Consider the following 57473-nt stretch of genomic DNA (forward strand, 5'->3'; position numbering starts at 1 on the left):
CGGTTTTGATGCATTTCGACCGTGCCGTTTCAGTTGGGTTTGTTTTGCTCCCTCCCCTATTTAGGGGAGGGTTGGGGTGGGGTATTTCTTACATAAGCCACTGAGTTTTCTGCAATACCCCCTCCCAGTCTTCCCTGAAACGGCACGGTGTAAATGCCGGTAGGTCGCGTTCAGAAGTGACGCCGAGGGAGTGGTTCGAGACCTATGGCTCGAAGCCCGAACTGAGGGAACCGCCTAAGCGGCGGCACTTCGCGACGATCACTGTGGCTGCTGAAACACGTCCATTCCGACCCTGCGCAGCCTCGATCTTCCAACAGAAAAAACGCAGGGTTCCAAGGGAGGCGCGTTTACGCCTCCCTTGGTCGGTGTGGGCCGACGCCCACGGTTTTGAATTTGAATTTGAATTTAAAGATTTAGGCCGCCCGCCCAGGGCATCATTTCTTCAAGAAATGAAAAAGATAATAATCCCCTTTTGGACTCTCACCCTCGGCGACAACCTCCCATCCTTTGGCGTGATAAAACGCGACGGAGTTTTTACTCTTGATTAAACACTTCAGTGAACCAGTGCCGGTGAACATGGCTTCGCTGGCGTGGAGCAGGGCGCTGCCGACGCCGGTGCCTTTGTGGGCGGGGTCTACGAACAGGTTATGCAGGAAATTCTCTTGCGTGAAGATGGAAGCGAAACCTAGCAGTTTCCCTTGATGTTCGGCGACGATCACCGTCTCTCCGATGATGGCGCGGTCGAAATCTTCGAGCTGAAAATCACGGGTATCCATCCAAGTCCACGTATCCTTGCGTGACGCGAGGTACAGCGTGCGTAAAAAGGGGCGATCGGCTTCTTCATAAGGGCGTATCTGCAAGACATCTTCTCCATTGTTACCCGCTTCGACGATTCTAGGTTGATATTCCAGACGTGCCAACCAATAATGGCTTTCGTTGACTCGGGGTGTCCTTCTTGTGAAAGAAAGGGCTGAGACCTTACCCGTATTACCTGATCTGGATTATGCCAGCGTAGGGAAGTCAGGTATCTCTCCCGATACCGCCTTCTTTAGCGCCGGTTGGGAGAAATATGAACACTCGACCTTCCGTTTTTTCCGGCAACTCTGCTGCCGCTGCCCTCGAAAACCTGCGTCATGCTAAGCCGCTGGTTCACTGTTTGACTAATGATGTGGTGCAATCCTTCACGGCCAATGTGCTGCTGGCGTTGAATGCCTCCCCCGCGATGGTGGTGGACCCAACGGAAGCCGCGCAGTTCAGCGCCATTGCTGATGCGGTGCTGATCAACGTTGGGACGCTGACTCAGCCCCACTGCCGACGCTATGCTGGCCGCAGTTCACTCGGCTAATCAAGCTGGGAAGCCTTGGGTGCTGGACCCGGTCGCCGTCGGCGGGCTGGGGCTGCGCACTGAGTTTTGCCGCCAGTTAATCAAACTTCATCCTGCTGCAATTCGCGGCAATGCGTCTGAGATCCGTGCGCTAAGTGGCTTAACCTCCACCGGGCGCGGCGTGGATAGCGGCGACGATTCGCTCTCCGCGCTGCCCGCTGCCGAAGCCTTAGCCCGCGAAACTGGGGCTATCGTGGCGGTGACGGGGGAAGTTGACTATGTCACTGACGGCGCGCGTAGCCTTGCTGTAACAGGCGGCGACGCGCTGATGACCCGCATTGTTGGGACCGGCTGCGCGCTGTCGGCGGTGGTGGCGGCTTTTGTCTCCCTGCCCGGCGACCGGCTGGATAACGTCGCGGCGGCTTGCCGGGTGATGTCCTGCGCGGGGGAAAGAGCGTGCAGCGAAGCGCGCGGGCCGGGCAGCTTTACCCCGGCTTTCCTCGACAACCTTTGGCTGCTGAATGGCGAGATGCTGACGTCTGGGGAAGCAGTATGAAGCGTATCAATGCTTTAACTATTGCCGGGACTGACCCGAGCGGCGGCGCGGGGATTCAGGCTGACCTGAAAACCTTCTCGGCGCTGGCGGCTTACGGCACCAGCGTTATCACCGCGCTGGTGGCGCAAAACACCCGTGGCGTGCAGTCGGTTTACAACATCGACCCTGCCTTTGTGGCGGCGCAGTTGGACTCGGTACTCGGCGACGTGCGCATTGATACCGCCAAAATCGGCATGCTGGCTAACAGCGATATTGTCGAAGCCGTGGCCGAGCGCCTTCGGCACTACCAGCCGCCGTTCGTAGTGCTGGACACCGTAATGCTGGCTAAAAGCGGTGACCCGCTGCTGTCGGCGGATTCGGTAGAGGCGCTGCGACGCCTGCTGCTGCCGCAGGTAGCGATTATCACGCCGAACCTGCCGGAGGCCGCGGCACTGCTGGAGTGCGACATGGCGCAGAATGAGCAAGAGATGCGTGAGCAGGGGGAAGCATTGCTGGCGATGGGCTGTGACGCGGTGCTGATGAAGGGCGGGCATTTAACGGATAGTGAAAGCCCGGACTGGCTGTTTATGCGCGGATCCCGCGAGCGCTTTACCGCGCCGCGGGTTGAGACTCGCCACACGCATGGCACGGGCTGCACGCTGTCGGCGGCGTTGGCGGCTCTGCGCCCGCGCCACGATAACTGGCCGGACACGGTTCGCGCCGCAAAAGCTTATCTGCAACAGGCGCTGATGCAAGCCGACTCGCTGGAAGTGGGGCACGGCATCGGGCCGGTTCACCATTTCCACCAGTGGTGGTAACGGGGCGAACTCCGCCGTCAGGCCCTGATTTTGTTATGGCATAACTCAGGTTCTACCTGTTTGAACATCGACAGCGCCTGCTGCAAATGCTCGGCGTCGAACGGATTCAACGGGTAGAACTTGTCCTCTTTGCGCGGGCGCAGCGACAGCCGAATCTGGGTGGCGGTCACCCGCTCATACAGGTAGCTGGCGATGTCGTCGTTTTCCTCATCGCGCCATGAAATCATCAGCGCCGCGTGCTCGCCGGTGCGGCGACCCAGAAAACGATTCTTGGTCCACATCCCTTCGAAATCGCCATCTTTTTGCAGTTTCTTGCCGCTGAACAGGTCGCTATCCGCCAAGTACCACAGGGCCTGCGGCGAGATTTCCCGCTGCACGCTGCGCCACATTGGTTGATTGTTCTCCATCTGCCAGCAGGCCATGCCGAGGTAGTCATTAAGCTCGCGCCAGTCGTTTTCCAACTGCTGTTTCAGGCTTTTATCGGCCAGCGTGTGGAACTGCTGCAAGCCGGTGGCCTGTGCGCCAAGGCGGGTATAGCCGACCACCGACATGGTGCGTGGCCTGCGGCGCAGCGTCATCCACAGTAGGAATTTTGGAATGCGGAACTTGATGGCCTGCACGCTGAGCTTGTAGCGCTGGCCGCGTGACATCACCAAGCCGTTAGACGCGCCGCGTTTGTCTTGATAATTGCGTACCAGCACCACGCTGTTTTGCCCCATCCAGCCGGTGACGTAATGTTCTTTGTCGCTGGCTGAAATATCCAAATCACGGGCGATCTGCTCGATTTTCTCCACGTCCAACTGGCCGAGGGAGAGGCTTTGATCCGCGCTGTAATAGCTCTTCTTTAAAACGGAGGAGGTCGGGGGAGTGGCTAACGACATAACCGGGCTTCCAGCAAAATGACATTACTTATAGCGTAGCCTAAGTTGTCGGACATATTTATGTCAGTGCTAGCAAAAACCACAATTTTAATATCCCGCGCCCAGAACAGGCGCGGGGAAAAGGGTATTACGTCAGGCTACCTTCAATCCGCAGTTCGTGTTCATCGGGGATTTCATTGAAGGAGAGCACGTGCAGCCCCGGCGCGAATAAACGGGCGTAGCGCGACAGCAGCGGGCGCAGCTGCGGCGGCACCAGCAGCACCGGCTCTTTGCCAATGGCTTTCATCTGCTCTTTGACTTTTGGCAGCGTATTTTGGAACTGTGTCAGCAGGTTAGGGTCCAGCGGAATGCTGTCGAGCGGCGTCTTCCCGGCGGTTTGCGTCTGGTTGAAAGCGGCCATCAGCAGCGTTTCCAGCTCGTGATGCAGGGTGTAAACCGACAGCGCGCTGCCCTGAACCATGCCCGCCGTGATGCTGCGGCGCAGGGCGTAACGCACGTCGGCCGCCAGCAGGAAGGCGTCTTTGGTGGTGGCGGCGCTTTCAAGCAGCGTGGTGCCAATCACCACGATATCGCGCAGCGACACCCCTTCTTGCAGCAGCATGCGATAGATGCGCAACAGCTGGCTGTAGTTCAGCGCGCCGTTGAGATCTTCCGCCAGCTTGGGCGACATCGACGCCAGCCGGTTGTGCAGCAGGGTGATGTCGTCATAGTTGAACAGGTCGGGAATATGCTGACGCAGCACCTTGTTGACGTGCGTCGCCACCACGCTGGCGCAGTCCACCACTTGATAGCCTAGATTGAGCGCGTGCGGCTTCTGGTCCGGCGTTATCCAGGTCACCGGCATGCCATAGGCCGGGTCATTATCGAGCTGACCGTCCACCTCGCCGTAGGTTTCACTGGAGGGCAGTGCCATCAGCTTGTCGGCGGGCAGGGTGCCGCTGGCCTGCTTGATGCCGTTAACGGTAATAATGTACTGGGTCGGCTTAAGGCGGAAGTTCTCCCGAATACGCACCTCGGGCAGCAGCACGCCGTAGGTTTCCGACACCACCTGCCGCACGCCGCGTATTCGCTGAGTGAGGGGGCTGCCTTTGGACTTATCGACCAGCGTCACTAGCTTATAGCCGAGGCTGATCGCCACCGGCTCAATCAGCGGAATGCTTTCCCAACTGACGGTTTGCTCGATATCTTCGCTGATATTTTTCGAGATTTCTGCCAGTTGCTCGGCTTCGTTAACAGCCGCCTTAGGCTGGCGACTGGTGCGCCACGCGGCGTAAGCCAGCATCGCGGTGAAAGAGAGGAACGGCAGGTGCGGCATGCCCGGCACCACCGCCAGCACGAACATCACGCCCGCCGCCGTGTAGAGGGTCATCGGCGAAGCCAGCAGCTGGCGCTTCATTTCGGTGGCCATATCACCGCTGTCATTGACGCGGGTAACGATAATTGCCGCAGCGGTTGAGAGCAGCAGGGACGGGATCTGCGCCACTAAACCATCACCGATAGTCAGCAACACGTACTGCTGGAAGGCGGCGCTGGCGGTCAGATCATATTTGAAGATACCGATACAGATACCGCCGATCAGGTTGATCATTAAGATCATCATCCCGGCGATGGCGTCCCCGCGCACAAACTTCGACGCACCGTCCATCGCGCCGTAGAAATCCGCCTCACTGGCGATCTCTTTACGGCGGGTTCGCGCCTGCTCTTGGTTGATAAGCCCGGCGTTCAGGTCGGCGTCGATAGCCATCTGTTTGCCCGGCATCGCGTCGAGGGTGAATCGCGCGGAGACCTCGGAAATACGCTCGGCCCCCTTGGTCACTACCACGAAGTTAATCCTAAGCTCGGTCAACCAAAAGGAGCGCGAAGAGATCGTTGCCGCGCTGCATGACCAGTCGATTTTCAAAGGCAATGTCTTCGCTCCGCTGAACTCAATTGGCAAAACCAATTCGGTTATCCCCCAGCAGGTTCCCGTGACCTACAAAGAGCCGCAAAAAACGCGGCAGGTGGAGAAACCCAAACCGACCAAGGTAAAACCCGAGGAGAAACCGCCGGTGAATGTGCGTCAGCAGGAAGTTGACGCTGCCGAGAAGATGGACGCGCTGAGCAGTAAAAAATCGGCGCGTGAGCTGAGTGAGCTGGCCACCAATATCAATTCCATCGCCAAGAAAAACCATATGGAAGCCAATCTGGAGATTGAAGTGATCCCGCAGGGCTTGCGGGTATTGATTCAGGACGGCCATGACCGCGACATGTTCCAGCGCGGCAGTGCCAGCCTGACACCGTTCTTCCGTACCTTGCTGACCGAACTGGCACCGACCTTCAACAATATTGATAACAAAATCATTATCAGCGGCCATACCGATGCGGTGATGTACAAAAATCAGGCGAAGTATAACAACTGGAATCTGTCCGGTGACCGCGCGCTGGTAGCGCGTCGCGTGCTCGAACAGGCCGGACTTGCCAAGGGCAAAGTGCTTCAGGTGAATGCCATGTCTGATCAGATGCTGCTGGACCCGAATAGCCCGGAAAGCGCCCGCAACCGCCGAATAGAAATCATGGTGCTGACCAAAACGGCATCGGACTCCTTGTATGAATTCTTTGGCGATCGCGGCGATAAAGTGGTCGAGCCGCTGACGGAAAAAATTGAGAAACAGGAGGGGCTGGCGGCACCGACTACCGCGCCAGCAGAGTGATTGTCATGACGATACTTAACCTGATTGGCGAATCTTCGGCCCTGTTGCCCACCCTACACGGGTCGGGCAACTCGGTGGCGCGCCGCTTGCTGACTGCTTTTGTCATGAGCTGCTGCCTGTTGCTGACATTGACGCCACTGCGCGCGGTGGCCGTGCCGACGACGCGTAGCCAAGTGGTTAAGAAAAAGGTGCATAAGGTCAGTAGCAAGCCAAAGGCAGCCAGCAAGCCCAAAGCCAGCAGCAAATCTAAGGCGAGCAGTAAGCCCAAGGCCAACAGCAAACCTAAGGCGACCAGTAAACCCAAAGCCAGCAGCAAACCTAAGGCGACCAGTAAACCCAAGGCCAGCAGCAAACCTAAAGCGGCCAGCAAGCCCAAAGCCAGCAGCAAACCTAAAGCGACCAGTAAACCCAAGGCCACCAGCAAGTCCAAAGTTAGCAGCAAAAAGAAACCCGCAGCACCGGCGGTGAAGCTGAGCTTCGCCGCCCAGCAGCGGGCCAAAAACCGTGAGCTACTAAAGCACCATCCCGTTAAGGTGGTGGCGACCAGCTACGGCGATAAGCCGCGGAAAACCGCCAGTTCCTCAAACCTGCACAGCTCGGCGGCCGAGCGGCGTGCTAATCGCAAGCTGATAGCACAACATCCTGACTGGTTTAGCCATCGGCAGACGGTGGCACCCGACGCGCTGGGCAGTGACAGCATCGCGCTGGCGTATCGTGACCATTTGCATCAGACCACGCAAAAAGCCATGTCTACCCTGATGAAGCAGCTGGGGAAACCTTATGTTTGGGGCGGAACTTCACCGAAAATTGGCTTTGATTGCAGTGGATTAGTCTACTTTGCTTACCACGGCTTGTTGACAGAGGGGATCCCGAGAACCGCCAACGGCATGTATCGATGGGCCAGAGGTAAGAAGGTCGCGCAAAACCAACTGAAGCGCGGAGACCTGATTTTCTTCCGCATTCATTCGCGCAGTAACGCCGACCACGTTGGGGTGTATCTCGGCAATGGCAAATTTATCGAATCACCGAGAACGGGCAAGGATATCCGCATCAGCACCCTGAGTGATTCCTTCTGGCAGAATCATTATCTCGGCGCCAAGCGAGTGCTGACGCCGGAAACCATTATCTAAACTTTAGTTTACTCCGCATCAAACCAATCGTGGTTTTGCTCGGCAATCGGCGTAATGGTGGAAATCATCTCTTGCAGATGAATGCGCATTGCGCGCTCGGCGGCGTCAGGGTCATGCGCTTTCAGCGCGCTAAGAATGTTGTCGTGCTGCTCAATCAGGCTCTCCGGCGGCGAGACTTTGCTCAGCGTCAGGAAACGCACGCGGTCCATGGTCGCCTTAATATGCTCCACGGTTTCCCATGCCAGACGGCAATCAATGATTTGCGCTATCGAGCGATGAAACTCATCATCTAACAGCAAGAACTCCTGCGTCTGCTGGCTTTTGGCGGCCAGCCGCTGGCGTTGCAGGTTGTGTTCAAGTACCAGCAAATCATTGTCAGTGGCGACGCTCGCCGCGCGGCGCACCACGGCGGTCTCTACGGCTTCGCGAATAAAACGGCCATCGGCGACGCGCTTGGCTGAAATCTTCATCACGAAAGTCCCGCGCTGCGGCAACACCTGCACTAATCCTGCTTCCGCCAGCTTAATAAAAGCTTCGCGCACTGGCTGGCGCGACACGTTGAACCGCGACGAAATATCTTTCTCCGACAACAGCGCACCGGGCGGGATCGCGCAGGTGACGATGTCCTGACGCAGGGTGCGGTAGATCTGCTGGTTAACCGGCACATTATTGAGAAATTCGTAAGTTTCAGTCATGGGCACATTGATATTTGAGCGGCTGGAATAGGCCGAATAGTACCATGACTTTTCACAGGATTTTGCGAATGCGTCCAAAGGGCGTGAACCATTGGGCAAACAATAGATAAAAAAATCCCGCTCAAGGTGGGCGGGATGTCGTAATGCTTTACGAGGGGATAGTCCAATGAGATGCAACGTCTTATAGGGGAATAAGTGCTTGCAGACTCATAATAACCCTCGGTACTAGCGCTTCAAGGTCAATCTGGTGAATTTAGCTTAAGTATCTTCATTCAAGATTTATCCTAGCGCGGCTCCCGCTTCCAACTCCTCAGACTTCCCAATTTTCTCCTGATAAATTAAAACTATAGACCGTACAACACTTATAACCATTTCACTTTTCGTTTTCAGGGTAGGGAAGAATGAACAAAATTTTGCACGGAGTAATAGGGCTGACGCTGGCCTGTGGCGCTTTCACCACTTTGCCGGTAGCGGCGGCGGTTAAGAACTGCATTGAGAACCGCGCGGGTATCGACATGGGTTCCGGCAGCACCAAGATACAGGTGACGCAGGTGGACGTGTGCCAGCATCGGCTGGGCAAGGTGCTGTATGAAGACCAGCGTCCGGTGGGCTTTAACGCCGATTTGGCGAAGTCGAACAATAACCAGCTGAGCGAGGCTATCCAGCAGCAGGGCGTCGCGGCGCTGTCTGAGATGGTGAAGAAAGCGCAAAGCTTCAAGCCAACTCGCGTGACCGGCGTGGCGACGGCGGTGTTCCGCACGGCGTCCAACGGCCAGCAGGTGATTGACCGTTTCAACCAGCAGGCGCACGTGAATCTGAAAATTATCTCTCAACAGCAAGAAGCCGAGCTGGGCTTTCAGTCTGCCAAGGCCGCGCTGAATGAGAAAAATGTTAAAGATGAAGACCTGCTGGTGTGGGATATCGGCGGCGGGTCGATGCAGATGACCTCTTACCGTGACCAAGCGGGCAAGCCTGCCGTCGAGGTTTATCAGGGCAAGTTGGCGTCAGTGACGCTGAAAGACTTCATCACCAATGTGCTGCAAAACAAAGATTTAGCGGCTGATAGCACGCCAAACCCGATTGGCTCGCTGCGTAATACCGTGCTGCGTTATGTCAACTTCTATGCCCGCACCCACGTCAGCCCGGAGATGAAAAAGGACGCGCAGACCAAGCGAGTGATTGGCATTGGCGGCGTTCACGGCTTCTCGATCAAGAGTCAGGTGCATCTGCACAACAACAGCTATGGCATTGCTGACCTCGAGCAGGCGTCAAAAAATAACGTCTGGAAAGGGGATTCCGAGCTGAAGGGCGACTACCGCGCGACCGACGTCAGCAACCTGTTGCTGGTGGAAGGTTACATGCAGGCCCTGAAAATCCCTCAAGTTACCGTGGTGAAAGCCAGCCTGATACAGGGTATTTTGTTGCAATAAGCCATTTTGTTGTTACTAGCAGCAGGCTGGATTCTTTACTTTTCATTTTGCAGGAGCACCGATAATGACATTAGAAAAGAACGCGTTACCTCATGGTCAGGAGCAGGATGACTTTATCTGGCTGGAGGGTATTCGCGATCAGTCTGCACTGGAATGGGCACAGCAGCAAAACCCAAAAACTACCGAGCAGTTCGCCACCAGCGAGGATTTCGAGCATATTCGCCAGCAGGTGCTTACCGGCCTCAACTCTCCGGCGCAGATCCCCGGCATCTATAAGTGTGGCGAGCATTGGTACAACTTCTGGCAGGATGAGAACAACCCGCGCGGTCTGGTGCGCCGCACCAGCCTTGAAGAGTACCGCAAGGCCGAACCGGCGTGGGAAACCGTGCTGGACATTGACGCGTTGGGTGCGGCCGAAGGGCAGGACTGGGTGTACCACGGCCTGCTGCACCTTAAACCCGACTATCGCCGCGCGCTGCTAGTGCTCTCCCCCGACGGCGGCGACGCCTCGGCGGTGCGCGAGTTCGACCTGCATTCCTTAAGCTTCGTCACCGACGGCTTTAACCTGCCGGTGGCGAAAAGCCGTATTTCGTGGATTGACCACGACCACCTGTTTGTCGCCACCGATTTTGGCGAAGACTCAATGACCACCTCGGGCTACCCGCGCACGGTGAAAATCTGGCAGCGCGGCACCCCGTTGAGTGCCGCCGTCACCCAGTTTAGCGCCCAGAAGAGCGACATGATGGCGGTGGGCTACCACGCCAACAGCACCGGCTTCGAGCATGACTTTATTATCCGCGTGATTGACTTCTATCGCCGCGAAGCCTTTTTGATTGATGGCGAGCAGGGGCTGGTGGCGGTCGACTTACCCGCCGACGCCAAATTCAGCCTGTGGCGCGAGTGGCTGATTGTTGAGCCGTCGAGCCAATGGCAGGTGGGGGGCGAAAGCTATCCGTCCGGCTCGCTGCTGGCGATTGATTTCGCCGCTTTCATGGCCGGAAATCGCCAGATGACAACGCTGTTCGTGCCGGGAGCAACCACGGCGCTCAGCGGCTACTCTTCCACCCGTGACCATTTCATCATCAGCGTGACCCAAGACGTGGTGAACCAGCTGGAAGTGCTGACCCCGCGCCAAGGCGAATGGTTGCGCGAAAGCATCGGCGATGCGCCGGAGCTGAGTAAAATTCAAATTTACGGCGTTGATGAAGAGACTAACGACTACTTCATGACGGTCAGCGGCTTCTTGCAGCCGACCACGCTGTATATCGGCACGCTGGACGACCGCCAGTCGCCTCCTGAGGTGCTGAAGCAGGACCCGGCGCACTTCGACGCCTCTGGCTATCAGGTGAGCCAGCACTTCGCCCAGTCCGATGATGGCACCCGCGTGCCGTACTTCGTGGTGTCGAGCAAAGAGGTGGTGTACGACGGCAAGAACCCGACGCTGCTGTATGGCTACGGCGGTTTTGAAGTGTCGCTCGAGCCTTATTATCTCGGCACCAGCGGCCTGTCGTGGCTGGATCGCGGCGGCGTCTTCGTGCTGGCCAATATTCGCGGCGGGGGTGAATATGGTCCGCGCTGGCATCAGGCGGCGCTCAAAGAGAAACGCCTGCGCGCCTATGAGGATTTCGCCTCCGTCGCCAAAGCATTGATCGCCAGCAACATCACCTCGGCCAAGCATCTGGCGGCGCAGGGCGGCAGCAACGGCGGCCTGCTGGTGGGCAATATGCTGACGCTTTACCCTGAACTTTTTGGCGCGATTGTCTGCGAAGTGGCCCTGCTCGACATGCAGCGCTACACGCAAATCTCCGCCGGGGCATCGTGGATTGCCGAATACGGCGACCCTGCAATTGCCGAAGAGTGGGCGTTTATTCGCGCGTTTTCGCCTTACCACAACCTCGACGCGGGCAAAAAATATCCTCCAATCCTGATTACTACCGCGACCAGCGACGACCGCGTCGGTCCCGGCCATGCGCGTAAAATGGCCGCTAAGATGCAGCAGTTGGGCATTCCTGACGTCTGGTTCTTTGAAAATACCGAGGGCGGTCACAGCGCGGCGGCAGACAAAGCCCAGTCCGCCTTCAAACGCGCCATGGTCAGTGAGTTCTTACTGCGCTATATCGGCCGCGACGCGCATTAATCCCGCTTAATCGCTGCTTTCTCGCCCGGCACTTCTCGTCGGGCGAGATATTTTCTGCTCTCTCCCTCAGATCCCCGCTTTTTACATTTCGACATGTTTTATCAACCAGTTGGCTACAAAAAACGTTTCCCTGCTAATTAGTGATTGTTTATGATTCCGGCATTATTTGATAATGGTTCTCAAAATCAATTTTATTCCATTCTCATTTCAGGTTCGTCTCAGGCTCATTTCAAAGGAACACACATGCTCAAGAATACCGTCCGCACGCTTTCTGTTGCAGGCTTGCTCGCTACCTCCTTTGCCAGTTTTGCTACCACTTATCCATTGAATGTGACTGACCTTGATGGTCAAAAACTGACGTTTGATAAAGCCCCGCAACGAATTATTTTGCAGGATGGTCGCGATATTCTCTCTCTGGCGGTGCTGGAAAAATCCAACCCGTTCCAGCATGTGGTGGCGTGGAATAACTTGCTGAAGAAAACCGATATCGGCACGTGGGACATGCTGAAAAGCAAATGGCCGAGCGCGGACAAGATTCTGGACATGGGCTTTAGCGACAAAGGGCAGGTGGATCTCGAGACGGTGATTGCTCAGAAGCCTGACCTAATGATTGCCCAAGTGCGTGCCAAAGCTTCGCTGCAACAGGCGGGGGTGCTGGATAAGCTCAAATCGCTGAACGTCCCGGTGCTGTTTGTTGATTATGAGCTGGACCCGGCGAAAGACACTGCGCCAAGCATCGACCTGCTGGGTAAAGTGCTGAACCAAGAGAAAAACGCCAAGGCTTACAGCGATTTCTACACCAAGCACTACCAGCATATTCAGCAGGTGGTGGCGGCGGTGAACCCAAAACCTAAGGTCTTTGTCGAAGCTATCGCGGGCCGCTCCGACTCTTGCTGCTTCACCCACGGCGACGCGGGCTGGGGCAAATTGGTGAAAGCGGTGGGCGCGACCAATATCGGCACCGAACTGCTGCCGGGCGCGTCTGGCGATGTGTCGCTGGAGAAGGTGATCAGCATGAAGCCTGACGCCTACATCATGACCGGCTCATCACGCCCAAGTAACGGCAGCGTGTCGCACATCCTGCCGCTGGGTTACAGCGCGGAGCAGGCGAGCGTAGACCGAGAGGCCAAGGCGCTGCTGGCGCGCAACGGCATTTCGCAGATTTCAGCCGTGACCGACAACCGCGCGTATGGCATCTATCACCAGTTCTACAACCACCCGTACAACATCGTCGGGATGGAGTATCTGGCGAAATTTATCTATCCGCAGCAGTTTAAAGATCTCGACCCGGCGAAGACCTACCACGAGCTGGTGCGCAACTACACTGACCTGCCGGACACTTCTTTCATCTTTGGCTGGTCACAGGCTAAGTAAGCATTTCACTTCGCATCAAACCCTCTCAAGCCGGCAACCTTGCCGGCTTTTTTACGCCAGTAGGCCAGACACTGTGGCTATCTTTACGTGGATCACATTTGTTGACACTCGGTTAATTCATCCCTGAAACTAATTGTATTAGTGTGACTGATAGACTCCCGCTATTGGTGAACGTTTTGCCATCGCAAAGCTCAAGGGCGGAGTAATACCTAATGAGAAGGTGAATTTATGCAATCTGAAGAACAGCGTTTAATCGAAGGGCTTTTTAGTCGTCTGCAACAGGCTGAGTCCGCAACGGCACCGCGTGATGCCGAGGCAGAGCGCGTGATTCAGGCTTGCGTCAGCAAGCAGCCCGCAGCGCCTTACTACATGGCGCAGGCGATGATTATTCAAGAAGCGGCGTTGACTAAGCTGAATCAGCAGATTCAGGCTCAACAGCAGCAGATAGCTCAACTGCAAGAGCAGGCGAAGAACGCCCGCCCACAGAGCACCGGTTTCTTGGCCGGGCTGTTTGGCGGCGGCGCGGCGTCTCAGGCGCAGCCTCAGGCCGCTCCACAGAGCAACTCCGGCAGCCAGCCTATTCCGGGCACCAGCGGCTGGGACAATCGCCCGCAGCAGCAGGGCTACCAGCAGCAACAGCCTTACCAGCAGGCGGCTCCACAGCAGGCCGCGCCTCAGCAGCCGGGCTTTTTAGGCAGCGCGCTGCGGACCGCAGCAGGCGTGGCGGGTGGCGTGGTGTTAGCTGAGATGCTAACCGGCATGTTCCATCAGAGCCAGCCACAAGAGATTGTGAATATTATCGAAGAGCCGCCGGTGCAGAATCTGGACGACACCGACAACAGCTTCCTCGGCAATAATGATTTCCAGCAGTCTGATTTCCAGCAGCAGGATTTCAACAGCGGGCAGCCGTCATGGCAGGACGCTTCCCTGCGTGACGACAACTCAGACTTAGGATTTGGCTCGGACAGCTTTGACTCTTCCGACTACAGCAATGACGATGACGACTCCTTCTTCTGAAGGTTTTGCATCTAAGAGTGCAGTTTGCCAGTAGGAATTGTCGTGCAAAGTCTAAGAGTGAGAGGTTTATCGCTTATTGCTTTGCACATTCTGGACAAAACCTGAATCTGCTGCTGTACTCTAACTGACACACATTTTGTGTCGTACATTCACGTAAAGGTAAGTTTGATGTCAAAGATTAAAGGTAGCGTTAAGTGGTTCAATGAATCTAAAGGTTTTGGTTTCATTACCCCTGAAGATGGCAGCAAAGATGTTTTCGTGCACTTCTCTGCTATTGCCAGCAACGGTTTCAAAACCCTCGCTGAAGGCCAACGTGTAGAGTTCGAAATCACTAATGGCGCTAAAGGCCCATCAGCTGCTAACGTAACAGCTATCTAACTCTAGCCAAATTCTGAAAAACCCGCTGATGCGGGTTTTTTTTGGTCTTTATTTGTCGAATCAGCAGGTTACGCCGCGCGAGGTTTACGCACCAGTGTGGTAAACAGCAGGATGGCAATGGCGAAGCAGCCCAGAATAGTGAAGCCCATCGACAGCGCCGAGGTGCCACCCAGACCACTGATCGGCACGCTAATTGAACCCAGTGCGAACATACACACCCCAATCAGCGCCGACGCGCTACCGGCGTTTTTCCCCTGAGTCTGCATCGCCAGCGACGAGGCGTTCGGGCCGACAATACCAATGGTTATCACTGAGAAGAACAGCGGCACCAGCAGCGTTACCAGCGGTGCGTGCAGGCTGGCGGCGATAACCAGTGAAATCGAGCCAAGCGCCGCAATGGTCAGCCCGGCTTTGACCAGCGCCAGTTCGCCAAACTTGCCGCTCAGGCGAGTAGAAATCTGCGCCGCCAGCACCAATCCCACGCCGTTAATTGCAAAGCACAGGCTGAACATCTGCGGGCTGAGGCCGTAAATCTGCTGTAAGACGAAAGGCGACGCGCCGATGTAGGCAAACATCCCCGCCATGGTGAAGCCTTGTGCCAGACACAGCCCCATAAACTGGCGGTCTTTAAGCAGCCCGCCGATGGCGCGCACCATCGCCATTACGCCGCCCTGCGAGCGCCTTTCGGCAGGCAGGGTTTCATGCAGTTTTAGCAGCGACGAGGTGAACAGCAGCACCGAAATCACTCCTAGCGCGCCAAATATCCCGCGCCAGTTCATAAAGTTCAGCAGCCCGCCGCCGAGCACCGGCGCGACTATCGGCGCCAGCCCGTTGACCAGCATCAGCAGTGCGAAGAACTTGGTCAGCTCGTGGCCGTTATACATATCGCGGGCCACGGCGCGCGAAAGCACCGCGCCGCCTGCTCCGGCAATGCCCTGCAACAAGCGAGCGACAATCAACTGTTCAATACTCGGCGCCACGGCGCACCAGACGGAGGCGGCAAACAGCAGCGCCAGCGACCAGAGAAGCGGACGCATGCGGCCATATTTGTCACTCAACGGGCCGAAGTTCAGCTGGCCTAAACCCAGCCCCAGCAGGCCGGTGGTCAGACTAAGCTGGCTGGTGGCGGTATTGGTATTTAACTCATGGGCCATTTGCGGCAAGGCGGGGAGATATAAGTCAGTGCATAGCGGGCCAAGTGCGGCAAGTGACCCCAAGACCAAGATATAGCCCAAGCGTTTTTCTGTCAGGTGAGCGCTCATTAATTTTCCGTTTCCCGGTTATTTTGTGGTGGTTAATACGATGTGTGTGAAATTAGGATTCACCCGGCGATGGCGGGTTAAATAGCTGACCGAACAGCTGTTTATAGAGCTTCTCCAACTCTTGCGGATTAGCGTGGCGGGTGGTGAGGTGGCGAAAGGCGGTGCCTTCGCAGATGACCGCCACCACTTCGACGCGGTTATTCAGCTCTTCGTCGCTCCAGTGCGGGTAGGCTTTCGCCATGGTGGCTTTGGCCTGATTGAATAAGTCGCACTCGGAGTCGCGCCAGATCTTCTCTACCAGCGGATTGCGCGTGGCTTCGGCGGCGACTTCCATCATCAGGGCGTGGTCGATTTCAGTCTGCTCATCTGGGCTTTCTTGCTCGCCGGGGCGCGGCTCGGTGAGATGAAACTCGCCGATGCGGCGATTGGCGAGGTTCTCCGCCATTTGCAGCAGGTTGTGCGCATTGCCAGTGATCAGCTCAATCTTCTTCGCCACCATGCGGCGCACTATCTCTTCGATAATGGCTTCTTTATTGGCGAAATAGCGATAAATCTGCCCCACGCTAAGCTGCGATAACTTGGCGATTTCCGCCATCCCCGCGCCGTGAAAACCGTGTTTGCGAAAGCAGATCCGCGCGGCGGCTATTATCTGATCGCGACGGGCGCAGATGCGTTTTTCTTTGGTGTCCTGTGGAGGCAGCATAGAAGTCCTGATGACAAGGCTGGCAAAATAAAAAATGAGTATGAACGTTCATTCTCAATTATAAGCAGACAGGGCTATCAGGTAAATATCAAAACAAACGGCGCAGCGTTTTAAGCGCTGCGCCGTTGGCGAAATGGGGTAAGGGCGGGACTTAGGCGACGAAATAAGCCTGCAAGAAGGCGGCTACGATCAGCACGCACAGTGAAGTCACCAGAATTTCAGATAAAGTTTTAGGGGTTGAAAACATAATCACTCCAGATGGCATCATTAAAATGAATCAATGGAGACGATTGTGCAGATTTAAGATGAAGGAAACATTAAGACGCGCTTAAAAGCCGAAATAATAGGCAGCGGCGGTGAGAGGCAGATCGCAGTTGATTGAAAAGAGGAAAGTAACGATGCCTTTGTCATAAAAAAGGCATCGTTGAAAGATAGGATCAGTGCGCGTTGTACCAGCTGACGACCATAAAGCCCAGCAGGGTGAGGGCGAGGGAGCCAAACAGGTTCAAGGAGATGTTGAGTATCGCGTCGCCGAAACGCCCGGCTTGCAGCATGTACACCACTTCCAGCGAGAAGGTGGAGAAGGTGGTAAAACCGCCGCAGAAACCGGTGGTGATCACTGCTTTAAGCACCGGGTCTACGTTGCTCATCCGGCCAAAAATCGCGATGGCGAAGCCAATCACAAAGGCACCAATCAGGTTGACGGCCAGCGTGCCGAGGGGAATGGTCGGCGAAATGCTGTTCATCTTCAACCCGAGATACCAGCGCGCCGCGCTGCCGACACCGCCTGCGATGAGGACTGCAAGGAAAGTACTAAACATGGAAAACCTTTATAAACAGGTGGAATTCAGAAAGGTCCGGGCACGACGCTACGAACCTCTCGCGAGATTGCGTAGACATCATTAGCCCGTAAAGGCGGTTTCGGAGGAATGTCATCTCCATCGTTTGCCGCACAATTTTACACCGCAGACCAAAATTTTGTAGCGCTTTGTTGAAAGACGCTGAGAACAATAAGGAAACACAATGTTAATACGTGATGCACTTGCCGCCGATGCCCCGATTGTTACCCAACTGCTGGCTGACTTGGATTATCCCAATGATCCCCAAGACGTGGCGACCCGAATCGTCAGCATGGCGAACAATCCGGACAGCCGCCTGCTGCTGGCGGAAGAGCAGGGCACGGTGGTCGGCTTCATCTCGCTGCACTTTATCCCGCAGATTGCGCTGGCCGGGGAGTTTTGCCGCATCAGCTACCTGTGTGTCAGTGACGCAAGCCGCGGTGGCGGCATTGGTCAGAAGCTGGTGGATGAGGCCGAACGCCTGTCTATCGAGCGCGGCTGTGACCGGATGGAAGTGCATAGCCACAACCGCCGCATTCGCGCGCATCAGTTTTATGCCCGCGCTGAATATGAAGAATCGCCGAAGTATCTGATCAAAAAATTCCCAACCCGCGCTTAACCCAGCGCCAGCAGGATGGCGTCGGCAATGATATCCACCTGCTCTGGTTTTAGCTGAGAAGTGCTGATGCGGATAAACTGCCCCGGCCCGATGCGGCTGCGCTCGCCGGGCAGCACCGCAATCCCCCGCGCCGCCAGTGTGACCAGAGCAAACTGCTCCGAAGGAACCGGGATCCACATCGCCAGCCCGTCGCGGTGTGGAATATGCACGCCGCGCAGTTGCAGCGCGTCCGACATGGCTTTGCGCCGCTGGGCATAAACCGCTTTGGCGTGCGCAATCCCCTGCTGGGTCTTCTCATCCTTAATCAGATATGCCAGAGCCTGCTGCAAAATGCGGCTCGACCAGCCCGCGCCGAAATTACGGAATGAAATCACCTGTTTGATCAGCTCACGTGAGCCGGAAAGCACCGCCAGACGCAGGTCTGGCCCGTAGGCTTTGGAGTAGGAACGCACGTGCACCGTTCGCTTTGGCAGCACGCTGCCCATGCTCAGAGGCGCGGCGTGAGAAAGCTGGCCGATGCCGTCATCTTCCACAATCAGCGCATTACTCTCGGCCAATAGCGCCGCCAGTTCGGAGAAACGCTCGGCGTTCATCACGTGGCCGCAGTGCGAATGGGTGCTTGGCTGATAGATAAAGGCTGACGGATTTTTGGCGAGCGCCGCCTGAAGTGACTCGGGGATTGGCCCGAACTCATCACATTTTACCGGCAGAACCTGCGCATTAAGGTTATCGAGCATATCCAGCAGACGGCTGGCGGTCGGGTCTTCAATGGCCACCACCGAGCCTTGCATCAGCAGGGTTTGCAGCGTCAGGTTCATGGCGTCAAAGCCGCCGTCGGTCGCCATAAAGGCTTCGGCGGCATAGGGCCAGTCGGATTGAACCGCCGCCAGCAGGGCCGGGGAGATGGCTTCGCGGTGATAACTATTGAGATTTTCCGCCGCCATGCCCGACAGTAGGGCTTCGCGCAGGTCGGGCAGTAATTGCGGGTCTGGCGCTGACAGCGTCAGGTCGGCGCTGATGTGCTCGCCAAAGTTGCCGATTTTTTCAAAACGCGCCGGGCGAGGGGAGAGGGTGTCACCACAGACCCAGACGCCGTTGCGTCCGCGCCCGGCGATCACTTTCTGCCGACGCAGCTGGCCCCACGCGGCGGAAACCGTCGCCGGGCTAACCCCTAATGACTGCGCCAGCTCGCGAACTGCGGGCAAATGGGTGCCGATTTCAATCACGCCGGAACGAATCATCGCCGCCGTCTCCAGCGCAATGCCGCGCATCGACCTGTCCTGCAAATGCCCTGCGAACCACTCTGCATCCAGCGCTTTTACCAACGGATTATCAGCCATTTTTTGCCTTTTGTTCAGTAACAAAGATTCTATTGTACATATTTATTTATGCTATTAGTATCAAACTTAGCCAGTTGAGGCGATAAAAACAGCACTTTGTTGGCAATCTGTTCGCCATTGGTCAAAAGAACTTAGCAAACCGAATTTTGCACACCTAGAAGGGGAATCTCGTGGCGTTGACCATCAGACTGGCTGTTCGTGACTGGGATTATTTTACGCCGCTGGCCTTGGGCGATATCAAACCAGAAGGTTTTAACCTAGAAATTGACCGCGTGGGCACGCTGGTGGATGACCTAGCCACCAGCCCCGACTACGAGGCCGGAGAAGTCTCCTTTAGCCGTTATGCCCAAGGGCGCGCGCGCGGCGAGCAGGATCTGCTGGGCATTCCACACTTCCTTATGCGCGGATTCCGCCAGCGCTGCATTATTACGCGTCAAGACAGCCCGCTGACCGAACTCTCCCAGTTAAAGGGCAAGCGCATCGGCCTGACGGGTTGGCAAGATTCAGGGAATACTTGGACGCGCACGGTTTTGGCGCTGGAAGGGGTGCAGATTGAGGATGCGCGCTGGTACGTGGGCCGCCTGACCGAGCAGCACCCGATTGTTGACCGTCTGGCAGGCTTTGGCCAGCCGGGGCGGATTGAAGCCGTCCCCGAAGAGCGCCCGATGATGGAGCTGCTGCAAGAGGGTTGGCTCGACGCGGTGTTTACGCCATTTATGCCTGAAGGCTTCTTCAAACCGGATTCCGGCTTCCGCCAGTTCCAGCCTGATTTCCGTCAGGCCGAGTTGGATTATTTTAATCAAGTGGGTTACGTGCCGGGCATTCATCTGCTGGCGATTAAACCGGCGCTGGCCGCCGAGCACCCTTGGCTACCGCAGGCGTTGAGCGACATTATTGAACGTTCTTACCACATTTGGATGGAGAAGCGCGCCAAATATGCCGATACCACACCGTGGCTGCTGGATGACCTGCGCCGCACGGTGGTGGACCTGCCCGCTGACTGGAATGCCAACGGTTACGCCGCCAATGAGCAGATGATTAATGATTTTGGCGCAGAGCTGCACCGGCAAAATTTGACCGCGCAGCGCCTGACCGCCGCCGATCTTTTCCCGCATTTTGCCGGTTAATCAAGATTAAGGAGTGATGATGAAAGTTGCATTAGGCCAGTTCGCCGTCGCCAAAGAGTGGCAGACCAACGTTGAAACCTGTCTGTCACTGATGAAGAAGTCAGAGCAGGCCGGTGTGGATCTGCTGGTGCTGCCAGAAGGCATTCTGGCCCGCGACATCACTGACCCCGATTTAGTGCTGAAGGCCGCGCAGCCGCTGGACGGGCCATTTGTTAGCCAGCTGCTGGCCGCCAGTGTCGGTAGCCAAATGACCACCATGATGAGCGTGCACACCCCTACGCCAGATGGCCGGGCGTGGAACGTGCTCATCTCTCTTCGCGACGGCAAGATCATTTCTGAATACCGCAAGCTGCATCTGTATGACGCCTTTTCCACTCAGGAATCGAAGAACGTCACGCCGGGCAAAGATATTCCGCCACTGGTGGAAGTCGCGGGCTTTAAAGTTGGCCTGATGACCTGCTACGACGTGCGTTTCCCTGAACTCGCCCGTCGTTTGGTGCTCGACGGCGCGGACGCGCTGGTTCTGCCCGCCGCGTGGGTGAAAGGGCCACTGAAGGAGATGCATTGGGAAGTGTTGGTCACCGCCCGCGCGCTGGAAAACACCACTTACGTGGTGGCGGTGGGCGAGTGCGGCGAGCGTAACATCGGCAACAGCATGGTGGTTGACCCGCTTGGCGTGGCCATTGCCCGCGCCGCTGAAGCCCCGGCGCTGGTGTTTGCCGAGCTGGATAAAGCCCGTTTAGAGCACGCCCGTAAAGTGCTGCCGGTACTGGATAACCGCCGTTTTGATATTCCCCAGTTACGCAGCGACAAGTTTTAAACCTGTTATTTAAGTGATCAGCAGTCCCCCTCGCGGCAGCCACGGTCCTCAACGTGCGCCGCAGGGTCAACAAGCGCGAACCACACCAGGGAGCGCCGCATTACCCTTACTCGGTCAGCGCCTGACCCAGTGAGAAATAAAAAAATATCCTTACGGCGTTATCGACACCAGGGAAGGTGTTAACAATAAATCACTGATTTTGAAATTAATTGCACAACATTCACCACAACTTTTCGACAGAGGGCATTGCAATGATGGCAAGAAAATTACGTCCGGCTACCGCACTGACGGCTGCACTACTTTCAATACTTTCGACCTCCGCTTTTGCTGCTGACAGCGTCGCTATTCCCGCGCAAACGGTTGATGCCGCGCTGCACGCCAAACTGCCAGCGGACATTCAAAAATCCGGGGTGATGACGTCGGTTAACAACGGCTCTTTCCCTCCTTATGAAATTGTGACTGGCAACAATACCCTCGACGGCGCGAGTTCCGACTTGGCCGACGCGCTGGCTGGCGTGCTGGGGGTGAAAATTGAACACGCCTCGGTCAGCGGCATGTCTGGCATTCTGAGCGGCATGGCCGCCGGGCGCTACCAGTTGGCGATGGGGCCGATTGGTGATTACCCGGACCGTCAGGCCAAAAACGATTTCATCGATTTCGTCAAAGAATACGTGGTGTTTGCGGTGCATAAAGGCAACCCGCAAAACATTAACTCGCTGGACGATACCTGTGGCAAACGCATTGCCGTGATGGCGGGCGGCTCGGCGGAGCAGGTGATCCGCAAGCAGTCTGACGTCTGCGTGAAAGCCGGTAAACCGGCGGTGACTATCCAGTCGTTTAGCGACCAGCCGACCTCGATTCTGGCCGTGCGCTCCAACCGTTCTGACGCCTTCTTCTCTTCGCAGGCGCCGTTGACCTATTTCGTCGACAAAGCCAGCGGCCAGTTGGAATTGGCAGGCAAAGGCAAATCTAACGGCTTTGGCGACATCTATCAGGGCACCTTGGTGCCGAAAGATTCGGCCATTCGTGACGTGATTTTGGCGGGCTACCAGAAGCTGTTCGACAACGGCACTTATGCCATCATCATGAAAAAATGGGGTCTGCAAGACAACATGGTTGCAGCGCCGGGGATCAATCTGGCTAAGGCGCAACCTTAATGACGGAAAAACCCTTTCGAGTTAAACCGCCGGATAGCCATGAAGCCAACAACCCGCGCCGCAACGTGGAGTTTGCTCATGCGCCGCGCAACTATGGCCGCTGGATCTCGTGGATTATCGTCACGCTTATCGCCATTGACGTGGTGTGGAACGTGGCGCGCAATCCGAATTTCGAATGGCACGTGGTGGGGCAGTGGTTTACTGAAGGTACGGTAGTGAAGGGGCTGGGCGTGACGCTCGGCCTTACCGTGGTTTCAATGCTGCTTGGCGTGTTTATTGGCCTGATGCTGGCGATTGCTCGCCTGTCGCAAAGCCAGCTGCTGCGCCGTCTGTCCGGGCTGTACATCTGGTTTTTCCGCGGTACGCCGCTGCTGGTGCAACTGCTGTTCTGGTACAACATGTCGACGCTGTTCCCTCGGGTGGTGCTCGGCATTCCGTTTGGCCCAGAGTACATGAGTTGGAATACCAATGACTTGATCACCCCGCTGACCGCGGCGATCGCCGGTTTGGCGCTGAACGAAGCGGCCTATATGGCGGAGATTATTCGCGCTGGGTTGCTGTCGGTGGACAACGGTCAGGGGGAAACGGCACAGGCTTTTGGCATGAGCCGTGGTCGCGCGCTGCGCCGCATTATTATTCCGCAGGCGATGCGTTCGATTATCCCGCCAACCGGTAACCAGCTGATAAGCATGATTAAAGCCACTTCGCTGGTCAGCGTGATTGCCATGGGCGACCTGCTGTACTCGGTTCAAACCATTTATAACCGCACCTTTGAAGTGGTGCCGATGCTGATGGTAGCGGTGATTTGGTACTTGCTGATCACCTCAATACTCAACGTCGGTCAGTCGGCCATTGAGCGCTATTACGCGCGCGGCACCAGCCGTTCCGGCTCGGCCACCAAGCGGCGTCAGGTGTCTGGCGAAGAGAAAACCATTCCTATCGTCAATGCACCAAGCCAGACCCACAAGGAGGAGCGATGAGTCAGCAAACTTTAGAGAGCCAATCGCCACTGGTTGTCGCGCGAAACGTGCATAAAAGCTATGGCGATAACGAAGTGCTGAAAGGCATTGATCTGGATGTGAAACCGAGCGAAGTGGTGGTGATCCTTGGCCCGTCCGGCTCGGGGAAATCCACTTTCCTACGCTGCATCAACCATTTGGAAGATATCGATCGCGGTTCGATTATGGTCGGCGGCGAGCAGATTGGCTATGAGCTGCGCGGCGAGAAGCTGCACAAGCTGCCGGAAAAGGCCATTGCGCGCCAGCGTCGCGATATCGGCATGGTGTTCCAGCAGTTCAACCTCTACCCGCACATGACGGTTTTGCAGAATATTGTTGAAGCGCCAATCGGTGTGCATAAAGAGAGCCGACAGGACGCCGAGAAGTACGCCCGCGAGCTGCTGCAAAAGGTGGGGCTGAGTGACAAAGCCGATGCTTATCCGCGACACCTCTCCGGCGGGCAGCAGCAGCGTGTGGCGATTGCTCGCGCCTTGGCGGTGAAACCCAAGCTGATGCTGTTCGACGAGCCGACCTCGGCGCTGGACCCGGAGCTGGTGGGAGAAGTGCTCTCTACCATGCGCGACTTGGCCCAGCAGGGATTAACCATGATTGTGGTGACGCACGAAATTGGCTTTGCCAAAGAGGCGGCGGATCGGGTGGTGTTTATGGATCGCGGCTACGTGGTGGAGCAGGGGTCTGCGCAGGAGGTGCTGGTCAATCCACAGCATCCGCGCACTCAGGCTTTCCTCAGCCGGTTTATCTAGTCAGCCCTTTGCTCAGCAAGCACAGCATGTGGATTTCTGTCTGAGCATTTCTGTTACATTTTTAGGTTGTATTTACACCCAGATTATTCGTAAATAACCTTAAATTGTTTGGGCTGTTCTGTCAGTTAAAAGCGCAACTAAACAGTTCAGATAAACAGTTTCGCAAACCGTGAAAAGAAGGTGTGTATGGAAGGTTTAAGCATTACTAAATTGTTAGTTGTGGGTGTTCTGATCGTTCTGCTGTTCGGTACCAGCAAACTGCGCTCTTTGGGCGGAGATCTGGGCGCTGCGCTGCGTGGCTTCAAGAAAGCCATGAATGATGATCCAGCTCCTGCTGCCAAAACTGACGCACAGCCTGCTGAGCGCGTAGAACACAAAGACTGATTTGTGTGCGGGTTAACGCCCGCCGTTCTGCTGTTGTAGCTAGACACTTCGCGGCGTTTTAGTCGCCGCAAATAAAAAACGGCTGCTCGTGTGAGCAACCGTTTTTTGTCATTTCTGTCACCTGAAAAGTAACAAAGTGTGACATCCACTGCTTTCCAGATTTAAGCTTGCGGCGCGTTAACTCAGGTCGCGGCGCCGCAATAGGGTTTATTTTACTTCGATACCTTTGGCCTGAAGGTCCGCATGGTAAGACGAACGCACGAAAGGACCACAAGCCGCGTGGGTGAAGCCCATTTTCAGCGCTTCTTCTTTCATGTAATCGAACTCTTCCGGGCTGACATAACGCTGTACCGGCAAGTGGTGACGGCTTGGCTGCAAGTACTGGCCGAGGGTCAACATGGTCACGCCGTGACGACGCAGGTCGCGCATCACTTCAATGATCTCTTCATTGGTTTCGCCCAGACCGACCATCAAACCAGACTTGGTTGGGATATCAGGGTGAGCTTCTTTGAAGCGTTGCAGTAGGGTCAGTGACCACTCGTAGTTAGCACCAGGGCGCACCTGACGGTAAACGCGCGGCACGTTTTCCAGGTTGTGGTTGAACACGTCTGGCGGCGTGGCGTTGAGGATATCCAACGCGCGATCCATACGTCCACGGAAGTCCGGCACCAGCGTTTCAATCTTGATGGTTGGGTTCTTCTCGCGAATAGCGGCGATACAGTCGGCGAAGTGCTGAGCACCGCCGTCGCGCAGGTCATCGCGGTCAACCGAGGTGATAACCACGTAGCGCAGACCCATATCGGCGATAGTCTGTGCCAGCTTCTGCGGCTCATTGGTATCTGGCGCCGTAGGGCGGCCGTGTGCAACGTCACAGAACGGGCAACGGCGGGTACAGATCGCGCCGAGGATCATAAAGGTGGCGGTGCCGTGGTTGAAGCATTCGGAGAGGTTAGGGCAAGCGGCTTCTTCACAAACGGAGTGTAAACCGTTCTTACGCAAGGCGGCTTTGATGCCCTGAATGCGGCTTGAGTCAGCCGGAAGTTTGATTTTCATCCAAGCCGGCTTACGTAACATTTCCTGCCGGTCAGTGGCCACGGTTTTCACCGGGATTAACGCCATCTTATCTGCATCGCGGTATTTAACGCCGCGTTCCATCTGAATCGGTTTACTCATAAGCTTGCAGGTTCCAAGTTTGTCACTCGTTACTTGAGTTTTTTCAGGACATTCAATGAACTGGATGATTCATTAAAAAAAATGTGAATAATTGCAGAAATTATATCACTTATGCCGCTCACTATTCAGCCCCAGAAGTGCTCATAAGCCACAAAGTCTACATTTTTTTAACATTAATAGTCTTCGGCCTGCCACGGCAGGTAATCCACTTGCTGGTAATTCAGTAAGTTATTGAAAGATTTCACCAGCACCGGCATGACGTCATCAACCGTCAACCCCGGCTTTTCACGACTGACCTGCGTCATTTCCAACCCGGCATAGCCACAGGGATTGATTCGCAGGAATGGCTCGAGATCCATATCAATATTCAGCGCCAAACCGTGCAACGAACAGCCTTTGCGGATACGCAGACCCAGCGAACAGATTTTTTTGCGATCGACATACACGCCGGGGGCGTCGGCACGCGGGTAGGCTTCAATGGAGAAGTGGGCGAGGGTGTCCACCACGGTTTGCTCAATGGCGGTGACCAACTGGCGTACGCCTAGCTTTTTGCGCTTCAAATCCACCATCACGTACATCACCTGCTGGCCGGGGCCGTGATAGGTGACCTGACCGCCACGGTCGCTTTGAATTACGGGGATATCGCCTGGCAGCAGCACGTGCTCTGCCTTACCGGCCTGACCCTGAGTGAAAACCTTGTGGTGCTCGACCAGCCAGATTTCATCTTGGGTTTCAGGAGTACGGTTGTCAGTGAACAGATGCATCGCGCGGGACACTGGTTCGTAAGGCTGAAGACCCAGCTGACGTAACACAATGCGTTGTTGCAGTTTATCTTGTTGCACAGCAGCTATCGCCATTTAGAAAGAGGGGGTCAGAAAAAGCAATGCAGCACCGATTAGGGTGCTGCATTAGGCAATTCACAAGAAGGGATCACAATACCATGCGGACAATTTCGAGATTACCCAGCTCGTCGTAAAGGGTTTCGACCTGATCGATATGCTGCGCGGTGATCGTAATTGATACGGAGTGGTAATTCCCTTTACTGCTCGGTTTTACCTGAGGATTGTAGTCGCCAGGCGCATGGCGTTGCACGACTTCCACAACCTGATCAACCAACTCGGGCTGTGCCAAACCCATTACTTTATAAGTAAATGGACATGGGAATTCGAGCAGTTCGTTAAGTTTGGTTTTCATGTGCACTCCAGCGTGTTTACAGCAGACGGATTATTGTTATTAAAATCACACTCCCGCCGAAGCGGGAGTGTGATCAATTTCACAATAGTAATAGTAACTATGTGGGGGGTAAAGGCGGCTTTTCAAGCCCGCGCTTAGCCGAACCAGTGGTGGAACATCAGTTTGATGTAATCCACGATGCGGCCGAAGAAGCCCCCTTCTTTGACTTCATTCAGCACCACCAGAGGGCGCTCGTCAATGGTTTTACCATCAAGCTGGAAGTTGATAGAGCCAACTACCTGATTTTTCTGCAATGGTGCATGCAGCTCAGGATTGGTCAACACGTAGCTGGCTTTCAAATCTTTCATGCGGCCGCGTGGAATGGTCAGGAAAGCGTCTTTATCAACGCCCAGCGCGACGCGGTCAGCATCGCCAAACCACACTGGTTCGGAGGCAAATTCTTTACCGGCTTTCAGTGGAGAAACGGTTTCGAAGAAGCGGAAGCCCCAGGTCAGCAGTTTCTTACTTTCAACTTCACGGCCTTTATAGGTGTGACCGCCCATTACGGCGGAGATCAGACGCATCTGGCCTTCGGTTGCCGACGCCACCAAGTTGTAGCCAGCAGATTCAGTGTGGCCGGTTTTGATGCCGTCAACGTTCAGGCTGGTGTCCCACAACAGGCCATTGCGGTTGGTCTGGCGAATGTTGTTGAAGGTGAACTCTTTCTCTTTATAGGTCGCGTACTCTTCCGGCACGTCACGGATAAGAGCCTGACCGATCAGCGCCATGTCGCGCGCCGAGCTGAACTGCCCTGCGGCGTCCAGACCGTGAACCGTGCCGAAGTGGGTGTTTTTCAGACCCAGCGCGTTCACGTAGTTGTTCATCAGGCCAACAAAGGCGTCTTGGCTGCCTGCAACATAGTCGGCCATCGCCACGCAGGCGTCGTTACCGGACTGCAAAATGATGCCACGGTTCAGCTCAGAAACCGCAACGCGGTCGCCCGGCTTGAGGAACATCAGGGAGGAGCCTTTGAATACCGGGTTGCCGGTCGCCCACGCGTCCTGACCCACGGTAACCATATCGTTTGGCGTGATTTTGCCCGCTTTGATGGATTGACCGATAACATAACTGGTCATCATTTTGGTCAAGCTGGCTGGGTCACGGCGCGCGTCAGCGTTCATTTCTGCCAGCACTTTGCCTGAGTTGTAGTCAATCAGGATGTAGGCTTCAGCATCAATCTGCGGGACGCCGGGGATCATCGTCTTTAAATTAACATCGTCGGCATAGGCGGACGCTGCACAAAGGCTCAGAGCTGTGCCAAAAGCCAAGCTTTTGACGAGAAGTGGGGTAGTTACAAGTTTCATGATAGGGACAGCAACATCCGTAGAAGTAAGTTAAAAACGTGCCACACTATAGCAGAAGCGACATATTCAGACATCTGCGATTACAGCGGCTTGAAAGTGTTTACCCTTTTTTACCAATTTCACATTGGTGGAAAAAACGGGGCCGTAGCCCCGTTAAGGAAATGCATCTCGCCTCGCGATGATTTAGCGCATCACAGGGCTGAGACAACAAACGACTGCTGCTGGGCTTCGCTAGCCAGACGTTGTTTAAGCTGTTCTGCCTGCTGGCGGCTCAACGGACCCAGCTGCACGCGGTACATGCTGCCATTCGGTTGAACCTTGCCCGGCACGGAGAATTTCTGGCTCAGGCTTTTCTGCCACAGCGCGGCGTTTTGTGGATTGCTCAGCGCACCGACCTGCACCATATAGCTGCCGCCCGCCGCGTGGCTTGACGATGCCGCGCGAGGAGCCGATGCCGCCGCTACAGCAGCCGGAGCGGCGACTGCGGCCATGGCCGGAGCCGGGCTTGGGGAGGCGATTGGCGCTGGATCATCATGCTCCAGAATCCCCTGTGGCACTGGCTTTGGCGCTTGCAGGAAACCGCCGCCGTTACCGCCACCATTGCCAACTGCGCTGGTAGTGGCCGCCGTGTCGGTGTCTTCTGAGTTGGTCAAAGTGCTGTTATCAATCGGGCGAACCGCCGCCCCGGTGTCAGTCGGCGCGCTTTGCACCGGGGTACCGATACCGCTAGCACCCAATTCCGGACGCGCTGGCAGGGCATAAGACTGTTTGGCGACGGTTGTACCAATGGTGCCCGGACCAGACAGCGTGCCGTCCGGCGCAACGTTGATGAAGTCGATTCTGACCTTGGTGCTGTTGGTCAAGTTCAGGCGCTCAGCGGCGGCCTGAGATAAATCAATAATGCGGCCCGGCGTGTAAGGGCCACGGTCGTTCACGCGAACCACTAACATGCGGCCGTTGGCGACGTTGGTCACGCGGACATAGCTTGGAATAGGCAGAGTAGGGTGCGCGGCGGTCAGGGCGTTCGGGTCAAACTCTTCGCCGATGGCCGTGGTGTTGCTGCCGTTTTCTTGCCCATACCACGAGGCTAAGCCCACCTGAGAGAAGTTAGACGGGTCTTTGATGATTTTGTAGGTTTTGCCATTAACCGAATAATCCTGGCTGGTGCCTGGGTTATAAGGTTCGTAACGCGGGTCAGCGCCGCCGATTTCAACCACGGGACCGTTATAGGTCTGCGGTGGGGCAGGTTGTTGTTGCTGTGTGTCTTCGGTACTACAGGCGCTCAATAACAACCCGATAATGACGGCTCCAAGCCACTGCTTACGCATCGCCCACCTCTTATAAGTTTTTTGATAACATTTTTCGATGGGTATGTATCGACATGACGATACCAAACCCTGCCATCAGCACGATAAGCGCTGAGCCACCATAGCTGACCAGTGGCAAAGGTACCCCAACCACTGGGACAATACCACTGACCATGCCGATGTTAACGAACACATAAACGAATAAAATTAACATCAGCCCACCGGACATAACCCGTCCAAATGTGGTTTGTGCCCGAGCCGCAATCACCAGCCCGCGCATAATCAAGCATAGATAGAGTGCGAGCAGCACCAAAACCCCCACCAGACCTAGCTCTTCGGCCAATACGGCAAAGATAAAGTCTGTATGGCGTTCGGGCAGAAATTCGAGCTGCGACTGGGTGCCGTGCAGCCACCCTTTGCCGGAAAGACCGCCAGAACCAATGGCGATTTTCGACTGAATGATGTGGTAACCCGCGCCCAGTGGGTCGCTCTCAGGGTCGAGCAGCATCATCACGCGGTCGCGCTGGTAATCATGCATCAGGAAGAACCACAGAATCGGGATGAAGGCGGCAACCAGCAGGGCGGCGACGGCGATAAGCTTCCAACTCATGCCCGATAAGAACAGGACAAACAGGCCTGAAGCGGCGATCAGGATTGAAGTTCCGAGGTCAGGCTGCGCGGCCACCAGCAGGGTAGGAATGAAAATCAGCGCCAGCGCAATGGCGGTATTCTTCAGCGAAGGCGGGCAGACGTCACGGTTGATAAAGCGCGCGACCATCAGCGGCACGGCGATTTTCGCCAATTCCGAGGGCTGGAAGCGCACCACGCCGAGATCAAGCCAGCGCTGCGCCCCTTTACTGATGGTGCCGAAGGCATCCACCAGCACCAGCAACAGCACGCAGACAATATAGAGATAGGGCGCCCAGCTTTCATAAACCCGTGGCGGGATCTGCGCCATCACCAGCATGATGATAAGGCCCATCACGATCTGGCCAATTTTGCGCTCCATCATGCCGATATCCTGACCGCTGGCGCTCCACATTACGAAGGCGCTATAGGCCAGCAGGGCAAGCACAATCAGCAGCAGGGTGAGGTCGATATGCATTTTCGACCACAGCGACCCTTTTTGTTGGTTTTCAGTCATGTTCGGTTAATCACCTTCGATTCCGGGCGGAGCTGGCGCTTCAGCCGGTAATTGTGTCGTATTATCGCCCAACAAAATATGGTCGAGTATCTGGCGGGTAATGGTACCCACGGCCGGACCGGCGCCACCATTTTCAAGGATCACCGCGACGGCTACCGTCGGGTCATTGAATGGCGCAAAGGCGGTCATTAATTTATGGTCGCGAAGATGTTCGGATATCTTATTCGCGTTATAGATTTCATTGGCTTTCAAACCGTAAACTTGTGCTGTACCGGATTTGGCTGCGGCTTTGTAAGGCGCGTCGGCGAAACTCTTACGAGCGGTGCCGTTCGGGCGGTTTGCCACGCCGTACATCCCGTCTTTGGCGATTTCCCAATAACCTGAATGCACATCACCAATCTGGGTGGTTTCCTGCTGCTGGTAAGGCACCAGCTTGCCGTCAATTTTAGTGCTCAGCAGCAAGTGCGGAGTTTTCACCGTGCCGTCATTGATAAGCGTGGTCATGGCTTTCATGATCTGAATCGGCGTCGCCGTCCAGTAGCCTTGGCCGATGCCGACCGGAATGGTGTCACCCTGATACCAAGGCTTTTTGAAGCGTTTAAATTTCCAGTCGCGGCTCGGCATGTTGCCGTTGCGCTCTTCGGACAAGTCGATGCCGGAATACTGACCGTAGCCGAATTTGCCCATCCACTCCGACAGGCGGTCAATGCCCATGTCGTAAGCCACTTGGTAGAAGAAGGTATCCGCCGACTCTTCCAGTGATTTGGTGACGTTAAGGCGGCCGTGGCCCCAGTGTTTCCAGTCGCGGTAGCGTTTGTCAGAGCCCGGCAGCTGCCACCAGCCTGGGTCAAACAGCGAGGTCGCTTTGGTAATGACGCCGGCGGTCAGGGCCGAAACTGCAATATAAGGTTTTACCGTCGAGGCCGGTGGGTAAACCCCCTGCGTCGCACGGTTGATCAGCGGCTTGTTCGGGTCATTCAACAGGCCGCTGTAGTCCTTGCTCGAGATGCCGTCGACAAACAGGTTAGGGTCATAGCTCGGGTTGGAAACCAGCGCGCGAATGCTGCCGTCGCGCGGGTCTGACACCACCACGGCGGAGCGGCTGCCGGTCAGCAACTCTTCAATATAGGTTTGCAGGGCGAGATCTATGGTCAGGTAGATGTCTTTACCCGCCTGCGGCGGCTCTTCGTGCAACTGGCGAATCACCCGCCCGCGGTTGTTCACTTCGACTTCTTCATAGCCAGTTTTGCCGTGCAGCGTGTCTTCGTAATAGCGCTCGATGCCCAGCTTGCCGATGTCGTGCGTGGCGGCGTAGTTGGCCAATATACCGTCTTTGTCCAGACGCTCGACGTCACGGTCGTTGATTTTCGAGACGTAGCCAATCACGTGGGTGAGGGCTGAGCCATAAGGGTAATAGCGGCGCTGATAGCCTTTGACTTCAACGCCGGGGAAATTGAATTGGTTTACGGCAAAGCGCGCCACCTGAACTTCGGTCAGGGCGGTTTTTACTGGAATAGAGGTAAAGCGGCGCGAACGTTTGCGCTCTTTTTGAAAGTTTTCAATATCTTCGGGAGTTAAATCGACAATAGGCTTCAAACCTTCGAGGATGGCCGCGAGGTTGTCGACTTTTTCCGGTACCAGTTCGAGCTGGTAAATGGTGCGGTTCAGCGCCAGAGGCGTGCCGTTGCGGTCATAAATGATGCCACGGCTCGGCGCTATTGGGACCAGTTTGATGCGGTTATCGTTGGAGCGGGTTTGGTAATCCTGAAAGCGGACAATCTGTAAGTTGTACAGATTGAATGCCAGCACACCGCTGAGTAGCAGAATACCTGTGAACGCCACCAGTGCACGGCGCACAAAGAGGGCTGATTCAGCCGTATAGTCGCGAAAAGGGTTACGATCTATTTTCATCCCACTACTTAATTCATGTTGCTGACATTCACCAACCGATTATTCCCGGTGGTATGGATGATTTGTGGTGATACTCCATGCACGATAAAGGCTTTCCGCTACCAACACCCGAACTAACGGATGGGGCAGGGTCAGCGGAGAGAGCGACCAGCTCTGCTCGGCTGCGGCTTTACACGCAGGTGCTAGCCCTTCAGGGCCGCCAATCAACAGGCTGACGTTGCGGCCATCCTGCTTCCAGCGCTCCAGTTGTTGGGCAAGCGTTGGGGTTTCCCAGGGCGTGCCCGGAATATCCAGCGTCACAATCCTGTTGCCTTTCCCGACCGCCGCCAGCATCTGCTCGCCTTCTTTTTCAAGAATGCGTTTGATGTCGGCATTTTTGCCCCTTTTGCCGGCCGGTACTTCGACCAGTTCAAAAGGCATGTCTTTAGGGAAACGGTTGAGATAATCGTTAAAACCGGTCTGAACCCAGTCGGGCATTTTGGTTCCGACAGCGACGAGTTGCAGTTTCACGAATTAAGCCCAGAGTTTCTCAAGCTCATACAGCTGGCGGCTCTCTTCCTGCATGACGTGAACAATCACTTCACCCAGGTCGACAACAACCCAATCCGCTTCATTGATGCCTTTAACGCCCATGGCGTCTAAGCCAGCGGCTTTCACTTCTTCTACCAGATGCCCTGCAATAGACATCACGTGACGGCTGGAAGTGCCGGTACAGATGATCATGCAGTCAGTAATGCTGGATTTACCGATAACATCAATGGCAACGATGTCTTGTGCTTTCAGGTCATCGACTTTATCGATAACAAAATCTTGGAGCGCTTTACCTTGCAAAGGTTCCCCCTGGGGATGTTGAAACGGGTTAGCTTGATGAAAACCTTCTGCTGCATGAGCGCAAACGCTGCGTGCAGGAGAGGGCTTTCAAAAAAGAGTGTATGTCGAAATACGGAGTTAATGCCGAAAAAACACGATGAATCAATTGATTACGTTCGTTATCGCCACAGCTATACCGCAAGCCGAAATTAAGCGGCGCAGTATACCACGCGTTACCCACGGGTGATATAAACCCACCTTACTGTGGCTCAAATCATTTAGTGTAAAGACTATTTGACTCAATATAGCGCTCAACGGCGTCCGGCACTAAATCGGCGAAACTTTTCCCCTCGTGCCGACGCTGGCGAATTTCAGTCGCCGAAATATCCAGCAGCGGGGTATTCGCCTGATAAATGAATCCGTGCGGCCGCTGTTTGAGTTTCGCCGCATCCTCGACGTGGTGTTGGTCATACCAACGTTGTAACTCAGGCGTATCCAGACGTTCAGCGTAACCCGGTCTTGCCATCACCAGCAGGTGACAAACGCGCAGTAAATCTTCCCAGCGATGCCACTTGTGCAGGGTCAGCAAAGAATCTTGGCCGATGATAAACGCCAGCGGGCGGTCAGCGCCATACTCTTTACGTAACGTTTCAAGTGTCACGATGCTGTAGGAAGGTGTGTCTACTTTTAGCTCACGATCGTCGACCGAAAACAGCGGATTTCCCTGCACCGCCAGCTCAACCATTTTCAGGCGCTGCTGGGCCGTGGCCTCTGGCTGTGGGCGATGCGGCGGGACATTATTAGGCAGTAGCACCACGCGGTCCAAATGGGCTTCTTTCGCCAATTGCTCAACCGGTTTGAGATGCCCGTAGTGAATAGGATCGAACGTGCCGCCAAACAGCGCCAACAGGGAGTCGCGAGACGAGGTGTCGTGGGTCATCAAAATACCTTCCTGGTTGATCACTGGCCGAGGTCGATAAAGCTCTCTGGCAACGGCTTGCCGCAAAGCAGCATCGACAGGCTTTCAAGCTCAGGCCAGATGGATTGACCGTAGTCCTGTTTCAGCGTGATTTCCATTTTTGTCAGCAAATGAACCGCCTGTTGCAGCTGGCGCAAAGAGAGTCTTTGCAGAGCCTGTGTCACCAAGGTTCGGCGGTTTTGCCACACTTTATATTGGTCGAACAGGGCGCGCAGCGGCGTGGTGTCCATCTTTCTTTTCAGCGTCAGCAGCATCAGCAGTTCGCGCTGCAAGGTGCGCAGCAGGATAACCGGCTCGCTATCTTCTTGCTGGAGCTGGCGCAGAATGTGCCACGCGCGTTTGCTTTTACCGGCCAACAGCGCGTCCAGCCAATGGAACGGCGTGAAGTGCGCGGCGTCGTAAACCGCTTCTTCTACTCGCAACAGGGTCAGTTTACCGTCGGGGTAGAGCAGGGAGAGGCGCTCGAGAGACTGGGCCAAGGCCAACAGATTCCCTTCGTAGCAATAGCAGAGCAGCTGGTTGGCTGGCTCATCAAGCTCGAGGGATAACTCTTTGGCGCGCTTTGCCACCCAGCGCGGCAGCTGTGCTTGTTCTGGCGTCTGGCAGCTGACAAATACGCCGCGATCGCTCAGGGCTTTAAACCATGCGCTGTTTTCTTGGGCTTTGGTGAGCTTTGTTCCGCGCAGTACCAGCAGAATATCGTCGTGCAGCAGCTGGGTGAGTTTCACCAGTTGCTCACCCATCGGCGCGGGTGGACCATTCTCTGGCAGGATAAGTAACAGGGTTTGGCGCGAAGCGAACAGACTCAATGCCTGGCAGATGCTGAAGATAGCATCCCACTCGGTATGGGCATCAAGGGTAAAGGTGTAGTGTTCTTCGAAAGCCGCCGCTTGGGCTGCTTTGCGAATGCTGTCCTGACTTTCCTGGAGCAGCAGCGGATCGTTTCCACATAATAAATAACAAGTGCGCAGCCCCTCTCGGAGCTGCGCGGCAAGTTGTTCAGGATAGAGTCGAATCATGGAGCCGTAGAACTGACCGGCTTAGGCGCGAACATGTCGCGGCCTGCTGCATTTTCCGCATCCTGCTTTTTCATCTCTTCTGCCGCAGATTGGGTTGTGATAACCACCGGCGTTGCATCTTTCACTGTCTCGGCCTGCTTCTCTTTTTCAGAAGCGTGGACGGTCAACAGTTTACGGATCAGCTGCTGAGAAGCCTGCGTACGCATTTCGCTGATAATGATGTCTTGCTCGTTATCCTTCGCCAGCGCCGTCAACGGGTTGTCGAAGAATGCACGGAATACGGTCACGCGGATAGGATAGATATCCTTTCCTGGCAACAGCACCTGCGCATTAACAGTCATCTGCATTTGGTACTCAGCGGTACGGCCATCCTGGAAGATGGAGGCAGTTGCCTGATAGATTTGTTCCCCCAGTAAGCGCAGAGATGGGATATCCTGACGTTTTGAATCTTCCACAATGGTGACATTGTTCAGACGCAATTGCGTACGGACATCACGCGCCAGCGGCCCATACGGGTCACCACTGTCGAGCGTGATGGTTTTCATCTCTTCCGGCACGTCAGTGGTACCGCGTAGGTGGAAACCACAACCCGACGTCACCAGAACTACAGCACCCAATAACAGCATCAGTATACGATGTCGCACAACCCCTCCTTGACTCAACCTACAACCAGGTTAAGCAGTTTGCCTGGAACGTAGATGACTTTACGCACAGTCACGCCATCCAGATATTTAGCGACCAGATGTTCTTGTGCAGCACGCTCGCGTACTTGCTCTTCGGTAGCATCCGCAGCAACGGTAATTTTGCCACGCACTTTGCCGTTAACTTGCACAACCACCAGTTTAGAGTCTTCAACCATAGCTTGCTCATCAGCTTGTGGCCAAGGCGCAGTATCAACATCACCTTCACCGCCCAATGTCTGCCAAAGGCTGAAGCACACGTGTGGGGTGAATGGATAGAGCATACGCACCACGGCCAGCAGCGCTTCTTGCAGCAGCGCGCGGTCTTGCTCGCTCTCTTGCGGCGCACGCCCCAGCTTGTTCATCAACTCCATCACGGCAGCAATCGCGGTGTTGAAGGTCTGGCGGCGGCCGATATCATCGGTCACTTTGGCGATGGTTTTGTGCAGGTCGCGGCGCAAATCTTTCTGCGCTTCAGTCAGTGAAGCAGCGTCCAGAGCCACGGTCGCGCCTTTTTGCGTGTGTTCGAAGGCCAGTTTCCAGACACGTTTCAGGAAGCGGTTTGCCCCTTCAACGCCGGATTCTTGCCATTCCAGCGTCATTTCTGCTGGAGAAGCAAACATCATGAACAGACGAACGGTGTCCGCGCCGTACTTCTCAACCATCACCTGAGGGTCGATGCCGTTGTTTTTAGACTTGGACATCTTGCTCATGCCAGCGTAAACCAGCTCGCGACCTTGTGGATCAGTGGCTTTAACAATGCGGCCTTTCTCGTCGCGCTCAACGGTAGCATCTACCGGAGAAACCCAAACGCGCTCGCCGCCATTGCCGGTGTAGTAGAAGGCATCAGCCAGCACCATGCCTTGGCACAGCAGGCGTTTAGCCGGTTCGTCAGAGTTGACCAGACCGGCGTCGCGCATCAGTTTGTGGAAGAAGCGGAAGTACATCAGGTGCATGATGGCGTGTTCGATGCCGCCCACATATTGGTCCACTGGCAGCCAGTAGTTAGCCGCAGCCGGGTCCAGCATGCCTTGGTCATACTGCGGGCAGGTGTAGCGCGCGTAGTACCAAGAGGACTCCATAAAGGTATCAAAGGTGTCGGTTTCGCGCAGGCCCGGCACGCCGTTGACCGTGGTTTTTGCCCACTCTGGGTCAGCTTTGATTGGGCTGGTGATGCCGTCCATGACCACGTCTTCCGGCAGAATAACCGGCAGTTGGTCTTCTGGCGTTGGGATCACAGTACCATCTTCCAGCGTGATCATTGGGATTGGTGCACCCCAATAGCGCTGGCGTGAAACACCCCAGTCACGCAGGCGATAGTTCACCTTGCGCTCGCCCACGCCTAAAGCAACCAGCTTATCGGCGATGGCATTGAAGCCTGCTTCGTGGCTCAGACCGTCAAACTCACCTGAGTTATACAAGGTGCCTTTTTCAGTCAGCGCTTCGGCAGTGACGTTTGGCTCTGTGCCGTCGGCGTTAAGGATAACGGGCACGATTGGCAGGTTGTATTTGGTTGCGAACTCCCAGTCACGCTGGTCGTGGCCCGGAACCGCCATCACGGCGCCAGTGCCGTATTCCATCAAGACGAAGTTAGCGACCCAGATGGCCACTTTCTTGCCAGTCAGCGGGTGAATAGCAAACAGGCCGGTGTCCATGCCGCGTTTTTCCATGGTCGCCATTTCTGCTTCGGCAACTTTGGTATTGCGGCATTCGTCGATGAAATCAGCCAAGGCAGGGTTAGTTGCCGCAGCTTGTAAAGAGAGTGGGTGACCTGCTGCAACCGCAACGTAGGTCGCGCCCAGGAAGGTGTCAGGACGCGTGGTGTACACGGTGGCTTTCTCTTCACTGTTTTCGACGTCGAAGGTGATCTCAACGCCTTCAGAGCGGCCAATCCAGTTACGCTGCATGGTTTTGACCTGCTCAGGCCAGCTTTCCAGCGTATCCAAATCGTTAAGCAGTTGGTCGGCATAGGCCGTGATTTTAATGAACCACTGTGGAATTTCTTTGCGTTCCACCTTGGTATCACAACGCCAGCAGCAGCCGTCGATAACCTGTTCGTTAGCCAAAACGGTTAGGTCGTGCGGGCACCAGTTAACGGCAGAAGTCTTCTTATAGACCAAACCTTTTTCGTACAGCTTGGTGAAGAACCACTGTTCCCAACGGTAGTAGTCAGGCTGGCAGGTCGCCAGTTCGCGATCCCAGTCATAGCCGAAGCCCAGCAGTTTTAGCTGGTTCTTCATGTATTCGATGTTTTCGTAGGTCCACGGAGCCGGTGCAGTATTGTTTTTTACCGCAGCGCCTTCCGCCGGTAGCCCAAATGCGTCCCAACCAATTGGTTGTAGAACGTTTTTACCCAGCATACGCTGGTAGCGGGAGATCACGTCACCGATGGTGTAGTTACGCACGTGGCCCATATGTAGGCGGCCGGACGGGTATGGCAACATGGAGAGACAGTAGTACTTCTCTTTGCCAGGCTGCTCGGTAACTTTAAAGGTCTGCTTCTCTTGCCAGTGAAGCTGAACGTGTGACTCTATTTCTTCTGGGCGGTATTGCTCTTGCATGGCGGCCGGTGGTCCTGTGAGTGAAAACAGCTACGCCTGTAGCTCAAATAGTTTTAATCAAAAGATCCGCATAGCATAGCTGATAAGCGCCTGAGGCAACAACACCAAGCGCGTCGTCAGTGGGGATTTCTGCATGTTGCAGGGTGAATATTCTCAAAGTGCGAGGCATCTCGGGATATTGTCCGTACCGGATCAGTGATTTACGACTAAAATAAGTGACATGGCTCATGACTGAATGTTCGTTCACGTCGCTTTGACTTAGGGGAAATTATGAACAATGTCGCACAGTATTATCGCCAGTTAGTCAGCTCGTTAACCGAGCGTTTGCAAAATGGCGAAAGGGATGTGGATGCTTTGGTTCAGGATGCTCGCGAAACGTTGCAAAGAGAAGGCAAGCTGACCGATTTGCAAATTGAGCAATTAACCTACTCTGTTCGTCGCGATTTGCGCGAATTTGCCCGCAGCTACACGGAAAACCGGCAGGTCGCCGCAGTCGAAGACACCGAGGAAGACAGCGTCTTCATGCGCATCATTAAAGAGAGCCTGTGGAAAGAGCTGGCGGACATGACCGACAAAACCCAGCTTGAATGGAAAGAGGTGTTCAAGGACGTCAATCACCACGGGGTGTATCACAGTGGTGAAGTGGTCGGGCTGGGCAATCTGGTTTGTGAAAACTGCCACTTTACGCTGGCGGTTTATACCCCAGAAGTACTGAGCAAGTGCCCGAAATGCAATGGCACCGAGTTCACCCGCAAGGCGTTTGAGCCTTAATCTCTCATCTGCATAAAGCTACATAAACAAAAACCGCCAGCATGGGGCTGGCGGTTTGTTAAAAGCGAAAAGCAGATCTGATTAGTGGAGGATCTTCGCTAAGAAGTCGCGCGCACGGTCAGATTCTGGATTGTTGAAGAAATCGTCTTTATTGCGATCTTCAACGATTTTGCCTTCATCCATGAAAATTACGCGGTTTGCCACTTTGCGGGCAAAGCCCATTTCATGGGTCACCACCATCATGGTCATGCCTTCGTTCGCCAGTTCAACCATCACGTCCAGCACTTCGTTGATCATCTCTGGGTCAAGGGCTGAGGTTGGCTCATCAAACAGCATGGCAATCGGGTCCATACACAGTGCACGGGCGATAGCCACGCGCTGCTGCTGGCCGCCAGAAAGCTGGCCGGGGAATTTATTGGCGTGAGCCGATAACCCGACGCGATCCAGCAGTTTCAGGCCTTTGTCTTTCGCCGCGGCTTTGTCACGCTTCAAGACTTTGACCTGCGCCAGAGTCAGGTTGTCGATGATAGACAGATGCGGGAACAGCTCGAAATGCTGGAACACCATGCCGACTTTGGCACGCAGCTGCGCGAGATTGGTTTTCTTGTCATTGACCGGCGTACCGTTGACCAGAATGTCACCTTTCTGCACGGGCTCAAGCCCGTTCACGGTTTTGATAAGCGTTGACTTACCTGAACCTGAAGGACCGCACACCACCACAACTTCACCTTTTTTAACGTCGGTGCTGCAATCGGTCAGCACCTGGAAGTGACCATACCATTTAGAAACATTCTTCAGTGAAATCATGAAACTGTCCTTTTCTTCAAATAACGCACCAGCAAGGAAGCGGAAAGGCTGATAACAAAATAGATAGCGCCGGCGAACAGCACCATTTCGACTAAGGTACCGTCGCGGTCGCCGATGTTAGAGGCGCTGCGGAAGAAGTCCGCCAGACCGAGCACGTACACCAGCGAAGTATCTTGGAACAATACAATCGCCTGAGTCAGCAACAGTGGCACCATCGCGCGGAATGCCTGCGGCAGAATAACCAGCTTCATGGCTTGCCATTGGGTCATCCCCAAGGCCAGCGCGGCGGAGGATTGGCCGCGAGCGATACTGATTATCCCTGCACGAATAATTTCAGAGTAATAGGCCGCTTCGAACAGGGCGAAAGCCACCATCGCTGAAATCAAACGAATGTCGGTTTTAGGTGACAGGCCCAGCACCTTTTGCAGGAAGCTTGGCACAATCAGGTAGAACCACAACAGCACCATCACCAATGGAATGGCGCGGAAAATGTTCACGTAGGCGGTGGCGAACCAGCTGATCGGTTTGAACGATGATAGGCGCATTACCGCCAGCAGCGTGCCCCACAGAATACCCACCACGATAGCAATGGCGGTGATTTCCAGCGTGACCAGCATGCCTTGCCATAAGTAAGGCAGGCCGGGGCCGATAGAACTCCAGTCGAATTCATGCATGATTATTTACCTCCCATGTTGCCCGGCAGGCGGACTTTGCGTTCTACAAAATGCATCAGCAGCATGATCACTGCATTGATGAGCACGTAGGCAACAGTAATGGCAGTAAATGACTCATAAGCGTGCGCGGAGTAATCCAGCAGTTTCCCAGCTTGTGCCGCCATATCCACCAAACCAATGGTGGAAGCGATTGCGGAGTTCTTCACCAAGTTGACCATCTCAGAGGTCATTGGCGGAACAATCACGCGATAAGCATTCGGCAGCAGCACATAACGATAGGTTTGCGGCAGGGTCAGGCCCATGGCCAAACCGGCGTTGCGCTGGCCGCGAGGCAGAGACTGAATTGCAGCACGAACCTGCTCACAGACACGCGCTGCGGTGAACAACCCGAGGCAGATAACGGATGAGGAGAAGAATTGCACGTTCGGCGGAAGTTCTGATTTAAACCATGTGCCAATGCTTTCCGGCAGCAGTTCTGGCACCACCAGATACCACGTAAAGAATTGGACAATCAGCGGTACGTTACGGAACAGCTCAACGTAGCAGGTGCCGATACCCGAGAGAAAACGGTTGGGGACGGTACGCAAGATACCGAACAGAGAGCCGACAAAGAAAGCGATAATCCAGGCGCACACTGACAGTGCGACGGTGACCTGAAATCCATTCCAAATCCAGCCAAGATAAGTGGTATTCCCGAAGGGGGCTTGTTGCAGAAAAATGCCCCAGTTCCAATCTATAGACATAAAAACTCCATAATGCGCGTGAACGCAACCCTACTGAGTGATGACGAACCAATCCCATGCTGATTGACGCAAAAATGCGAGGTGGGGAACGACCACCCCGCATTCCGGTCTTGCTGCCTTTGCAGGCTGTCATCACAAGGCTGGTGGGCCAGCCCTTTATTTCCCCTCGGCAATTGCACTGCAATCACGTTGGGGTCTTCCCGTCTGTCTTATTATCTGACTACGAAACTTACAGCGCTTTGTCGTTAGGCGCTTTGAACAGAGCTTGCATGTCGTCTGACAGTTCGAAGTTCATGTTCAGGTTTTTCGGAGGAATAGGCTGCTTGAACCACTTATCAAACCATTTGGCAGCTTCGCCAGAAGTTTGGGTTTGCGCGATGGTGTCATCGACCAGCGTTTTAAAGCCAGCGTCGTCTTTACGCAGCATACAGCCGTAAGCTTCTTTGGATTGAGGCGTGCCTACGATGACCCAGTCATCAGGCTTTTTAGCTTTAGCACGTTCGCCAGCCAGCAGGGCGTCATCCATCATGAAGGCGACAGCACGGCCCGTTTCCAGCGTACGGAAGGAGTCACCGTGGTCTTTCGCACTGATAATGCGCAGGCCCAGTTTCTTCTCTTCATTCAGCTTGTTCAGCAGGATTTCAGAGGTTGTCCCTGAAGTCACTACGACGGTTTTGCCTTTCAGGTCATCGAAATCTTTAATTTCGGAGCCTTTTTTCACCAGCAGACGGGTGCCGATGATGAAGATGGTGTCAGAGAAAGCCGCTTGTTGCTGGCGCTCTGCGTTGTTGGTGGTTGAGCCACACTCAAAATCGTAAGTGCCGTTTTGCAGCAGTGGAATACGGTTTTGCGAAGTGATAGGCATCAGTTTGACTTGCAGGTTAGGCAAGTTGAGTTTTTTCTTTACTGCTTCAACGATGGCGTTGGAGTAGTCCTGAGAGTAACCCACCACTTTTTGATTATTATCGTAATAAGAAAATGGCACAGAAGACTCACGGTGACCGACGACGATAACGCCGTTATCTTTGATTTTCTTCAGGGTACCGTTCAGGTCTTCTGCATGGGCTACGCTACTTGCTGCCAAGCCTGCCAGCAGTACCGATAACGCCAATTTGCGCATTTGCATTGTCCAACTCCTTTGCTGTCGTTAAAGATCCACACCGAGGGATCAGGAAGCACTTATGAATCGTAAAGCTCATAGCCAATTCGAACTTACTCAGCTTCGAAAATAGCTGAATGTGAAGATAATGAAACCACAATGTTTCTTTTTTGAGACGAGACACGCACCAAATTAATGCAATAAAACATTCATGCACCGCGTATGAGTATGTTTTTTAAACGTTTGGTTCCACTATGGTGCACTGCCTCAGCAAAAATAAGTAAAAGGATAGCTTTCATAGAGATAAAGCAATAAACGTGCCAGTGAATGGATTGTTTAGGGGAATTAGCGGCAAAAAAAACGGGCGCCGTTTGGCACCCGTAGAGGAGATATTGCGAAGGGTTATTGGCGCTTATGCCGCTGATTCAGGAACAGCGAGACGCCCGCCAGCAGCAGCGTGAGGATCCACGTCGGCCACCAGCCAAAGCGCGCATAAGGCGTAATGCCGGTGGTTGGCGTCACTTCAACATTCAGCACCTGACGCGTAAATTGCGGCAATTCAGCAATCATATCGCCATTGGCGTCAACCGCCGCGGTCACACCATTGTTGGTGCTACGCAGCAGAGGGCGGCCCAATTCCAAGGCGCGCATGCGGGCCATCTGGAAGTGCTGCCACGGGCCGATTGAGTGACCGAACCACGCATCGTTAGAGATAGTCAGCAGGAAATCAGTGTCAGGCTGGAAGTTATCCCGAACCTGCTCGCCAAAGACGATTTCATAGCAGATGGCAGTGGTCAGATTCATGCCGCTCACCATCAATGGCTTCTGCACATAGTCGCCGCTGCTCAGACCCGACATTGGCAAGTCAAAGAAGGGGGCTAATGGGCGCAAAATGGCCTCCAGCGGAACAAATTCGCCGAAAGGCACCAGATGGTGTTTATCAAAACGGTTGCTGTCCGGGTAGCGGTAAGGCTTATCGCCGCCGAGCACAATGGCACTGTTATACACGTGCATATCCTGACTGGTGCGGCGTGCATCAATGATGCCGGTCACCAGCTGGGAGCCTTGCGAACGGTAGAGGTCATCCATCATGGTCAGGAACTGCTGCTGGTCTGATTCAATGTCCGAAATCGCTGATTCCGGCCAGATAATCATCTTCGCTTTCCCTAAATAAGGCCGACTAAGGTCCATATAGGTTTGCAGCGCGCTGACTAAGGCTTTCGGATCCCACTTCATGGACTGCGGGATGTTGCCCTGCACCAGCGCCACGTCGACTTTCTTCTGCTCTTGTGGCTGATACCAATGCACGCCGCGCAGTGACAGAGGCAGCAGCAGTAAGGCTAAAGCTACCACCGCCGCAATAACCTTGCGCTGATAGACCGCGTAAACCAGCAAGCCGCTGATGGAGGTCAGCAGCAGGGTGATGCTGTCGACACCGGCAATAGGCGCTAAACCTTTCAGCGGGCCATCAATCTGGCTGTAGCCAAATTGCAGCCATGGGAAGCCGGTAAGCACCCAGCCACGCAGGAACTCGGTGATTTGCCACAGGGCAGGGGCGGCCAGAGCCAGCTTCCACCACGTGGTTTTAGGCCACAGCCGCGCCAGCAAACCGGCGAACAGCATGGTGTAAAGCGACAGATAACAGGCCAGCAGCACCACTAAAAATAGGTTGATGGCTTCCGGCATGCCGCCAAAGGTGGCGATGCTGACATACACCCAGTTTACGCCGCTGCCAAACAGACCCATCCCCCAGAAGAAGCCTATCCACGCGGCCTGTGCCGGACGGCGATCAAGCGTTAGAGCGAATAAACCAAACAGGGAGACCAGTGCCGCAGGCCAGTGATCGTAAGGGGAGAAGGCAAGGGTGCCACAGGCACCGAATAAGAGCGCCAGCAGGATGCGAACCCGCTGGCGTTGGTATAAAGAGGCAATTGCCATGGAGTAATTATTCTTCCAATATCGGTTGCGGCGCGTCGTCCGGTATTTTTACGTGAACCTGAATAATACGTCGGCTGTCGGCCATGGCAACTTTGAACAGGTAACCGTCAATTTCAATGGTTTCGCCACGAGCGGGCAAATGACCAAAGGACTGCATTACCAAGCCACCAATGGTATCGACTTCATCGTCGCTGTAGCTGGTCTGGAAGACTTCGTTGAAGTCCTCGATAGGAGCCAGCGCGCGGACGGTATAGGTGTGGCGGCTGAGTTGGCGAATATCCAAATCTTCCGCTTCGTCATACTCGTCATCGATTTCACCCACGATAAGCTCAAGGATGTCTTCGATGGTCACCAAGCCAGATACGCCGCCGAACTCGTCGACCACGATAGCCATATGGTAACGCTGTGAGCGGAACTCCTTCAGCATGCGGTCAACGCGCTTGCTTTCCGGCACCACCACGGCGGTTCTCAATACTTTATCAATGCTGAAGGGTTCGGATTCTGTGCGCATAAACGGCAACAGGTCCTTGGCCATCAGGATGCCTTCAATGTGGTCCTTATCTTCGCTGATCACTGGGAAGCGTGAATGCGCTGACTCAATAATGACGTCAAGACACTCTTCCAGCGGTTGGTTGCGTTTAAGCGTGATCATTTGCGAACGTGGGATCATGATGTCACGAACGCGCTGCTCGGCGATATCCATCACGCCTTCCAGCATGTCACGGGTATCGGGATCGATCAGGTCGTTTTGTTCGGAATCACGGATCAGCTCGACCAGATCGCCACGGTTTTTGGGTTCGCCGTGAAATAACTGGTTGAGAATAAGGGAAAAGAAGCCCTTCTTGGGACTGGGGCTATCACTATTTTGTGAATGGTCATCGCTCATGGCGTTTGGTTAAATTTACTCTTATAAAGGGAAATAATGACTAGCAAAAACGGAGGTCCCCCAAGGTTTATGGCGATGGGGGAGGCGTTAGCGCTAGTCTCGAATGTCGTCTTTGGCGTCATCTTCAATGAAAATATACGGGTCCGGATAACCCAGACTTTGCATAATTTCTATCTCGATGGACTCCATTTCTTCGGCTTCTTCATCGACGATGTGGTCATACCCTAGCAGATGCAGACTGCCGTGAACAACCATATGCGCCCAATGCGCCAGCAGTTCTTTTTGCTGCTCCTGCGCTTCTTTTTCAACCACCTGACGGCAGATGACCAGATCACCCAGCAGAGGCAATTCCATACCCGGCGGAGCTTCGAACGGGAAGGATAACACGTTGGTCGATTTGTCTTTACCACGATAAGTCATATTCAGCTCGTGACTTTCCGCTTCATCTACCAGACGGATAGTCACTTCTGACTCTTCCTGAAACTGTGGCAGGACGACGTCCAGCCATTTTTGGAAATCACTTTCCGTGGGTAAACCCTCGCTGTTTTCACACGCGATTTGCAAATCGAGAATAACCTGAGTCATTGATTAACCTGTTGTGACGACGGCTGATGAGATTCCTGACGACGTTGTTCAGCAATGGCATCGCGACGTTTTTGATCTTCTTCTTCCCAAGCCTCATAGGCTACCACGATACGGGCTACCACGGGATGACGAACCACGTCTTCGCTATGGAAGAAATTGAAACTTAGTTCATCAACCGACGAAAGCACTTCGATAGCATGGCGCAGGCCAGACTTCTGGTGACGCGGCAGGTCAATCTGCGTGACGTCTCCGGTGATCACGGCTTTGGAGTTAAAACCAATACGCGTCAGGAACATTTTCATCTGTTCAATCGAGGTGTTTTGGCTTTCATCCAAAATGATAAAGGCGTCGTTGAGTGTGCGACCGCGCATGTAAGCCAGCGGGGCGACTTCAATCACGTTGCGCTCAATCAGCTTTTCGACTTTCTCAAAGCCGAGCATTTCGAACAGCGCGTCATACAGCGGGCGCAGATAAGGGTCAACTTTCTGGCTGAGGTCACCCGGCAGGAAGCCCAGTTTCTCACCGGCTTCAACAGCAGGGCGGGTCAGCAGAATGCGGCGCACGTCTTGACGCTCAAGAGCATCGACGGCTGCTGCCACGGCGAGATAGGTTTTACCCGTACCCGCAGGCCCGATACCAAAGGTGATATCGTGGTCGAGAATGTTGGCAATGTACTGCGCCTGATTTGGCGTGCGTGGCTTCACCATGCCGCGCTTGGTCTTGATGATCACCGCTTTACCGTAGTCAGGAACGCTCTCGGCGGTCTGCTCCAGCACGCGGCTCTCTTTGATGGCCAGATGGATTTGCTCAGGATCGATATCCTGAATCTCTCCCCGTAACGGCGCGGTATCGACGTATAAATCACGCAGAATATTGACCGCGGCGGTCACAGGCAGACTTTTTCCTACCAGTTTAAAGGCGTTATCACGACGGTTGATTTCAACGCCCAACCGACGCTCCAGTTGCTTGATGTTGTCATCAAACGGCCCGCACAGGCTCAGCAAACGCTGATTGTCTTCAGGCTCTAGCAAAATCTCTTGTGTTACAACGTTCAAACTTTTCCTCTGGGCCACGAAGGACCTGTTGATGTGTCTGACTTTTGTCGTCTTAGCTGGCGCTTTTCACACCAATAAAACTCACAATACCTTGGTTAATAATACATGCCCTTGGCAAAATATGCCTTGTTAGCCACGGGATGGCGTACACCTTAGTGACAATATGCGGCCTGTCTCGAAAAATTAAACCTTATCGCTGTTGTGAAAGGGGAATTTTCGACTAAAAACTGTAAAAACAAACAGGACGCCGAAGCGTCCTGTTGCGGGATCTAAGCCTTTACGGGCTGCCAGATTATGGCTGGTATAGACCCACACCAATCTCATTCTCTTTGCGAGTACGGGCAATGACCGACTGCGGCGATTCGTGCAGACGCAGCGCCATCTGGTCTTCCGTACGCACCACCACGCCGCGCAGCGAGTTGGCATAAACATCAACGATTTCAACGTCAACGAACTTGCCAATCATGTCCGGCGTGCCTTCGAAGTTCACCACGCGGTTGCATTCGGTGCGCCCGGTCAGTTCCATAATGCTCTTGCGCGAAGTCCCTTCGACCAGAATACGCTGCACCGTGCCCAGCGTTGCGCGGCTAAAGCGCACCACCTGCTGAGTAATGCGGTCTTGCAGGATTTGCAGGCGCTGTTTCTTCTCTTCGAGGCTGACGTCATCCACCATATCCGCCGCTGGCGTACCGGGGCGAGGGGAGTAGATGAAGCTGAAACTGACGTCGTAATTCACTTCGGCAATCAGCTTCATGGTCTTCTCGAAATCGTCGTTGGTTTCGCCGGGGAAGCCAATGATGAAGTCGGAACTCATATGAATATCAGGGCGCACCGCGCGCAGTTTGCGGATGATAGCCTTGTACTCCAGCACGGTGTGCGGGCGCTTCATCATGGTCAGAATGCGGTCGGAGCCACTCTGGATCGGCAAATGCAGGAAGCTCACCAGCTCAGGGGTGTCTTTGTACACTTCGATGATATCGTCGGTGAACTCGACCGGATGGCTGGTGGTGAAGCGGATGCGGTCAATGCCGTCGATTGCCGCCACCAAGCGCAGTAACTCTGCGAAGCTGCAAACGCCGCCGTCATAGGTCGCGCCGCGATAGGCGTTGACGTTCTGCCCAAGCAGATTGACTTCGCGCACGCCCTGAGCGGCTAACTGGGCGATTTCGAACAGCACGTCGTCACTTGGGCGACTAACTTCTTCACCACGGGTGTAAGGCACCACGCAGAAGCTACAGTACTTGTTGCAGCCTTCCATAATAGAGACGAACGCCGTCGGGCCTTCGGCACGTGGCTCTGGCAGGCGGTCGAATTTTTCGATTTCTGGGAAGCTGATATCGACGATGGGGCTTTTGGTGCCGCGAACATGATTAATCATCTCCGGCAGGCGGTGCAGGGTCTGCGGGCCGAAGACCACGTCGACGCAAGGCGCGCGCTGGCGCAGCATTTCACCTTCTTGCGACGCCACGCAGCCACCCACGCCAATAATGACGTCAGGGTTCTTCTTCTTGAGTAATTTCCAGTGGCCCAGCAGGCTGAACACTTTTTCCTGAGCCTTTTCCCGAATAGAACAGGTGTTCAGCAACAGAATATCTGCTTCTTCAGCGACGTCGGTCAGCTGATAACCGTGTGTACTTTCGAGCAGGTCGGCCATTTTAGATGAATCGTATTCATTCATCTGGCAGCCCCAGGTCTTTATGTGCAGTTTTTTAATCATCGACTTGTCATTACTCAATGCGGGTAGAAAAGCGTTATATCTGTGTCCGTCCTGAAGAGCAGAACCAAGGGCTCGGGCGACGGTGACGTTCAGGGGGCGTATTGTAAACCCTCGCTTCTGTGGTGACCAGTGCAGTTAAGCAGCTTAGGTTCTGATACCGACATAAAAATCCGGTATCATTCAGCTAATGAATTCCATTATCAAGCTGGATGAAAATGAACCATTCTGAAAAATCCTTTGATGCAGTCGTAGTTGGCGGCGGCATGGTAGGGGCTGCGGCGGCGCTTGGGCTGGCTCAGCAGGGCCTTCGCGTGGCTTTGATTGAGAACCAACGCCCGGCAGAGTTCGACCCGCTTGCGGCGATAGATCTGCGCATTTCGGCCATTGGCTGCGCCTCGGTGCGTTTCCTGCAAAGCCTTGGCGCGTGGTCTGCTATCGAAAGCATGAGATTGACGCCGTATCGTCGTCTGGAAACTTGGGAAAACGATGGTTCCGAAGTGCGTTTCGACGCCTCCTCGCTCGGTTTGTCAGAGCTGGGCTTTATGGTTGAGAACCGCGTCTTGCAGCTCGGCCTGTGGCAGCAGTTTGATGCGTTGCCTAATCTGACTCTGTTTTGCCCATCCAAGCTTCGTCACCTGTTGCAGCACGATGATAAAAGCTGGTCATTGCAGCTGACGACGGGAGAAGTGCTGAAAACGCAGCTGGTGGTTGCCGCCGATGGCGCGAACTCGCTGGTGCGTCAGCTGGCGGGGATCGGCGTCGATGGCTGGCAGTATCGTCAGAACTGCATGCTAATTAATGTGGAAACGGCTTCAGCCGACCAAGACACCACTTGGCAGCAATTTTACCCTTCTGGCCCAAGAGCCTTCTTGCCGCTGTCTGGCCATAACGCCTCATTAGTGTGGTATGACAGCCCGCAGCGTATTCGCTATCTCCAGACGTTGAATATGAAACAGCTGACGGATGAGGTCAGCAAAGCCTTCCCGAGCCGCTTAGGCCCGGTGAAGGCGCTTTCTTCGGGTTCATTCCCACTGGTGCGCCGCCACGCGCAGAGTTACGTGCTGCCGGGGCTGGTATTGGTCGGTGACGCCGCGCACACCATCAATCCGCTGGCCGGGCAGGGCGTTAACTTGGGCTATCGCGACGTGGAGGCTCTGCTCGACGTGGTGAACAAGGCGCGAGAACGCGAAGAGAAATGGTTCGAAGAGCGCGTGTTGTTGAGATATCAACGCCAGCGCCGTCTGGATAACTTACTGATGCAGAGCGGCATGGACCTGTTCTACACCGCCTTCAGTAATGACTTAGCGCCAGTCAAGATCTTGCGCAATCTGGCCCTGATGACCGCCCAACGCGCAGGCGCACTCAAAACCAAAGCGTTGAAATACGCGTTAGGCATTTAGTCGAGCTAGAGTTTGTGTGGGGTGAGCTGTCCCCAAAATCATTCGAGTTGCAGAAAGACGGCGAGTGAGGGTATCCCGATGAGCTTACATCAGTAAGTGATTCGGGTACCCGAGCGCAGCCAACGCATCTGCAGCTCGAAGTATGAAGGGGAAGTTGTTTTCAATAAGACATAAAAGCAAAAAGCCCGCCGAAGCGAGCTTTTCTAAATATGGCTGGGGTGCCAGGATTCGAACCTGGGTATGCTGGTATCAGAAACCAGAGCCTTACCGCTTGGCGACACCCCAAAAGGACTGCTTTACTAAAACACTCATGCAGACAATAAAATGGTGGCTACGACGGGATTTGAACCTGTGACCCCATCATTATGAGTGATGTGCTCTAACCAGCTGAGCTACGTAGCCAAATTTTACTGACTTAACTCTAAAACTCAAGCGCTGATTTGATTAACTTAATAATAAATTTCAATCGCTTGCCAATAAGAAGTATGGCTGGGGTACCTGGATTCGAACCAGGGTATGCTGGTATCAAAAACCAGTGCCTTACCGCTTGGCGATACCCCAATAAAACTACTTCAAATTGTATTTTTTCATGCAATATCAAAGATAAAACAAGAAAAATGGCTGGGGTACCAGGATTCGAACCTGGGAATGCTGGTATCAAAAACCAGTGCCTTACCGCTTGGCGATACCCCAACTGTGCTTACCGATATCAGGAAATGGTGCGGGAGGCGAGACTTGAACTCGCACACCTTGCGGCGCTAGAACCTAAATCTAGTGCGTCTACCAATTTCGCCACTCCCGCATGAAAAAAGTTTGGTGGCTACGACGGGATTCGAACCTGTGACCCCATCATTATGAGTGATGTGCTCTAACCAACTGAGCTACGTAGCCATCTTTTTTCTTGCAACCTTCATCGGCGTTGCGGGGCGCATTATGCGTAGTTGGCCGTTTTGCGTCAACCACTTTTTTGACGAAAAATGTCTTAGAGCAATCATTTGTCTGGCTTATGACCAGTGTGGCGATAAATTCAGCAAAACACGTTATTTTTATTGGCTTTTGTGACGAAAAAACGGGCCATAGTAGGCCCGTTAATCGAAAATAAAACCCGGTTATTTCTGCAAATTAGTAGGCGGATTGGTGAACGCCTACAGCACGACCGGACGGATCGTTCATGTTTTTGAAGGATTCATCCCACTCAATCGCCTTCGCAGAAGAACAGGCTACCGACGGGCCACCCGGAACGCACTCTGCTGCACTTGGTACTGGGAACAGCTCTTCAAAAATGGTGCGGTACAGATAAGCTTCTTTCGAACCCGGCGTGTTATACGGGAAGCGGAAATGTGCAGTTTCGAGCTGTTGGTCAGTAATTTGCTGTCCAGCGACCTCTTTTAAGGTGTCAATCCAGCTATAACCTACGCCGTCGGAGAACTGTTCTTTCTGACGCCATGCCACGCTGTGTGGCAGGTAAGACTCAAAACACTCGCGCAGGATGTGTTTTTCCATCTTGCCGTTGCCGCACATCTTGTCTTTCGGGTTGATGCGCATCGCCACGTCGAGGAACTTCTTGTCAAGGAACGGCACGCGCGCTTCAACGCCCCATGCTGACATCGCTTTGTTGGCGCGAGCACAGTCATACATGTGCAGGGCCAGCAGCTTGCGCACGGTCTCTTCGTGGAACTCTTTGGCGTTCGGCGCTTTGTGGAAATAGAGGTAGCCGCCCAACACTTCGTCAGCACCTTCGCCGGACAACACCATTTTGATACCCATCGCTTTGATTTTACGCGACATCAGGTACATCGGGGTGGAAGCACGGATGGTGGTCACGTCGTAGGTTTCGATGTGATAAATCACGTCACGAATGGCGTCCAGACCTTCCTGCACGGTGAAGTGAATTTCATGGTGCACGGTGCCCAAATGGTTAGCCACGGCCTGTGCAGCGCGCAGGTCAGGAGAACCTTCAAGGCCGACGGCGAAGGAGTGCAGCTGTGGCCACCAAGCTTCGCTTTGGTCTTTATCTTCGATACGGCGACCGGCGAATTTCTTAGTAATGGCAGAAATTACCGAGGAATCCAAACCGCCTGACAGCAACACGCCATAAGGCACGTCGGACATCAGATGGCTCTTCACTGACTCTTCCAGCGCGTCGCGCAGCGCGGCGGCGTCGGTTGGGTTATCTTTAACGTTGTCGTAATCGAACCAGTCGCGACGGTAGTATTCGCGGATTTGCCCCTCTTTGCTCCACAGGAAGCTGCCCGCCGGGAATTCCTGAATGGTGCGGCACACCGGCACCAGCGATTTCATCTCAGAAGCGACGAACAGGTTGCCGTGCTCATCATGACCATAATAAAGAGGGATGATGCCCAAATGGTCGCGGCCAATCAGGTAGGCGTCTTTTTCTGTGTCATACAGAATGAAGGCGAACATGCCTTGCAGTTCGTCGAGGAACTCTGGACCTTTTTCCTGATAAAGCGCGAGGATCACTTCACAGTCAGATTCGGTCTGGAACTCATAACGGTGGCCTAACTCAGCGCGCAGTGCCTGATGGTTGTAAATCTCACCGTTAACGGCCAATACGTGGGTGTGCGCGGCGTTGTACAGCGGCTGTGCGCCGTTGTTGACGTCGACAATCGACAGACGCTCGTGGCAAAGAATGGCTTTATCGCTAGCGAAAACGCCAGACCAATCCGGGCCGCGATGGCGCATCAGACGGGACAACTCCAACGCTTTCTTACGCAACTCAGCGGAGTCGGTCTTGATATCGAGCACACCGAAAATTGAACACATATCTGTTTCTCCTGACCACTTATAAACGATTATTTTGTTGTGTTTGCTTGGCGCTTTGCCGATTTCTCATTAAAGGTTCGGCTTTACTGCGCGGTTGATTAAGAAAATGCGTCAAAACCCCTCATCTGTGCAAGTGGTTTAGCATTCTTCTGAAAAATAGTTGTTGAGGTAGGTCAGATCTTTGATGGATTTTCAGTTTAGGGCTATTTAAATTGCGGAATATGCAATTTTTCTCGCTGATTTGAGCTGTGGGCAAAAATGGGGAATGAAAAGAAAATAGCAACAAGTGGCAGAAGTCCGTCTGGCCGAATGACCAGACGTGAGAAAGCAGGGGAAGCGAGTGAAACTAGATAATGTCGATATCAGCGACAGAAGGGTAGATCCACGTTGGGCGGAATGGCATCTCTTCGACATCATTCAGGGTAGACACGCCTGACAGCACCAAAATGGTATCCAGACCTGCCTGGAAGCCCGCCAGAATGTCCGTGCGCAGGTTATCGCCGACAATCACCGTTTCTTCCGAATGGCCCTGCATTTTGTTCAGCGCAGAGCGAATGATCCACGGGCTTGGCTTGCCGACATAGAAAGGTTTGCGGCCGGTGATTTTTTCAATCGGGGCGCACAACGCGCCACAGGCTGGCGAGAAGCCGTGACCGTGGCTATCCGGGTTAGTAGCAATAAAGCGTGCGCCGTTGGCGACGAAGAAGGCGGCTTTATGGATCATATCCCAGTTATACGAGCGGGTTTCGCCGACGATAACAAAATCAGGATTGATATCAGTGATGGTAAAGCCTGCTTTATAAAGCTCGTGAATTAATGCGCCTTCGCCCACGACATAGGCTTTCTTGCCTTCCTGACGCTTCAAAAAGTCAGCTGTCGCCATGGCGGAGGTGTAAAAAGCACTTTCAGGGACGTCCAGACCGGCGGCGGTAAAGCGATTCGCTAAATCCTGCGCGGTCTGAGAAGGGTAGTTGGTCAGCACAACCAGCGGCATGCCCTGTTCCTGAATGCGTGCGAGGAACAGATCTGCACCTGGGACCGGCGTATTGTCATGAAGCAGCACGCCGTCGATATCACAAATTACGTTTTTTAAAGTCATAGGTCCCTAATCCAATCCATTCTGGCAATCCCGAACTATAGCACGGCTTAATTTTCCATCAGACGTTGTAACAGCACGCCATTGAGCATAGCCCGTTTGACCAGCGCGAAAGCGCCGATAGCGGACTGGTGGTTCAACTCTGATTTCACCACCGGCAAGTTGCGGCGGAAGTCTTTCAATACCTGAGTGTTAATGCAGCTTTGAATAGCTGGCAACAGGACTTTTTCTGCCTCGGTAATCTCCCCGGCAATCACCACTTTCTGTGGGTTGAACAGGTTAATCGCAATAGCAACGCTTTTGCCCAACTGGCGTCCGACGTGCTCAATCACTTCACAGGCCAAGCCGTCGCTGCGGTTCGCCGCTTTGCAAATCGCGGTTATCGAGCAGTCTTCGAGACTTAATTTGCTCGGATAACCTTGGGTGAGCAGGGCGCGCACACGGTTCTCAATGGCTGAGTTGGCGGCGACGGTTTCTAAGCAGCCGAAATTACCGCAGTGGCAGCGCTCGCCCAGCGGGTCTATCTGGATATGGCCGATTTCGCCCACGTTGCCGTTGCTGCCGAGGAAAATTTGCCCATTGACGATGATCCCTGCGCCCGTACCGCGGTGTAAACGAACCAAAATGGAGTCCTGACAGTCGCGCGTTGCCCCAAAATAGTGCTCCGCCAAGGCTAAACTGCGGATATCGTGGCCGACAAAGCTGGTGACTTTGAACTTCTCTTCCAGCACATCGACCAGTTTCCAGTTGCCCACGCTGATATGCGGCATGTAGCGCACAATACCTTTATTAGGGTCAACCAGCCCCGGCAGGATAACCGAAATAGCAATCAGCTCGCGGATCTTGCGCTGGTGAAGCTCCATAAACTCGACAATGGCTTTAATCAGCGCATTCTCCAGCGTCTCTTGGGTGCGTTCCGGCAGGGCGTAGTGGTGTTCGGCGATAGACTTCGCGCTGAGATCATACAGCGTGATAGTGGCGTCATTGCGCCCAAGGCGGACGGCAATAGTATGGAAGGGACGGGTTTCGGTGATAATCGAAATAGCGCGGCGGCCCCCGGTGGAAGCCTGTTGATCCACTTCTTTGATCAACCCGCGCTCTAAAAGCTGGCGAGTAATTTTGGTGACGCTGGCGGGTGCCAACTGGCTTTGATCTGCAATTTGAATGCGAGATATCGGCCCGTGCTGATCAATCAGGCGGTAAACCGCCGCGCCGTTTAACTGCTTTACCAGATCAACGTTGCCGATTTGTGCCTGTCCGTCAGTCGTCATCAATACTTTTATCCGCTCAATTAAACTTCGTCACCATTAACGATAGTTTTCGTGATTTTGAAATCATGGGTGAAGGCCGTCAGGTTGGCGACTTTACCGGCTTCAATACTGCCCAGAAGCGAGTCCACACCAATCGCACGTGCGGCATACAGGGTTGCCATGCGCAGTGCTTCGTCCAGAGCTATACCAACATGCTCAACGCTGTTTTGTACAGCTTCGATCATGGTTAGCGCTGAACCGCTCAGTACCCCGTTCTCATCAACACAGAGTCCGTCACGATAGTATATTGTTTTGCCTGCGAAAATGAACTCTTGAATGTCGGCACCGGCTGGTGCAGTCGCGTCAGTCACCAGCACCAGTTTGTCACCTTTGAGTTTCTTCGCGTTACGCACATTCGCCCACGCGACGTGATGGCCGTCGACGATGATGCCGGTATAAACTTCTGGCGTATCAAAAATCGCGCTGACCAAGCCCGGCTGGCGGCCAGTAATGGCTGGCATGGCGTTGAACAGGTGCGTGGTGAAGGTGATACCCGCCGCAAAGCCTTTGCGCGCTTCTTCATAAGTGGCGTTAGAATGGCCGCCAGAAACGATGATGCCCGCGTCGCGCAGTTGGCGAATATACTTATCTTCCGCCTGTTCAGGTGCCAGCGTCACTTTAGTGATCACATCCGCGTTGGCACACAGATAATCAATCATTGCGCTGTCAGGTTTGCGAATAAACGCCGGATTATGGGTGCCTTTCTTCAGCGGGCTGAGGTACGGCCCTTCAAGGTGCAGGCCCAGCGCCTGATGCGGATACTTTTTCAAGTAATCGCGCATAACGTTGATCCCGTGCTTCATGTAGTCATCGCTACAGGTGATCAGCGTCGGTAAATAGCTAGTACAGCCGGACTTCTCGTTGGCTTTCTGCATGATCTCTAACGTTTTAACTGAAATCGCTTCCAGAGAATCGTTAAATTGCACGCCGCCACAGCCGTTCAGCTGTAAATCGATAAATCCGGGGGCAAGGCTGGCGCCATCCAGATCGCGAGTTTCCATATTCGCCGGCAGTTCAGCTGCCAGACAGACACGTTCGATCTTGCCGTCGGCAATGACGACCGCGTGGTTATCCAGAACGTCGTGGCCAGTATAAATGCGGCCATTTATCAGTGCGTACATCCTACCCCCTATTCCCCTTTATCCTTCAAGCCGTGGCTGCGTTGGCTGCCTTCAGCCACCCCAGTCACTTACTTCAGTAAGCTCCTGGGGTGACTTCAGTTGCCGCCTTGCCACAACTCGAATGATTGTGGGGAATCAATTATTTATTCAAAGATTCTTCATATTTTCCGCTTCTAACTCGCGGAAATATTTAACAGTTTTAACTTTAAGTTCCATGGTGGACGGTTCGTCGCATACCACTACGGATTTTGCGTGAAGCTGCAGGCAGCTGATGGTCCACATGTGGTTGATGTTGCCTTCAACCGCAGCGGCCAGAGCCTGTGCTTTAGCGTGACCGGTAACCAGAATCATGACTTCTTCGGCATCAAGCAGGGTGCCCACGCCAACGGTCAGTGCGAATTTAGGCACTAAAGAGACGTCGTTGTTGAAGAAGCGTGAGTTGGCGATGCGGGTTTCGTGAGTCAGGGTCTTGATACGGGTGCGTGAAGCCAGAGAAGAAGCCGGTTCGTTGAACGCGATGTGACCGTCGTTGCCCACGCCGCCCATGAACAGGTTAATTTTGCCGTAGGACTTAATTTTCTCTTCGTACTGACGGCACTCTTCGTTGACGTCAGGTGCATTGCCGTTCAGCAAGTTGATGTTTTCACGTGGAATATCAACATGGTCGAAGAAATTGCGGTACATGAATGTGTGGTAGCTTTCTGGGTGTTCCTGCGGCAGACCGACATATTCGTCCATATTGAAGGTAACCACGTTTTTGAAGCTTACTTGGCCCGCTTTATGCATAGCGATAAGATGTTTATAAGCTTCAAGAGGAGTACCACCGGTAGGCAGACCCAGTACGAACGGACGGTCAGCGGTAGGTTTGAAAGCGTTGATACGTTGGACGATATGACGAGCTGCCCACTTACCAACTTCAGTAGTGTCATTTAAAGGAATTAATC

The 57473-nt window shown here is 54.3% G+C and carries 51 protein-coding genes, 6 tRNA genes, 2 pseudogenes and 2 riboswitches (1 of these 61 running past the window's edge); of the genes and pseudogenes, 18 read left to right on the forward strand and 41 right to left on the reverse strand.

Going from position 1 to position 57473, the window contains the following annotated elements; all coding sequences use genetic code 11:
* Nucleotides 1-434: 434 nt before the first annotated feature.
* On the reverse strand, nt 435-860 hold the full coding sequence (locus GEAM_RS03435; protein WP_034788326.1) for a GNAT family N-acetyltransferase: 426 nt from the start codon (nt 858-860) through the stop codon (nt 435-437).
* A gap of 72 nt (nt 861-932) precedes the next feature.
* Nucleotides 933-1035, forward strand: a riboswitch (TPP riboswitch).
* A 34-nt stretch (nt 1036-1069) separates the two neighbouring features.
* On the opposite strand from GEAM_RS03435, the pseudogene thiM reads away from it, so the two are divergent.
* Nucleotides 1070-1880 (forward strand): annotated as a pseudogene (thiM, locus tag GEAM_RS03440) (hydroxyethylthiazole kinase).
* Nucleotides 1877-2677: a bifunctional hydroxymethylpyrimidine kinase/phosphomethylpyrimidine kinase gene (gene thiD, locus GEAM_RS03445; RefSeq protein ID WP_034788328.1), complete on the forward strand. Its 801-nt coding sequence runs from the start codon at nt 1877-1879 to the stop codon at nt 2675-2677. The pseudogene thiM and the gene thiD overlap by 4 nt, the downstream one beginning before the upstream one ends.
* 17 nt (nt 2678-2694) lie before the next feature.
* Here thiD and GEAM_RS03450 read toward each other — a convergent pair whose 3' ends face one another.
* The gene (locus GEAM_RS03450) at nt 2695-3558 is read right to left on the reverse strand and encodes a hypothetical protein (protein ID WP_034788330.1); all 864 of its coding nucleotides are present in this window, start codon (nt 3556-3558) and stop codon (nt 2695-2697) included.
* A gap of 127 nt (nt 3559-3685) precedes the next feature.
* Nucleotides 3686-5389: pseudogene (locus GEAM_RS03455) on the reverse strand (flagellar biosynthesis protein FlhA); the annotation flags it as partial.
* On the opposite strand from GEAM_RS03455, the gene GEAM_RS23405 reads away from it, so the two are divergent.
* Together GEAM_RS23405 and GEAM_RS23410 are read left to right on the forward strand one after the other, a co-directional pair.
* Nucleotides 5367-6248, forward strand: coding sequence for an OmpA family protein (locus GEAM_RS23405; protein WP_034788638.1), 882 nt, complete (start codon nt 5367-5369; stop codon nt 6246-6248). The pseudogene GEAM_RS03455 and the gene GEAM_RS23405 sit on opposite strands and share 23 nt — an antisense overlap.
* A 5-nt stretch (nt 6249-6253) precedes the next feature.
* The gene (locus tag GEAM_RS23410) at nt 6254-7378 is read left to right on the forward strand and encodes a C40 family peptidase (RefSeq protein ID WP_244956594.1); all 1125 of its coding nucleotides are present in this window, start codon (nt 6254-6256) and stop codon (nt 7376-7378) included.
* A gap of 8 nt (nt 7379-7386) precedes the next feature.
* Here the strand turns inward: GEAM_RS23410 and GEAM_RS03470 are convergent, their stop codons facing one another.
* Nucleotides 7387-8073, reverse strand: coding sequence for a GntR family transcriptional regulator (locus GEAM_RS03470; RefSeq protein ID WP_034788332.1), 687 nt, complete (start codon nt 8071-8073; stop codon nt 7387-7389).
* 401 nt (nt 8074-8474) lie between these two features.
* Here GEAM_RS03470 and GEAM_RS03475 point away from each other — a divergent pair, with 401 nt between their 5' ends.
* The 5 genes from GEAM_RS03475 (at nt 8475) to cspE (ending at nt 14409) form a co-directional block, all read left to right on the forward strand.
* Nucleotides 8475-9503 (forward strand): Ppx/GppA phosphatase family protein, encoded by a 1029-nt coding sequence (locus GEAM_RS03475; RefSeq protein ID WP_034788335.1) that lies wholly within the window; start codon nt 8475-8477, stop codon nt 9501-9503.
* Nucleotides 9504-9567: 64 nt separating this feature from the next.
* Nucleotides 9568-11640: a prolyl oligopeptidase family serine peptidase gene (locus tag GEAM_RS03480; RefSeq protein ID WP_034788338.1), complete on the forward strand. Its 2073-nt coding sequence runs from the start codon at nt 9568-9570 to the stop codon at nt 11638-11640.
* A 243-nt stretch (nt 11641-11883) separates the two neighbouring features.
* Complete coding sequence (locus GEAM_RS03485; protein WP_034788339.1) at nt 11884-13014, forward strand: ABC transporter substrate-binding protein; 1131 nt, start codon at nt 11884-11886, stop codon at nt 13012-13014.
* Between the two features lie 228 nt (nt 13015-13242).
* Nucleotides 13243-14031: a DUF2076 domain-containing protein gene (locus tag GEAM_RS03490; protein ID WP_034788340.1), complete on the forward strand. Its 789-nt coding sequence runs from the start codon at nt 13243-13245 to the stop codon at nt 14029-14031.
* Between the two features lie 168 nt (nt 14032-14199).
* A complete protein-coding gene (gene cspE, locus GEAM_RS03495) occupies nt 14200-14409 on the forward strand; it encodes a transcription antiterminator/RNA stability regulator CspE (RefSeq protein WP_034788341.1) in 210 nt (69 codons plus the stop codon).
* A gap of 68 nt (nt 14410-14477) precedes the next feature.
* Here cspE and GEAM_RS03500 read toward each other — a convergent pair whose 3' ends face one another.
* The 3 genes from GEAM_RS03500 to crcB form a co-directional block, all read right to left on the reverse strand.
* Entirely contained in the window at nt 14478-15671 is a 1194-nt protein-coding gene (locus tag GEAM_RS03500) for a multidrug effflux MFS transporter (RefSeq protein ID WP_034788342.1), read from the reverse strand.
* 52 nt (nt 15672-15723) lie between these two features.
* Nucleotides 15724-16374 (reverse strand): TetR/AcrR family transcriptional regulator, encoded by a 651-nt coding sequence (locus GEAM_RS03505; RefSeq protein WP_034788343.1) that lies wholly within the window; start codon nt 16372-16374, stop codon nt 15724-15726.
* Between the two features lie 437 nt (nt 16375-16811).
* On the reverse strand, nt 16812-17195 hold the full coding sequence (gene crcB / locus GEAM_RS03510; protein ID WP_034788344.1) for a fluoride efflux transporter CrcB: 384 nt from the start codon (nt 17193-17195) through the stop codon (nt 16812-16814).
* Between the two features lie 65 nt (nt 17196-17260).
* Nucleotides 17261-17323, reverse strand: a riboswitch (Fluoride riboswitch).
* A gap of 74 nt (nt 17324-17397) precedes the next feature.
* Here crcB and GEAM_RS03515 point away from each other — a divergent pair.
* A complete protein-coding gene (locus tag GEAM_RS03515) occupies nt 17398-17832 on the forward strand; it encodes a GNAT family N-acetyltransferase (protein ID WP_034788345.1) in 435 nt (144 codons plus the stop codon).
* Here the strand turns inward: GEAM_RS03515 and GEAM_RS03520 are convergent.
* Complete coding sequence (locus tag GEAM_RS03520) at nt 17829-19172, reverse strand: aminotransferase-like domain-containing protein (protein ID WP_034788346.1); 1344 nt, start codon at nt 19170-19172, stop codon at nt 17829-17831. The genes GEAM_RS03515 and GEAM_RS03520 overlap by 4 nt on opposite strands.
* A 170-nt stretch (nt 19173-19342) precedes the next feature.
* Here GEAM_RS03520 and GEAM_RS03525 point away from each other — a divergent pair, with 170 nt between their 5' ends.
* The 6 genes from GEAM_RS03525 (at nt 19343) to tatA (ending at nt 24422) form a co-directional block, all read left to right on the forward strand.
* On the forward strand, nt 19343-20299 hold the full coding sequence (locus GEAM_RS03525) for a substrate-binding domain-containing protein (RefSeq protein WP_034788347.1): 957 nt from the start codon (nt 19343-19345) through the stop codon (nt 20297-20299).
* Between the two features lie 19 nt (nt 20300-20318).
* Entirely contained in the window at nt 20319-21119 is an 801-nt protein-coding gene (locus tag GEAM_RS03530; RefSeq protein WP_034788348.1) for a deaminated glutathione amidase, read from the forward strand.
* A 251-nt stretch (nt 21120-21370) separates the two neighbouring features.
* Nucleotides 21371-22276: an ABC transporter substrate-binding protein gene (locus GEAM_RS03535; RefSeq protein WP_034788349.1), complete on the forward strand. Its 906-nt coding sequence runs from the start codon at nt 21371-21373 to the stop codon at nt 22274-22276.
* Complete coding sequence (locus GEAM_RS03540; RefSeq protein WP_034788350.1) at nt 22276-23256, forward strand: amino acid ABC transporter permease; 981 nt, start codon at nt 22276-22278, stop codon at nt 23254-23256. Before GEAM_RS03535 ends, GEAM_RS03540 begins: the two co-directional genes overlap by 1 nt.
* Entirely contained in the window at nt 23253-24038 is a 786-nt protein-coding gene (locus tag GEAM_RS03545) for an amino acid ABC transporter ATP-binding protein (RefSeq protein ID WP_034788351.1), read from the forward strand. The genes GEAM_RS03540 and GEAM_RS03545 overlap by 4 nt, the downstream gene beginning before the upstream one ends.
* 186 nt (nt 24039-24224) lie before the next feature.
* Nucleotides 24225-24422 carry a Sec-independent protein translocase subunit TatA gene (tatA, locus tag GEAM_RS03550; RefSeq protein ID WP_034788352.1) on the forward strand — a complete coding sequence of 66 codons (198 nt, stop codon included), beginning with the start codon at nt 24225-24227 and terminating at the stop codon, nt 24420-24422.
* Between the two features lie 207 nt (nt 24423-24629).
* On the opposite strand, the gene lipA is transcribed toward tatA, so the two are convergent.
* From lipA to leuS, 13 genes are all read right to left on the reverse strand, one after another.
* On the reverse strand, nt 24630-25595 hold the full coding sequence (gene lipA / locus GEAM_RS03555; protein ID WP_034788353.1) for a lipoyl synthase: 966 nt from the start codon (nt 25593-25595) through the stop codon (nt 24630-24632).
* 173 nt (nt 25596-25768) lie between these two features.
* Complete coding sequence (gene lipB / locus GEAM_RS03560) at nt 25769-26452, reverse strand: lipoyl(octanoyl) transferase LipB (RefSeq protein ID WP_034788354.1); 684 nt, start codon at nt 26450-26452, stop codon at nt 25769-25771.
* A gap of 73 nt (nt 26453-26525) precedes the next feature.
* Nucleotides 26526-26789, reverse strand: coding sequence for a DUF493 family protein YbeD (gene ybeD, locus GEAM_RS03565; RefSeq protein WP_034788355.1), 264 nt, complete (start codon nt 26787-26789; stop codon nt 26526-26528).
* Nucleotides 26790-26923: 134 nt separating this feature from the next.
* Entirely contained in the window at nt 26924-28132 is a 1209-nt protein-coding gene (gene dacA, locus GEAM_RS03570; RefSeq protein ID WP_034788356.1) for a D-alanyl-D-alanine carboxypeptidase DacA, read from the reverse strand.
* 191 nt (nt 28133-28323) lie between these two features.
* The gene (gene rlpA, locus GEAM_RS03575) at nt 28324-29460 is read right to left on the reverse strand and encodes an endolytic peptidoglycan transglycosylase RlpA (protein WP_034788357.1); all 1137 of its coding nucleotides are present in this window, start codon (nt 29458-29460) and stop codon (nt 28324-28326) included.
* Nucleotides 29461-29470: 10 nt separating this feature from the next.
* Nucleotides 29471-30583: a peptidoglycan glycosyltransferase MrdB gene (mrdB, locus tag GEAM_RS03580; protein ID WP_034788358.1), complete on the reverse strand. Its 1113-nt coding sequence runs from the start codon at nt 30581-30583 to the stop codon at nt 29471-29473.
* Between the two features lie 6 nt (nt 30584-30589).
* Nucleotides 30590-32494, reverse strand: a complete 1905-nt coding sequence (mrdA, locus tag GEAM_RS03585) for a peptidoglycan DD-transpeptidase MrdA (RefSeq protein ID WP_034788359.1) — start codon at nt 32492-32494, stop codon at nt 30590-30592.
* Nucleotides 32495-32533: 39 nt separating this feature from the next.
* Complete coding sequence (gene rlmH, locus GEAM_RS03590) at nt 32534-33004, reverse strand: 23S rRNA (pseudouridine(1915)-N(3))-methyltransferase RlmH (protein WP_034788360.1); 471 nt, start codon at nt 33002-33004, stop codon at nt 32534-32536.
* A 3-nt stretch (nt 33005-33007) separates the two neighbouring features.
* Nucleotides 33008-33325 carry a ribosome silencing factor gene (gene rsfS, locus GEAM_RS03595; RefSeq protein ID WP_034788361.1) on the reverse strand — a complete coding sequence of 106 codons (318 nt, stop codon included), beginning with the start codon at nt 33323-33325 and terminating at the stop codon, nt 33008-33010.
* 253 nt (nt 33326-33578) lie between these two features.
* Complete coding sequence (nadD, locus tag GEAM_RS03600; RefSeq protein WP_034788362.1) at nt 33579-34244, reverse strand: nicotinate-nucleotide adenylyltransferase; 666 nt, start codon at nt 34242-34244, stop codon at nt 33579-33581.
* A 20-nt stretch (nt 34245-34264) separates the two neighbouring features.
* The gene (gene holA / locus GEAM_RS03605) at nt 34265-35302 is read right to left on the reverse strand and encodes a DNA polymerase III subunit delta (protein WP_034788363.1); all 1038 of its coding nucleotides are present in this window, start codon (nt 35300-35302) and stop codon (nt 34265-34267) included.
* Entirely contained in the window at nt 35299-35946 is a 648-nt protein-coding gene (lptE, locus tag GEAM_RS03610; protein ID WP_084674047.1) for an LPS assembly lipoprotein LptE, read from the reverse strand. Before lptE ends, holA begins: the two co-directional genes overlap by 4 nt.
* A gap of 14 nt (nt 35947-35960) precedes the next feature.
* The gene (leuS, locus tag GEAM_RS03615) at nt 35961-38543 is read right to left on the reverse strand and encodes a leucine--tRNA ligase (protein WP_034788364.1); all 2583 of its coding nucleotides are present in this window, start codon (nt 38541-38543) and stop codon (nt 35961-35963) included.
* A 270-nt stretch (nt 38544-38813) separates the two neighbouring features.
* On the opposite strand from leuS, the gene GEAM_RS03620 reads away from it, so the two are divergent.
* Nucleotides 38814-39314, forward strand: a complete 501-nt coding sequence (locus GEAM_RS03620) for a zinc ribbon-containing protein (protein ID WP_034788366.1) — start codon at nt 38814-38816, stop codon at nt 39312-39314.
* Between the two features lie 81 nt (nt 39315-39395).
* Here the strand turns inward: GEAM_RS03620 and GEAM_RS03625 are convergent, their stop codons facing one another.
* The 9 genes from GEAM_RS03625 to miaB all read right to left on the reverse strand — a co-directional run bounded on the left by GEAM_RS03625 (nt 39396) and on the right by miaB (nt 48818).
* Complete coding sequence (locus tag GEAM_RS03625) at nt 39396-40121, reverse strand: amino acid ABC transporter ATP-binding protein (protein ID WP_034788368.1); 726 nt, start codon at nt 40119-40121, stop codon at nt 39396-39398.
* Nucleotides 40118-40795: a glutamate/aspartate ABC transporter permease GltK gene (gene gltK / locus GEAM_RS03630; RefSeq protein ID WP_034788369.1), complete on the reverse strand. Its 678-nt coding sequence runs from the start codon at nt 40793-40795 to the stop codon at nt 40118-40120. The genes GEAM_RS03625 and gltK overlap by 4 nt, the downstream gene beginning before the upstream one ends.
* A gap of 2 nt (nt 40796-40797) precedes the next feature.
* Nucleotides 40798-41538 (reverse strand): amino acid ABC transporter permease, encoded by a 741-nt coding sequence (locus GEAM_RS03635; RefSeq protein ID WP_034788370.1) that lies wholly within the window; start codon nt 41536-41538, stop codon nt 40798-40800.
* 229 nt (nt 41539-41767) lie between these two features.
* Nucleotides 41768-42664 carry an amino acid ABC transporter substrate-binding protein gene (locus GEAM_RS03640; RefSeq protein WP_034788372.1) on the reverse strand — a complete coding sequence of 299 codons (897 nt, stop codon included), beginning with the start codon at nt 42662-42664 and terminating at the stop codon, nt 41768-41770.
* A gap of 375 nt (nt 42665-43039) precedes the next feature.
* The gene (gene lnt, locus GEAM_RS03645) at nt 43040-44575 is read right to left on the reverse strand and encodes an apolipoprotein N-acyltransferase (RefSeq protein ID WP_034788373.1); all 1536 of its coding nucleotides are present in this window, start codon (nt 44573-44575) and stop codon (nt 43040-43042) included.
* A 7-nt stretch (nt 44576-44582) separates the two neighbouring features.
* The gene (gene corC, locus GEAM_RS03650; RefSeq protein WP_034788374.1) at nt 44583-45461 is read right to left on the reverse strand and encodes a CNNM family magnesium/cobalt transport protein CorC; all 879 of its coding nucleotides are present in this window, start codon (nt 45459-45461) and stop codon (nt 44583-44585) included.
* Nucleotides 45462-45554: 93 nt separating this feature from the next.
* Nucleotides 45555-46046, reverse strand: a complete 492-nt coding sequence (gene ybeY, locus GEAM_RS03655; RefSeq protein ID WP_034788375.1) for an rRNA maturation RNase YbeY — start codon at nt 46044-46046, stop codon at nt 45555-45557.
* The gene (locus GEAM_RS03660; RefSeq protein WP_128124561.1) at nt 46043-47119 is read right to left on the reverse strand and encodes a PhoH family protein; all 1077 of its coding nucleotides are present in this window, start codon (nt 47117-47119) and stop codon (nt 46043-46045) included. Before GEAM_RS03660 ends, ybeY begins: the two co-directional genes overlap by 4 nt.
* Nucleotides 47120-47393: 274 nt before the next feature.
* Nucleotides 47394-48818, reverse strand: coding sequence for a tRNA (N6-isopentenyl adenosine(37)-C2)-methylthiotransferase MiaB (gene miaB / locus GEAM_RS03665; protein WP_034788378.1), 1425 nt, complete (start codon nt 48816-48818; stop codon nt 47394-47396).
* A 215-nt stretch (nt 48819-49033) separates the two neighbouring features.
* On the opposite strand from miaB, the gene ubiF reads away from it, so the two are divergent.
* Nucleotides 49034-50218: a 3-demethoxyubiquinol 3-hydroxylase gene (ubiF, locus tag GEAM_RS03670; protein WP_034788379.1), complete on the forward strand. Its 1185-nt coding sequence runs from the start codon at nt 49034-49036 to the stop codon at nt 50216-50218.
* Between the two features lie 210 nt (nt 50219-50428).
* On the opposite strand, the gene GEAM_RS03675 is transcribed toward ubiF, so the two are convergent.
* From GEAM_RS03675 to nagB, 11 genes are all read right to left on the reverse strand, one after another.
* Nucleotides 50429-50503: transfer RNA gene (locus GEAM_RS03675), tRNA-Gln, on the reverse strand.
* Nucleotides 50504-50543: 40 nt separating this feature from the next.
* Nucleotides 50544-50620: transfer RNA gene (locus GEAM_RS03680), tRNA-Met, on the reverse strand.
* 84 nt (nt 50621-50704) lie between these two features.
* A tRNA-Gln gene (locus tag GEAM_RS03685) sits at nt 50705-50779 on the reverse strand.
* Nucleotides 50780-50836: 57 nt separating this feature from the next.
* Nucleotides 50837-50911, reverse strand: a tRNA-Gln gene (locus GEAM_RS03690).
* Between the two features lie 24 nt (nt 50912-50935).
* Nucleotides 50936-51020 (reverse strand) — tRNA-Leu (locus GEAM_RS03695).
* 12 nt (nt 51021-51032) lie between these two features.
* Nucleotides 51033-51109 (reverse strand) — tRNA-Met (locus tag GEAM_RS03700).
* A gap of 231 nt (nt 51110-51340) precedes the next feature.
* Entirely contained in the window at nt 51341-53002 is a 1662-nt protein-coding gene (asnB, locus tag GEAM_RS03705; protein WP_034788380.1) for an asparagine synthase B, read from the reverse strand.
* A gap of 346 nt (nt 53003-53348) precedes the next feature.
* The gene (locus GEAM_RS03710) at nt 53349-54101 is read right to left on the reverse strand and encodes an HAD-IIA family hydrolase (RefSeq protein ID WP_034788381.1); all 753 of its coding nucleotides are present in this window, start codon (nt 54099-54101) and stop codon (nt 53349-53351) included.
* 47 nt (nt 54102-54148) lie between these two features.
* The gene (gene nagC, locus GEAM_RS03715) at nt 54149-55369 is read right to left on the reverse strand and encodes a DNA-binding transcriptional regulator NagC (protein ID WP_034788382.1); all 1221 of its coding nucleotides are present in this window, start codon (nt 55367-55369) and stop codon (nt 54149-54151) included.
* Nucleotides 55370-55389: 20 nt separating this feature from the next.
* The gene (gene nagA / locus GEAM_RS03720; RefSeq protein ID WP_034788384.1) at nt 55390-56529 is read right to left on the reverse strand and encodes an N-acetylglucosamine-6-phosphate deacetylase; all 1140 of its coding nucleotides are present in this window, start codon (nt 56527-56529) and stop codon (nt 55390-55392) included.
* Between the two features lie 147 nt (nt 56530-56676).
* Nucleotides 56677-57473 carry the 3' portion of a glucosamine-6-phosphate deaminase gene (gene nagB, locus GEAM_RS03725; RefSeq protein WP_034788386.1) on the reverse strand. The gene runs 4 nt beyond the window's last position, so only the last 797 of its 801 coding nucleotides appear in the window; the start codon falls outside the window, past its right edge; it ends in the stop codon at nt 56677-56679.

Origin of the sequence: Ewingella americana ATCC 33852 (assembly GCF_000735345.1) — a bacterium.
GTDB lineage: Bacteria > Pseudomonadota > Gammaproteobacteria > Enterobacterales > Enterobacteriaceae > Ewingella > Ewingella americana.

Coding starts and splice junctions, on each gene's coding strand:
- tatA (WP_034788352.1), top strand. CDS start 24,225: ATGGAAGGTTTAAGCATTACTAAATTGTTAGTTGTGGGTGTTCTGATC.
- nagA (WP_034788384.1), bottom strand. CDS start 56,529: ATGTACGCACTGATAAATGGCCGCATTTATACTGGCCACGACGTTCTG.
- GEAM_RS03535 (WP_034788349.1), top strand. CDS start 21,371: ATGATGGCAAGAAAATTACGTCCGGCTACCGCACTGACGGCTGCACTA.
- GEAM_RS03545 (WP_034788351.1), top strand. CDS start 23,253: ATGAGTCAGCAAACTTTAGAGAGCCAATCGCCACTGGTTGTCGCGCGA.
- GEAM_RS23410 (WP_244956594.1), top strand. CDS start 6,254: ATGACGATACTTAACCTGATTGGCGAATCTTCGGCCCTGTTGCCCACC.
- ybeD (WP_034788355.1), bottom strand. CDS start 26,789: ATGAAAACCAAACTTAACGAACTGCTCGAATTCCCATGTCCATTTACT.
- miaB (WP_034788378.1), bottom strand. CDS start 48,818: ATGATTAAAAAACTGCACATAAAGACCTGGGGCTGCCAGATGAATGAA.
- GEAM_RS03450 (WP_034788330.1), bottom strand. CDS start 3,558: ATGTCGTTAGCCACTCCCCCGACCTCCTCCGTTTTAAAGAAGAGCTAT.
- cspE (WP_034788341.1), top strand. CDS start 14,200: ATGTCAAAGATTAAAGGTAGCGTTAAGTGGTTCAATGAATCTAAAGGT.
- ubiF (WP_034788379.1), top strand. CDS start 49,034: ATGAACCATTCTGAAAAATCCTTTGATGCAGTCGTAGTTGGCGGCGGC.
- GEAM_RS03515 (WP_034788345.1), top strand. CDS start 17,398: ATGTTAATACGTGATGCACTTGCCGCCGATGCCCCGATTGTTACCCAA.
- lnt (WP_034788373.1), bottom strand. CDS start 44,575: ATGGCAATTGCCTCTTTATACCAACGCCAGCGGGTTCGCATCCTGCTG.
- nagC (WP_034788382.1), bottom strand. CDS start 55,369: ATGACGACTGACGGACAGGCACAAATCGGCAACGTTGATCTGGTAAAG.
- thiD (WP_034788328.1), top strand. CDS start 1,877: ATGAAGCGTATCAATGCTTTAACTATTGCCGGGACTGACCCGAGCGGC.
- rlpA (WP_034788357.1), bottom strand. CDS start 29,460: ATGCGTAAGCAGTGGCTTGGAGCCGTCATTATCGGGTTGTTATTGAGC.
- GEAM_RS03625 (WP_034788368.1), bottom strand. CDS start 40,121: ATGATTTCACTGAAGAATGTTTCTAAATGGTATGGTCACTTCCAGGTG.
- GEAM_RS03485 (WP_034788339.1), top strand. CDS start 11,884: ATGCTCAAGAATACCGTCCGCACGCTTTCTGTTGCAGGCTTGCTCGCT.
- GEAM_RS03620 (WP_034788366.1), top strand. CDS start 38,814: ATGAACAATGTCGCACAGTATTATCGCCAGTTAGTCAGCTCGTTAACC.
- mrdA (WP_034788359.1), bottom strand. CDS start 32,494: ATGAAAATAGATCGTAACCCTTTTCGCGACTATACGGCTGAATCAGCC.
- mrdB (WP_034788358.1), bottom strand. CDS start 30,583: ATGACTGAAAACCAACAAAAAGGGTCGCTGTGGTCGAAAATGCATATC.
- nadD (WP_034788362.1), bottom strand. CDS start 34,244: ATGACCCACGACACCTCGTCTCGCGACTCCCTGTTGGCGCTGTTTGGC.
- GEAM_RS03635 (WP_034788370.1), bottom strand. CDS start 41,538: ATGTCTATAGATTGGAACTGGGGCATTTTTCTGCAACAAGCCCCCTTC.
- GEAM_RS03520 (WP_034788346.1), bottom strand. CDS start 19,172: ATGGCTGATAATCCGTTGGTAAAAGCGCTGGATGCAGAGTGGTTCGCA.
- asnB (WP_034788380.1), bottom strand. CDS start 53,002: ATGTGTTCAATTTTCGGTGTGCTCGATATCAAGACCGACTCCGCTGAG.
- corC (WP_034788374.1), bottom strand. CDS start 45,461: ATGAGCGATGACCATTCACAAAATAGTGATAGCCCCAGTCCCAAGAAG.
- crcB (WP_034788344.1), bottom strand. CDS start 17,195: ATGTTTAGTACTTTCCTTGCAGTCCTCATCGCAGGCGGTGTCGGCAGC.
- GEAM_RS03490 (WP_034788340.1), top strand. CDS start 13,243: ATGCAATCTGAAGAACAGCGTTTAATCGAAGGGCTTTTTAGTCGTCTG.
- lipA (WP_034788353.1), bottom strand. CDS start 25,595: ATGAGTAAACCGATTCAGATGGAACGCGGCGTTAAATACCGCGATGCA.
- gltK (WP_034788369.1), bottom strand. CDS start 40,795: ATGCATGAATTCGACTGGAGTTCTATCGGCCCCGGCCTGCCTTACTTA.
- GEAM_RS03540 (WP_034788350.1), top strand. CDS start 22,276: ATGACGGAAAAACCCTTTCGAGTTAAACCGCCGGATAGCCATGAAGCC.
- leuS (WP_034788364.1), bottom strand. CDS start 38,543: ATGCAAGAGCAATACCGCCCAGAAGAAATAGAGTCACACGTTCAGCTT.
- holA (WP_034788363.1), bottom strand. CDS start 35,302: ATGATTCGACTCTATCCTGAACAACTTGCCGCGCAGCTCCGAGAGGGG.
- dacA (WP_034788356.1), bottom strand. CDS start 28,132: ATGAAACTTGTAACTACCCCACTTCTCGTCAAAAGCTTGGCTTTTGGC.
- GEAM_RS03475 (WP_034788335.1), top strand. CDS start 8,475: ATGAACAAAATTTTGCACGGAGTAATAGGGCTGACGCTGGCCTGTGGC.
- GEAM_RS03500 (WP_034788342.1), bottom strand. CDS start 15,671: ATGAGCGCTCACCTGACAGAAAAACGCTTGGGCTATATCTTGGTCTTG.
- GEAM_RS03530 (WP_034788348.1), top strand. CDS start 20,319: ATGAAAGTTGCATTAGGCCAGTTCGCCGTCGCCAAAGAGTGGCAGACC.
- GEAM_RS03505 (WP_034788343.1), bottom strand. CDS start 16,374: ATGCTGCCTCCACAGGACACCAAAGAAAAACGCATCTGCGCCCGTCGC.
- ybeY (WP_034788375.1), bottom strand. CDS start 46,046: ATGACTCAGGTTATTCTCGATTTGCAAATCGCGTGTGAAAACAGCGAG.
- GEAM_RS03710 (WP_034788381.1), bottom strand. CDS start 54,101: ATGACTTTAAAAAACGTAATTTGTGATATCGACGGCGTGCTGCTTCAT.
- GEAM_RS03470 (WP_034788332.1), bottom strand. CDS start 8,073: ATGACTGAAACTTACGAATTTCTCAATAATGTGCCGGTTAACCAGCAG.
- GEAM_RS03640 (WP_034788372.1), bottom strand. CDS start 42,664: ATGCAAATGCGCAAATTGGCGTTATCGGTACTGCTGGCAGGCTTGGCA.
- GEAM_RS03480 (WP_034788338.1), top strand. CDS start 9,568: ATGACATTAGAAAAGAACGCGTTACCTCATGGTCAGGAGCAGGATGAC.
- lipB (WP_034788354.1), bottom strand. CDS start 26,452: ATGGCGATAGCTGCTGTGCAACAAGATAAACTGCAACAACGCATTGTG.